General features: G+C 37.7%; 53 protein-coding genes, 1 tRNA gene and 1 other RNA gene (1 of these 55 cut by a window edge). 33 read left to right on the top strand and 22 right to left on the bottom strand.

Going from position 1 to position 57,671, the window contains the following annotated elements:
• The 5 genes from F909_RS18555 to F909_RS18535 form a co-directional block, all read left to right on the top strand.
• The coding region (locus F909_RS18555; RefSeq protein ID WP_005145207.1) for a YadA-like family protein at positions 1 to 1,281 on the top strand (1,281 nt) is incomplete at its 5' end.
• Between the two features lie 57 nt (positions 1,282 to 1,338).
• Positions 1,339 to 2,130: a trimeric autotransporter adhesin/peptidogylcan-associated protein TpgA gene (gene tpgA, locus F909_RS18550; RefSeq protein WP_005145213.1), complete on the top strand. Its 792-nt coding sequence runs from the start codon at positions 1,339 to 1,341 to the stop codon at positions 2,128 to 2,130.
• A gap of 362 nt (positions 2,131 to 2,492) precedes the next feature.
• Entirely contained in the window at positions 2,493 to 2,693 is a 201-nt protein-coding gene (locus tag F909_RS18545) for a hypothetical protein (RefSeq protein ID WP_005145215.1), read from the top strand.
• A 234-nt stretch (positions 2,694 to 2,927) separates the two neighbouring features.
• Positions 2,928 to 4,166, top strand: a complete 1,239-nt coding sequence (locus F909_RS18540) for a putative solute-binding protein (protein ID WP_005145216.1) — start codon at positions 2,928 to 2,930, stop codon at positions 4,164 to 4,166.
• Positions 4,167 to 4,246: 80 nt separating this feature from the next.
• The gene (locus tag F909_RS18535; protein ID WP_005145219.1) at positions 4,247 to 4,687 is read left to right on the top strand and encodes an SMI1/KNR4 family protein; all 441 of its coding nucleotides are present in this window, start codon (positions 4,247 to 4,249) and stop codon (positions 4,685 to 4,687) included.
• Between the two features lie 105 nt (positions 4,688 to 4,792).
• Here the strand turns inward: F909_RS18535 and ssrS are convergent.
• The 3 genes from ssrS to F909_RS18525 all read right to left on the bottom strand — a co-directional run bounded on the left by ssrS (position 4,793) and on the right by F909_RS18525 (position 5,908).
• Positions 4,793 to 4,973: non-coding RNA, 6S RNA (ssrS, locus tag F909_RS20655), on the bottom strand.
• Positions 4,974 to 5,063: 90 nt separating this feature from the next.
• The gene (locus F909_RS18530; RefSeq protein WP_005145221.1) at positions 5,064 to 5,351 is read right to left on the bottom strand and encodes a cell division protein ZapA; all 288 of its coding nucleotides are present in this window, start codon (positions 5,349 to 5,351) and stop codon (positions 5,064 to 5,066) included.
• A gap of 2 nt (positions 5,352 to 5,353) precedes the next feature.
• Entirely contained in the window at positions 5,354 to 5,908 is a 555-nt protein-coding gene (locus F909_RS18525) for a hypothetical protein (RefSeq protein WP_005145230.1), read from the bottom strand.
• Between the two features lie 66 nt (positions 5,909 to 5,974).
• Here F909_RS18525 and F909_RS18520 point away from each other — a divergent pair, with 66 nt between their 5' ends.
• The 5 genes from F909_RS18520 to F909_RS18500 all read left to right on the top strand — a co-directional run bounded on the left by F909_RS18520 (position 5,975) and on the right by F909_RS18500 (position 11,393).
• Positions 5,975 to 6,607 (top strand): UPF0149 family protein, encoded by a 633-nt coding sequence (locus F909_RS18520; protein ID WP_005145231.1) that lies wholly within the window; start codon positions 5,975 to 5,977, stop codon positions 6,605 to 6,607.
• Between the two features lie 69 nt (positions 6,608 to 6,676).
• Positions 6,677 to 7,996 (top strand): Xaa-Pro aminopeptidase, encoded by a 1,320-nt coding sequence (pepP, locus tag F909_RS18515; RefSeq protein ID WP_005145237.1) that lies wholly within the window; start codon positions 6,677 to 6,679, stop codon positions 7,994 to 7,996.
• Positions 7,997 to 8,529: 533 nt separating this feature from the next.
• Positions 8,530 to 9,741, top strand: a complete 1,212-nt coding sequence (ubiH, locus tag F909_RS18510; protein WP_005145244.1) for a 2-octaprenyl-6-methoxyphenyl hydroxylase — start codon at positions 8,530 to 8,532, stop codon at positions 9,739 to 9,741.
• Positions 9,738 to 10,970: an FAD-dependent monooxygenase gene (locus F909_RS18505; RefSeq protein WP_005145247.1), complete on the top strand. Its 1,233-nt coding sequence runs from the start codon at positions 9,738 to 9,740 to the stop codon at positions 10,968 to 10,970. Before ubiH ends, F909_RS18505 begins: the two co-directional genes overlap by 4 nt.
• 174 nt (positions 10,971 to 11,144) lie before the next feature.
• Positions 11,145 to 11,393: a hypothetical protein gene (locus F909_RS18500; protein WP_005145249.1), complete on the top strand. Its 249-nt coding sequence runs from the start codon at positions 11,145 to 11,147 to the stop codon at positions 11,391 to 11,393.
• A gap of 25 nt (positions 11,394 to 11,418) precedes the next feature.
• Here the strand turns inward: F909_RS18500 and F909_RS18495 are convergent, their stop codons facing one another.
• Positions 11,419 to 11,868 carry a MerR family transcriptional regulator gene (locus tag F909_RS18495; RefSeq protein ID WP_005145251.1) on the bottom strand — a complete coding sequence of 150 codons (450 nt, stop codon included), beginning with the start codon at positions 11,866 to 11,868 and terminating at the stop codon, positions 11,419 to 11,421.
• A 61-nt stretch (positions 11,869 to 11,929) separates the two neighbouring features.
• On the opposite strand from F909_RS18495, the gene F909_RS18490 reads away from it, so the two are divergent.
• Positions 11,930 to 12,571, top strand: a complete 642-nt coding sequence (locus F909_RS18490; protein WP_005145254.1) for a cation efflux transmembrane domain-containing protein — start codon at positions 11,930 to 11,932, stop codon at positions 12,569 to 12,571.
• A gap of 64 nt (positions 12,572 to 12,635) precedes the next feature.
• Here F909_RS18490 and rsmI read toward each other — a convergent pair whose 3' ends face one another.
• Positions 12,636 to 13,478, bottom strand: coding sequence for a 16S rRNA (cytidine(1402)-2'-O)-methyltransferase (rsmI, locus tag F909_RS18485; protein WP_005145256.1), 843 nt, complete (start codon positions 13,476 to 13,478; stop codon positions 12,636 to 12,638).
• 16 nt (positions 13,479 to 13,494) lie between these two features.
• Between rsmI and F909_RS18480 the strand changes: the two genes are divergently transcribed.
• The 4 genes from F909_RS18480 to F909_RS18465 all read left to right on the top strand — a co-directional run bounded on the left by F909_RS18480 (position 13,495) and on the right by F909_RS18465 (position 16,502).
• On the top strand, positions 13,495 to 14,427 hold the full coding sequence (locus tag F909_RS18480; protein WP_005145260.1) for a penicillin-binding protein activator: 933 nt from the start codon (positions 13,495 to 13,497) through the stop codon (positions 14,425 to 14,427).
• A 12-nt stretch (positions 14,428 to 14,439) separates the two neighbouring features.
• Positions 14,440 to 14,844 carry a YraN family protein gene (locus F909_RS18475; RefSeq protein WP_005145262.1) on the top strand — a complete coding sequence of 135 codons (405 nt, stop codon included), beginning with the start codon at positions 14,440 to 14,442 and terminating at the stop codon, positions 14,842 to 14,844.
• 71 nt (positions 14,845 to 14,915) lie between these two features.
• Complete coding sequence (locus F909_RS18470) at positions 14,916 to 15,626, top strand: BON domain-containing protein (protein WP_005145271.1); 711 nt, start codon at positions 14,916 to 14,918, stop codon at positions 15,624 to 15,626.
• A 3-nt stretch (positions 15,627 to 15,629) separates the two neighbouring features.
• Positions 15,630 to 16,502 (top strand): alpha/beta hydrolase, encoded by an 873-nt coding sequence (locus F909_RS18465; RefSeq protein ID WP_005145274.1) that lies wholly within the window; start codon positions 15,630 to 15,632, stop codon positions 16,500 to 16,502.
• A 221-nt stretch (positions 16,503 to 16,723) separates the two neighbouring features.
• On the opposite strand, the gene F909_RS18460 is transcribed toward F909_RS18465, so the two are convergent.
• The 4 genes from F909_RS18460 to dnaQ form a co-directional block, all read right to left on the bottom strand.
• Positions 16,724 to 17,821: a hypothetical protein gene (locus F909_RS18460; RefSeq protein ID WP_005145276.1), complete on the bottom strand. Its 1,098-nt coding sequence runs from the start codon at positions 17,819 to 17,821 to the stop codon at positions 16,724 to 16,726.
• Between the two features lie 69 nt (positions 17,822 to 17,890).
• Positions 17,891 to 18,643, bottom strand: coding sequence for an NAD(+) diphosphatase (nudC, locus tag F909_RS18455; protein WP_005145277.1), 753 nt, complete (start codon positions 18,641 to 18,643; stop codon positions 17,891 to 17,893).
• A complete protein-coding gene (locus F909_RS18450) occupies positions 18,643 to 20,289 on the bottom strand; it encodes a hypothetical protein (protein WP_005145279.1) in 1,647 nt (548 codons plus the stop codon). Before F909_RS18450 ends, nudC begins: the two co-directional genes overlap by 1 nt.
• Positions 20,290 to 20,416: 127 nt before the next feature.
• Positions 20,417 to 21,775, bottom strand: coding sequence for a DNA polymerase III subunit epsilon (dnaQ, locus tag F909_RS18445; RefSeq protein WP_005145281.1), 1,359 nt, complete (start codon positions 21,773 to 21,775; stop codon positions 20,417 to 20,419).
• 529 nt (positions 21,776 to 22,304) lie between these two features.
• On the opposite strand from dnaQ, the gene F909_RS18440 reads away from it, so the two are divergent.
• The 9 genes from F909_RS18440 (at position 22,305) to F909_RS0120085 (ending at position 35,193) form a co-directional block, all read left to right on the top strand.
• Positions 22,305 to 25,550: a lytic transglycosylase gene (locus F909_RS18440; RefSeq protein ID WP_005145283.1), complete on the top strand. Its 3,246-nt coding sequence runs from the start codon at positions 22,305 to 22,307 to the stop codon at positions 25,548 to 25,550.
• Between the two features lie 6 nt (positions 25,551 to 25,556).
• The gene (locus tag F909_RS18435) at positions 25,557 to 27,398 is read left to right on the top strand and encodes an extracellular solute-binding protein (RefSeq protein WP_005145288.1); all 1,842 of its coding nucleotides are present in this window, start codon (positions 25,557 to 25,559) and stop codon (positions 27,396 to 27,398) included.
• Between the two features lie 25 nt (positions 27,399 to 27,423).
• Positions 27,424 to 28,494, top strand: a complete 1,071-nt coding sequence (yejB, locus tag F909_RS18430; protein WP_005145290.1) for a microcin C ABC transporter permease YejB — start codon at positions 27,424 to 27,426, stop codon at positions 28,492 to 28,494.
• Positions 28,494 to 29,501, top strand: a complete 1,008-nt coding sequence (locus F909_RS18425; RefSeq protein WP_005145294.1) for an ABC transporter permease — start codon at positions 28,494 to 28,496, stop codon at positions 29,499 to 29,501. The genes yejB and F909_RS18425 overlap by 1 nt, the downstream gene beginning before the upstream one ends.
• The gene (locus F909_RS18420; protein ID WP_005145296.1) at positions 29,482 to 31,077 is read left to right on the top strand and encodes an ABC transporter ATP-binding protein; all 1,596 of its coding nucleotides are present in this window, start codon (positions 29,482 to 29,484) and stop codon (positions 31,075 to 31,077) included. Before F909_RS18425 ends, F909_RS18420 begins: the two co-directional genes overlap by 20 nt.
• Before the next feature lie 111 nt (positions 31,078 to 31,188).
• The gene (locus F909_RS18415; RefSeq protein WP_005145298.1) at positions 31,189 to 32,433 is read left to right on the top strand and encodes an NADH:flavin oxidoreductase/NADH oxidase family protein; all 1,245 of its coding nucleotides are present in this window, start codon (positions 31,189 to 31,191) and stop codon (positions 32,431 to 32,433) included.
• 312 nt (positions 32,434 to 32,745) lie between these two features.
• Positions 32,746 to 33,660 (top strand): hypothetical protein, encoded by a 915-nt coding sequence (locus tag F909_RS18410; RefSeq protein ID WP_005145300.1) that lies wholly within the window; start codon positions 32,746 to 32,748, stop codon positions 33,658 to 33,660.
• A 131-nt stretch (positions 33,661 to 33,791) separates the two neighbouring features.
• Complete coding sequence (locus tag F909_RS18405) at positions 33,792 to 34,064, top strand: helix-turn-helix transcriptional regulator (RefSeq protein ID WP_005145301.1); 273 nt, start codon at positions 33,792 to 33,794, stop codon at positions 34,062 to 34,064.
• Complete coding sequence (locus F909_RS0120085) at positions 34,057 to 35,193, top strand: DUF3631 domain-containing protein (protein WP_005145303.1); 1,137 nt, start codon at positions 34,057 to 34,059, stop codon at positions 35,191 to 35,193. Before F909_RS18405 ends, F909_RS0120085 begins: the two co-directional genes overlap by 8 nt.
• Before the next feature lie 112 nt (positions 35,194 to 35,305).
• Here F909_RS0120085 and F909_RS18400 read toward each other — a convergent pair whose 3' ends face one another.
• Positions 35,306 to 35,635 carry a helix-turn-helix domain-containing protein gene (locus tag F909_RS18400; protein ID WP_005145305.1) on the bottom strand — a complete coding sequence of 110 codons (330 nt, stop codon included), beginning with the start codon at positions 35,633 to 35,635 and terminating at the stop codon, positions 35,306 to 35,308.
• Positions 35,636 to 35,748: 113 nt separating this feature from the next.
• On the opposite strand from F909_RS18400, the gene F909_RS18395 reads away from it, so the two are divergent.
• From F909_RS18395 to F909_RS18385, 3 genes are read left to right on the top strand one after another with little or no spacing between them, the layout of a single operon-like run.
• Complete coding sequence (locus F909_RS18395; protein ID WP_005145306.1) at positions 35,749 to 35,976, top strand: hypothetical protein; 228 nt, start codon at positions 35,749 to 35,751, stop codon at positions 35,974 to 35,976.
• A gap of 32 nt (positions 35,977 to 36,008) precedes the next feature.
• Positions 36,009 to 36,317 (top strand): hypothetical protein, encoded by a 309-nt coding sequence (locus F909_RS21195; RefSeq protein WP_005145308.1) that lies wholly within the window; start codon positions 36,009 to 36,011, stop codon positions 36,315 to 36,317.
• 29 nt (positions 36,318 to 36,346) lie between these two features.
• The gene (locus F909_RS18385) at positions 36,347 to 36,946 is read left to right on the top strand and encodes a tetratricopeptide repeat protein (protein ID WP_005145312.1); all 600 of its coding nucleotides are present in this window, start codon (positions 36,347 to 36,349) and stop codon (positions 36,944 to 36,946) included.
• Positions 36,947 to 36,985: 39 nt separating this feature from the next.
• Here the strand turns inward: F909_RS18385 and F909_RS18380 are convergent.
• Positions 36,986 to 38,151, bottom strand: a protein-coding gene (locus F909_RS18380) for an IS3-like element ISAba22 family transposase (RefSeq protein WP_085940844.1) whose coding sequence is annotated in 2 segments (ribosomal slippage) — positions 36,986 to 37,893 and positions 37,893 to 38,151 — 1,167 coding nt in all. Because the reading frame shifts where the segments join, the coding sequence is not laid out codon by codon here.
• A gap of 1,738 nt (positions 38,152 to 39,889) precedes the next feature.
• On the opposite strand from F909_RS18380, the gene F909_RS18370 reads away from it, so the two are divergent.
• Positions 39,890 to 40,366, top strand: a complete 477-nt coding sequence (locus F909_RS18370) for a hypothetical protein (RefSeq protein ID WP_005145314.1) — start codon at positions 39,890 to 39,892, stop codon at positions 40,364 to 40,366.
• On the opposite strand, the gene F909_RS18365 is transcribed toward F909_RS18370, so the two are convergent.
• The 7 genes from F909_RS18365 to pyrC form a co-directional block, all read right to left on the bottom strand.
• The gene (locus F909_RS18365; protein WP_005145315.1) at positions 40,359 to 41,615 is read right to left on the bottom strand and encodes a phosphorylase family protein; all 1,257 of its coding nucleotides are present in this window, start codon (positions 41,613 to 41,615) and stop codon (positions 40,359 to 40,361) included. The two genes, F909_RS18370 and F909_RS18365, sit on opposite strands and share 8 nt — an antisense overlap.
• Before the next feature lie 2 nt (positions 41,616 to 41,617).
• On the bottom strand, positions 41,618 to 42,076 hold the full coding sequence (locus F909_RS18360; protein WP_005145318.1) for a response regulator: 459 nt from the start codon (positions 42,074 to 42,076) through the stop codon (positions 41,618 to 41,620).
• Position 42,077: 1 nt separating this feature from the next.
• Entirely contained in the window at positions 42,078 to 45,320 is a 3,243-nt protein-coding gene (locus F909_RS18355; RefSeq protein WP_005145320.1) for a hypothetical protein, read from the bottom strand.
• A 96-nt stretch (positions 45,321 to 45,416) separates the two neighbouring features.
• Positions 45,417 to 46,625 carry a tyrosine-type recombinase/integrase gene (locus tag F909_RS18350; RefSeq protein ID WP_005145331.1) on the bottom strand — a complete coding sequence of 403 codons (1,209 nt, stop codon included), beginning with the start codon at positions 46,623 to 46,625 and terminating at the stop codon, positions 45,417 to 45,419.
• Between the two features lie 160 nt (positions 46,626 to 46,785).
• Positions 46,786 to 46,861: transfer RNA gene (locus F909_RS18345), tRNA-Glu, on the bottom strand.
• 19 nt (positions 46,862 to 46,880) lie between these two features.
• Complete coding sequence (rnt, locus tag F909_RS18340) at positions 46,881 to 47,546, bottom strand: ribonuclease T (RefSeq protein WP_032877481.1); 666 nt, start codon at positions 47,544 to 47,546, stop codon at positions 46,881 to 46,883.
• Positions 47,531 to 48,565, bottom strand: coding sequence for a dihydroorotase (pyrC, locus tag F909_RS18335; protein ID WP_005145333.1), 1,035 nt, complete (start codon positions 48,563 to 48,565; stop codon positions 47,531 to 47,533). The genes rnt and pyrC overlap by 16 nt, the downstream gene beginning before the upstream one ends.
• A gap of 163 nt (positions 48,566 to 48,728) precedes the next feature.
• Between pyrC and F909_RS18330 the strand changes: the two genes are divergently transcribed.
• Positions 48,729 to 50,000 carry a GGDEF domain-containing protein gene (locus F909_RS18330; protein ID WP_005145334.1) on the top strand — a complete coding sequence of 424 codons (1,272 nt, stop codon included), beginning with the start codon at positions 48,729 to 48,731 and terminating at the stop codon, positions 49,998 to 50,000.
• Between the two features lie 59 nt (positions 50,001 to 50,059).
• Here F909_RS18330 and F909_RS18325 read toward each other — a convergent pair whose 3' ends face one another.
• Positions 50,060 to 51,262 (bottom strand): L,D-transpeptidase family protein, encoded by a 1,203-nt coding sequence (locus tag F909_RS18325; RefSeq protein WP_005145339.1) that lies wholly within the window; start codon positions 51,260 to 51,262, stop codon positions 50,060 to 50,062.
• 200 nt (positions 51,263 to 51,462) lie between these two features.
• Here F909_RS18325 and hemE point away from each other — a divergent pair, with 200 nt between their 5' ends.
• From hemE to F909_RS18305, 4 genes are all read left to right on the top strand, one after another.
• On the top strand, positions 51,463 to 52,536 hold the full coding sequence (hemE, locus tag F909_RS18320) for a uroporphyrinogen decarboxylase (protein ID WP_005145342.1): 1,074 nt from the start codon (positions 51,463 to 51,465) through the stop codon (positions 52,534 to 52,536).
• A 42-nt stretch (positions 52,537 to 52,578) separates the two neighbouring features.
• Entirely contained in the window at positions 52,579 to 53,373 is a 795-nt protein-coding gene (locus F909_RS18315; protein ID WP_005145345.1) for a DUF817 family protein, read from the top strand.
• 186 nt (positions 53,374 to 53,559) lie between these two features.
• Positions 53,560 to 54,030: a DUF3015 family protein gene (locus tag F909_RS18310; RefSeq protein ID WP_005145349.1), complete on the top strand. Its 471-nt coding sequence runs from the start codon at positions 53,560 to 53,562 to the stop codon at positions 54,028 to 54,030.
• Positions 54,031 to 54,109: 79 nt separating this feature from the next.
• Positions 54,110 to 55,990, top strand: coding sequence for an Lnb N-terminal periplasmic domain-containing protein (locus tag F909_RS18305; protein ID WP_005145354.1), 1,881 nt, complete (start codon positions 54,110 to 54,112; stop codon positions 55,988 to 55,990).
• Between the two features lie 36 nt (positions 55,991 to 56,026).
• On the opposite strand, the gene F909_RS18300 is transcribed toward F909_RS18305, so the two are convergent.
• From F909_RS18300 to F909_RS18290, 3 genes are all read right to left on the bottom strand, one after another.
• Positions 56,027 to 56,389, bottom strand: coding sequence for a cupin domain-containing protein (locus F909_RS18300; RefSeq protein ID WP_005145357.1), 363 nt, complete (start codon positions 56,387 to 56,389; stop codon positions 56,027 to 56,029).
• 14 nt (positions 56,390 to 56,403) lie between these two features.
• Positions 56,404 to 56,952 carry a GTP cyclohydrolase I FolE gene (folE, locus tag F909_RS18295; RefSeq protein WP_005202404.1) on the bottom strand — a complete coding sequence of 183 codons (549 nt, stop codon included), beginning with the start codon at positions 56,950 to 56,952 and terminating at the stop codon, positions 56,404 to 56,406.
• 91 nt (positions 56,953 to 57,043) lie between these two features.
• Positions 57,044 to 57,671 carry the 3' portion of a Smr/MutS family protein gene (locus tag F909_RS18290; RefSeq protein WP_005145360.1) on the bottom strand. 62 nt of this gene lie beyond the right edge of the window, so 628 of the gene's 690 nt are visible here — the last part of the coding sequence; its start codon lies off the right edge, out of view; its stop codon occupies positions 57,044 to 57,046.

A 57,671-nucleotide genomic window follows, 5' to 3' on the forward strand; every position in this document is an offset into this window, starting at 1 on the left:
AAAGTCACTACTGGTGTGAATGATTTGACCAATAAAGGTCTGAACTTCGCAGGTAATGCAGGTAAAGATGTTCATCGTAAGTTGGGTGATAAGTTAAACATCGTGGGTGGTGCTGATGCTGCGACAGCGGAAGACAAAACCAGCGGTGAGAACGTGATTACCCGTACCACCGAAGATGGCATCAAGATTGAATTGTTGAAAGATGCGAAGTTCGACAGTATTACTACTGGCAATACCCTACTGAACAATAATGGTTTAACCATCAAAGGTGGTCCAAGTATCACAATGAATGGTATTGATGCCGGCGGTAAGAACATCACTAATGTTGCGGATGGTGTTAATGGTAAAGATGCAGTCAATGTTGATCAGTTGAATAAGTTAAAAGACCAGATTGGTAAAGACATCGGTAATCTTTCAGATAACGCAGTTCAATACGACAAAGACAAAGATGGCAATGTTGATAAGAACTCTGTGACTTTAGGTGGTGGCGATAAGGGTACCAACTTGAAGAATGTTGCGGATGGTAAGGTTGAGCAAGGTTCTAAAGATGCGGTGAATGGTGGTCAGTTGTGGGATGTCAAACAGAATGTTGACAAGAACACAAATGATATTCAGAACATCCAGAACAATATCAGCAACATCAACAATGGTAAGTCTGGTCTTGTTCAGCAACAGGAACCAAATGGCGAAATTACTGTCGGTAAAGATACTGGTGGTAAGAGCGTCAATATGGCTGGTAAAGATGGTGACCGTGTTGTTAAAGGTGTCGCAGATGGAACGATTGCAAAAGGTTCTAAAGATGCGGTGAATGGTGGTCAGATTCATAATATTTCTGACAGCATCAAGAATAGCATTGGCGGTAACACGACAGTTAATCCAGACGGTACGATCAAAACCAACAATATTGGTGGTACAGGCAAAGATAATATTCATGATGCGATTGGAACCTTAAATCAATCTAACCAAGAATTGGGTAACCGCATTACCAATCTCGGTGATCAATTGCAACAGGCGTTCTACGATACAAATCAACGTATTGATAATGTTGAGAAGAAAGCCAATGCTGGTATCGCTGCAGCGATGGCACTCGAAGCGGCTCCATTTGTTGCAGGTAAATATACCTATGCAGCAGGTGCTGCTTACCACGGTGGCGAAAATGCAGTTGGTGTCACTTTACGTAAAACTTCTGATAACGGTCGTTGGTCAATTACTGGTGGTGTAGCTGCTGCATCTCAAGGTGATCCAAGTGTGCGTATTGGTATCAGTGGTGTCATCAACTAAGAAACTGGCGGGGAGAGCGAGCGCTCTCCTTACTCAACATATAAAGAGAGTAATGAAATGAAAAAAACGATTCAATGCTTAGCAGTAGCTGCTCTTGCTGGTTTCTCAGTAGCGACTTATGCAAATGAAGACACAACTTCTGTTCAGCAAGAGGAAATTAAATTTCCAGCCGTTGAAAAGAGCTATCTCAAACAAGTACAACGTTATGAATACGATAATGTTGCACGTTTAGATACCGGTTTGACCAAAGACCAGATTCGCCATATTTTGGGCAATCCACAATTTAGCGAAGGCGTATTCTCTGTAAAGACTTGGAACTATGTATTAGATATCCGCCAACCGAATAGTCAGGATTATTTACGTTGCCAACTCCGTGTTGATTTTGATAAGAAATATCTTTCAGAAAGATTATCTTGGAAAGGTGAGGCATGTGAAGGTTTAATGGCATGGGGTGCAAATAATCAGGTACCTAGTGATGCAAATTTAAATTCTGCTCGTTCAGGCAGTGTATTTTTTGCCTTTGACCGTTTCAATGCAAGTGCAATTGAGCAAGGTTCAAGTTCAGTCACTTCGATTGCACAACGTATTAAGCAAAGTAATTCAACAGGGCCAATTGTGGTTGCAGGTTTTACAGATACATTAGGTAAGTTTGCATATAACCAACAGTTATCATCACAACGTGCCAATACTGTAGCCAAACTATTGGTGAATCAAGGAATTGATGCAAAGCGCATTCAAATTCAAGCTAACAGCCAAACTGATTTATATCAGCAATGTGCAGGCAATAAAGCAAATGCACAGTTGGTCGGTTGTTTGGCGCCGAATCGACGTGTAAATATAAGCTGGTAATTCACTTCAATTAAAATGGCTACTCAAGAGTAGCCATTTTTTTATACTCAAATAATACCGAATGGGAAAAAATACTCCTTGATTTGAGTGTCATTCAGCGCATTGTTGCAAGTAGTATTATTTATGTCTGTTTTTTGATCAATCTGGCCGATTTTAATTGATTGATTTTGTATGGTTTTTAATTCTTTTGATTTTATTGTGCATAAAATTTAATTTTTGTGAACTGTCTGACAATTTATTTTAACTTTGTTTAAAAAGTGATCTACTATGCGCGGCATAAACTAACATTTTCAGATGTCAGTTTTATGTATTTTAATAATTTCATTGAATATTTGAACAGCGGGTTTATTGAGGGAAAAACAATGTTGGATTCTAAAGAGCTCATCATACTTGATCAGATACTTGTCCTAACTAAAGAAGGCAAAAATGATTTGGTTTATGAAAATGACACATTACTAAAAGTAAAGATGATCTCGAATCAACATATTGTGGTCGAAGATGATCATCAGACCAATTTTCTATTAAAGCGACAAGATGAAAATGTCGTTTGGTCGTTTATTTAAGCTGAGAAGAATAAGCATTTGATGTGTAAATTCTTATTTTAAGTTTTTATTCTTCAATCATTTATTGTTTTTAGAATGACTTTTCGATTAAGATCGCTATTCTCATATCGTGAATATTGTTTGGTATTTTGACTCAATTGACACTATCCAAATAAAAGCAGTCAATTCTATTTCTATGCTTTATCCTTAATTTGAATAAAAACTATTGGGAAATAGCTAAGGATGGAACAGGCGATGCAAAATAATAAATTCACGACATTTTTAAGACCTTTGGCGATGTCATGTATCTTGGCATCATCATTTGGGGTGATGAGTCCAAGTTATGCTGCACCTGAAGGGAAATTGGACTTAACGCTCTCTCCGCATTCACAAAACAAAGTCAAGCAATTATTGAACGATCCTAAAACTTGGCAGCAGATTCCAAAACAAGTCACCTTATGCGTATTTTCTCCGAATGGCGAACATAGCGAAGCGTTTGAGCAAGCAACCAGTTATATTACCGAAATTCCAAGTATTGTTCGTGTAGCCAAGCAGTTTGGTGTGAACATGAATGTGACGCGTCCTTCGCATTTACAGTTCAAATTAGATTTTGACTATCCAAAATTGAAAAAACAGGCATCGACGTTGGTTAATCTCAAGGTTTATACCAATGAAGCTGTACTGACTGAGGATTTTCGTAGTAAACGCTGTGATGGGGCAGGCATCAGTAATTTACGTGCAAAGCAGTTTAATAAGTTTGTAGGAAGCATTGATGCGATTGGTGCATTGCAAACCTATAAACAACTGAGTTCTGTAATTCAGGTGTTAGCTAATCCAAAATTTGATGAAAAGATGATAAATAAAGACTATGAAGTAGTCGGTGTTGTACCGCTTGGTGCTGCTTATATCATGGTCACGGATCGTAATATTAATACCTTGGCAAAAGCCGCCGGTAAGAAAGTTGCTGTGTTCCAGTTTGATGAGACTCAAAAGAAATTGGTACAGAACGTTGGTGCTCAACCGGTCTCAGTTGATTTGGTGACGGTGGGTGGGAAATTTAATAATAAAGAAGTTGATATCATGGCAGGGCCAGCCATTTTATTTGAGCCACTTGAATTGCAAAAAGGCATGACTGATAAATCAGGCAAGGCCGTCGGTGGGATTATTAAATTTCCTGTGATTCAAGTGACAGGAACGTTGATCATGCAGCGCAATAAATTTCCAGCTGGCATGGGGTCGATTGCACGTGAAGTTATTTCTAAACAGTTAAGTCCTGCCTTTGAATTTGTCGATAAAATTGAAGCAAAAATTCCTGATAAATTTTGGTTAAAATTAAATGAAAGTGATAAACCAGGCTATGTTCGATTGATGCGTGAAGCTCGGGTTCAAATGACTCAAGAAGGTTTCTACGACAAAGATATGATGAAGTTGTTGAAACAGGTGCGTTGCTCACAAGATCCAAGCAATTATGAATGCGCTTTGAAAGATGAGTGATAAGTCATATCCAAAGAATTGATCATTGAGTCTGCAGAAATGATTTACTTTATTTAGATTGATATCTATTAGAGTAAATCATGGATGTGATTAATAAGATTAAAAGTAAATTAAAAAAACAGAATGTAAGCTTGAATACACCGGCAACATGGCAGGAAATTTTAGCTTTTGAATACAAGTATCAAGTCAAATTATCGCCAATTTTAAGAACTTACTTCTTAGAGTTTAATGGTATCGCTGACCGAGATATGGATGATAATTATTTTACATTTTTGTCGCTGGCTGACTTTCAATTGTTCGAAAGTATTTCAAACTACTATGACAAAGATAAGTATTTATATCCGAACTGTTTTGTATTTTCGGACTATTTAGTCTGGTGTTGGGGGTATGGGGTACAACTTGATCAGCTTGGTTTGGATGGTGTTGTATATCAAGTGGGAGGGGCAGAAAAAATAAAAATTACAGATTCTTTCACAGTATTTTTAAATCAATATTTAATCGATAGTGATGAATTATTATAAAAATATTTAATGGGGACTGTTAAAAGCATAAGGCTCATTCGAAATAAATGTTTTATTAAAGATATAATTAGAAGTTAAATTATTATTTTAATTATATTTAAAAAAGATACTCCAGAGGTGCCGCTGCATGGTCGTTACCCTGAACCCGATGAGTTCAAGGTGGAGGTGACGCATACTTAATGGGTTTCCTACTCGAGGCAGGCATACACTCAAAATATACAGAACACATCCATAAATTTAAGTATCGGCAGGGGAATAGACGTACTGGCGAACACCCTAGAGATAGCTTTAGTATAACTGATCTTTACACGATGACAATCCTTGCGACCCACATATCTGTAAAGATACTTACTAATTGATGGGGCTTTGTGCAATTTTACTCAACAGTTTGTTCGACATCTTCCAAAATAGTTTGGAGTAGATGTTCGCAGTGTGCATATTCTTGCAACGACTTGTTCAAGCTGAATACTTCCTGAGCCATTTGCAGTGCAACCATAATCACGAGTTTGTTATGTTCTACTCGTGGTGCATTGCGGCGCATATCGTGAAATTTTTGATTTAATAACTCAGCAGCACGCTCTAACTCTTCACGCTTATCCTCAGTTGTGTTGAGGCGGAAAGTTTGTTCGATTAAGCGAAGCTCGACAACAATTGGTTCACTCATGATCAGGTCTCCTCTTGAGTTTCAGCATTTGGATGTGCAAGCTGTTGAATTTCTTGTGCGTGTTGATCCTGAGCTGTACCTAAAATCGCAAGACGTTGGATAATTGCTTCAACTTTAGATTTCGCAAGTTCATTTTTTTGCAACAAGCGATCACGATCTTGTTGTAAATCTTGAATCTCTTGCTGACTATGACGTTGCTGTGCTTGTAACTTTTCTTTATTCACACGCAAGTCATTACGCTCCGCCAAGATTTCTTGGAAGCGATTTTTTAAATCAGTCGTGCTTTTCTCTAAACGGCTATAACGCTCGGCTAAAGTTGTTGCATCTTGATTCAGTTGTTTAAATTGATCTTGTAACTGAGTGAGTTGTTCAGTTAAGTTATCAACTTCTTCCTGCTTTTGCGTGATGATGCTATTTTTCTGCACAACTTGTGCATGATGATCAGTTTCAGCTAATTGTTTAGCTTCAGCGAGCGATGCGTTTTCTCGCTCTAAATGATGTAAGCGTGTTTTTAAAACACCAATATGCGCTTGTAGACGCTGTAATTGTTCTAACATAACGAAGGTCGCACAGAGTTGCAATCAAAGGTAATATATACAGCAGTATAGAGATTGGATAAACGAATGCAAGACGATATTTCAGGTTGGACGGAATGGAATGCCCATTTTGATGGAATTGAAGAAATTTCAAGTCCAAGTGAGTTACATGGGTTGCTCACAGGTATAGTTTGTGTGACACAAGCGCCAACCACCGATGAATGGTCACAAATTTTAAACACCCTTAATGTGCCTGCTTTACAACCAGAAGCACTAGAAAGTTTGACAGATGAAGCAGAAGATGTGGCACATGCTTTATCGGATGATGAATTAGATTATTTACCGATGCTCCCAGATGACAATCACTTGCTAGCTGATCGCGTTCAAGCCTTGGCAGATTGGTGTGCAGGTGTGGTCCTTGGTTTTGGTTTGGCTTCAGGTCATATTCGTGCAGAAGAGCAAGAACTGATTGAACATTTACAAGATGTTGCAGCAGTCGAGTTTGAAGATTCGGATAATGATGAAGAGGGCGAAGAAAGCTATCAGGAGCTGTATGAGTTTGTACGCTTGATTCCTGTGAGTTTGTCCATTGGCCGCACCAAGATTCCTGTAACTGAAAGTTCATTATTGCAAAATTTTCATGCCAAAATCAGAAATCAAGAAGGGGCAGCTGACCCTCAAACTGTAGTCGAAATGTTTACCCCACATCGTCCGAGTTAACTCGGGCGGTGCCTTAACAGCTTATAAATAAAGATACTTACAATCATTCATCTTCATCAGAAGGACTATATGAAATTAAGTCAAGCCGATTTTAAACACCGCCGTGATCTTCTTGCTGAAAAAATAGGTTGCAATAGCATTGCCATTATTGCGACACGAGCAGAAATGTATCGTAATCGCGATGCTGATTATAAATATCGTGCAGACAGTAGTTTTTATTATCTCACTGGATTTGCCGAACCAGAAGCAGTTGCTGTGATCGAAACCTTTGCAGAAGGTGAAGACTATAGCTACAGTTTATTCTGCCGTGAACGTGATCGTGAAATGGAAATCTGGCATGGCTATCGTGCAGGTGTTGATGGTGCGATTGAAATCTATGATGCGGATGAAGCTTATGCGATTGACTTATTAGATGAAGAAATCATCGAAAAACTATCAAATAAACAACGTCTTTATTATCGTATCGGTCAACAAGCAGAGTTTGATGCTCGTGTTAGTGAGTGGATTCAAAAAGCGGATGCAGAACAGCGTCGTGGTAGTGCTGCACCTTCTGAGTTGATTCAGCTTGATCGTATTGTTGATGAAATGCGTCTGAAAAAATCAGCACAAGAAATTGAGTTGATGCAGATCGCATCGAATATTAGTGCCGAAGCACATACCCGTGCCATGCAAACCGTTAAACCGAATATGATGGAGTATGCACTTGAAGCAGAACTCAATTATATCTTTGGGAAGAATGGCTGCGTACCGTCTTATAACAGTATTGTCGGTGGTGGTGAAAATGCCTGTATTTTGCATTATGTTGAAAATAACAAACCATTAAAAGATGGTGATTTAGTACTCATTGATGCAGCGTGTGAATATGAATTCTATGCGTCAGATATTACGCGTACATTCCCTGTCAACGGTAAGTTTAGCCCTGAACAAAAAGCTTTATATAATATTGTATTAGAAGCGCAGCTTGCTGCAATTGATGCGACGCGTATCGGCAATCATTATAAATATCCGCATCAAGTCGCAGTGAAAATATTAACTCAAGGTTTGGTTGATCTTGGTTTGATGAGTGGCGATGTCGATGAATTGATTGAAAGCGAAGCATTCCGTCAATTCTTTATGCATGGTACAGGACACTGGCTTGGTATGGATGTACATGATGTTGGTGCGTACAAGACTGGTGAAGATTGGCGTGCTTATGAAGCAGGTATGGTCGTAACCGTTGAACCTGGCTTATATGTTGCACCTGATGACGAAACCGTCGATGAAAAGTGGCGCGGTATCGGGATTCGTATCGAAGATGATATTGTCGTGACTGAAAATGGTCCATTGGTTTTGACCAAGAATGTGGTGAAAACTGTTGAAGAGATTGAAAGTTTGATGGCAGCGAATTAAGTTGAGGTAAATAAAAAGGCCTATCGATTGATCGGCCTTTTTATTTACCCTGGGTTTAACTTAAATTTTTTCTAACTTATTGAAAAAAATATCTTTGTGGAATCTTCTTGAGTAATCATCCAATTTTAGGATAAGCCACTACGTCTTGCACGTCACTAAAGCTTCAATCGCTTTAGTTTGTTCAGGCTGGACCTACTTTTGTTTCGGTATGAGGAACGAAGTTCCGCAAGGGCAACTATCTTGTGCAGCTACATCGCTGCTCACCGCAAAACTCGTTGATTGCTGTCAGCTAATTTAATGAGTCGCAGAAACAGTATCTTATTAATGGAGTCCTGTCTCAAACAGTTGCGGATGACATTTCCGAGTATCATATTATTGTGGAACTCAGATTATTTAGTTTGATACTCAAAACAACTTTTGAATATATTTTAAAAACATAGACCAAACAAAGTACAAATTCCCTTCCTGATTTGAGTTAGAGTAAGATAGGTCCCGAAACATCAAGTCATGAAAAACTGATAAGGAATAATATTATGCAGCAACAAGTCATCATTGTCGGTGGAGGTATGGTTGGACTCAGCCTTGCTTTAATGTTGGCAAAAGCTAATATCGCAGTAAAGTTATTAGAAGCTGTGAAATATCCGAATTACGATGACGAAAATGTTGCCCCTTATCATTCCAGTTTTGATGCACGTAATACCGCGTTGTCACGTCGTAGTGTACAGATTTACCAAAAACTAGGCTTATGGGAAGCCTTACAGCAACATGCTACGCCCATTCTGCAAGTGCATATTACTGAGCAGGGCAGTTTTGGTAAGGCACGCCTCGTGGCTGAACAAGAAAAAGTAGAAAGCTTTGGTCAGGTGATTGAAAACGCGTGGTTAGGTCGTGTATTGCTGACACAGGTTCGTCAGCAGCCGTTGATTGAGTTGATTGATGGTGTGCAAGTCACCTCACTCACACAAGATGCAGACCAAGTCCAAATCGAAGCGATGCGCAATGGTGAATATATTCATTCCTTAAAATCCAAGTTGGTGATTGCGGCAGATGGTCGTGATTCTTTCTGCCGACAAGCCATTGGCGTAGGTGTGGATGAGCATGATTATGACCAAGTGGCGATTGTGACGACCGTACAAACCTCTAAACCGCATCAGCACGTTGGTTTTGAGCGTTTTAGCGCATTAGGACCATTGGCTCTCTTACCTCTACCGGGTGAATATCGTCGCTCAGTCGTATGGCCAGTGAAGAAGGGCACGGAGGCAGAATGGTTGGGTGAAGAAAATGATCAGCACTTCCTCGATGCTTTACAGGAAACCTATGGTGACCGTGCTGGAAAATTTGAAAAAACAGGTAAGCGTTTTAGCTATCCATTGTCACAAGTGTTAGCAGATAAGCAAGCCGTTGGGCGTGTGGTCTTGATGGGTAATGCGGCACATACGATTCATCCAGTGGCAGGACAAGGCTTTAACCTATGTTTGCGTGATGCTGATGTGCTGGTTCGTTTCTTGATGGAACAATTGGCGAAGTCCGATGATATTGGTGCGCCTGAAAATTTATTGGCCTATGAACAATCACGTCTAAAGGATCAGCAACGGGTGATCAAATTCTGTGATTCGGTAGTGCGTGGTTTTAGTAATCAGAATCCAATCCTCAAATTATTACGTAATACAGGACTGATTGCATTTGATGTGATTCCGGGTGTTAAGCCTTTGGTTGCCAACTATGCGATGGGACTAAAAGCATGAGCGAAATCTTAGATGTTGTCATCGTCGGTGGTGGTTTGGTTGGTGGTTTAACCGCTTTATTGCTAGCTCAAGGTGGCGTGCAAGCTACAGTGCTGGATGCTGCGCCTGTACTTGATCAAGACAAAACACTGGCGGTGATGAATCCACGAGTACTGGCATTGAGTCAGGCAACGATTCATCTGCTTAAAACCGTCGATGTCTGGGATGCTTTAGCACGTCAAATGCCTTATTCAGGCATGCAGGTCTGGAATAAAAATGGCTATGGCGAAATCAATTTTGGACATGCTTCAGAACTGCCTCCACAGTCAGATCAAGCTTTGGGTTCGATGGTCGAGCCGAGTGTTTTGAATGTTGCGATTCAACAAAAAATGTTGCAGCAGCTTAAAGACTACCGCACTCAAGTCAAAGTGATTCGTATTGAGCAAATTCCTCAAGGCTGGGCGATTCAATTGGCGGATGGCACAACATTAAAAACGAAGTTGCTCATTGGTGCAGATGGGGCGAATTCTTTTGTACGTGAGCAGGCGTATATCGATTTAGATGTGTTGGATTACCAACAAGCTGCGATCAGTTGTGCGATTAAAACCACACAATCCAATCAATATGTCGCTCGCCAGATTTTCTTGCCGACAGGACCATTGGCTTATTTACCGATGGCCAGTCTGGATGCACAAGAGAATGGTTATTGGCAGTCGATTGTCTGGACATTGCCTGATGATTATGCGGATGAGTATTCAGCATTAAGTGATCAAGACTTTAAGCAACTATTGACGCAAGAAAGTTTGCATATGTTAGGAGAGGTGGTTGAGGTACGTTCTCGGGCTCAATTTCCACTTAAAGCACGCGCAGCGCAACGTTATATTAAATCTGGTCTGGCATTGATTGGCGATGCGGCGCATGTGATTCATCCTTTGGCTGGACAGGGTGTGAATATTGGTTGCTTAGATGCTGCTGTACTGTGTGATGTATTACTGCACGATTTAAAGCGCGGTGTGTGGGCCAATGATCAAACCTTATTACGTTATGAACATCAACGAAAAGGGCAGAATGATGCCATGATGCATAGTATGTCTGCGATTGGTTGGCTAGAAAGTTCGGAGCTATTTCCCTTTGTTTGGGCGCGAAATTTCGGTTTAAAGCAGGTTGAACAATTCGATTGGTTCAAAGATCGTTTTATGCAACAAGCCAATGGATTAGGGACATTGAAAGACACACAATATGCGTGTTAAAAAATAGTAGATATTTTTTAAACAATCATTTATAAATCAGAGTGAATTTGGTCGCAAAAAATACGATTTACTCAAGATTGTACTTTGCGAATTGACGAGAGCTTGCTAAATTTCACCAAGTTCTGATGACCAAATAGCGATGATGAGAAATTTAGTCATTGTGGGGAGATTAATATGACGGAAATGAATGATTACGAAGACAACACAGAAGATTCTGCTGTAGACGACGAAGAGGCGAAAGCGGCAGAAACTGGTGCAGATAGCGAAGAGTCGAGCGCCAATGATGCAGATCTTGCTGAAGCAGAAACTTTAACGGTCACTGCCAAGCTGAAACAGCGTCAAGCTTTAGAAGATGAAGTTGCTGCATTTCTAGCGAGAGGTGGGCGTATTACTGAAGTTCCTCCAGATGAGCATCAAGATTAAGTCAGTTATGACATAGAAAAAAGCATCACGTTTGTGGTGCTTTTTTGTGTTGATGTGATTCATGTTCACACTCAAGTGGTTGGTGTAACTCTTTTAAAATGCCACATTGCTCAATGGTACGATGTTGTGAACATTGTTGTTTTAAATGGCTCAGATCTTGTTTGAGGTGTTCTAGGTTTCGAATCTTCTGTGAAACCTCTGCGAGATATTGATCAATCAGATGATCGACTTCCATACAGGTTTGATTCGGATTTTCGGCTAAGTCTTTGAGCTTTTGAATATCTTGTAAGGTAATGCCTAATTCGCGACAATGTTTTAAAAATAATAATTCTGAAAGTATGTGTTCTGAATAATGACGGTAATTTCCCGTCGTCCGTTTGGCTTTTTCTAGTAATCCAATTTTTTCATAATAACGGATGGTGTCGACAGACACACCTGATCTTTTTGCTAGTTGTCCAATTCTAAAACTGATCATGCTTGACTCTGGAGTTACTCTAGGGTTTTAAATCACTATAAAAGATTATGTGAGAAAAGTCATGGCAGGATGTGGCTGCAACACAGCATGTGCTCCAGCAAAACAAATTAGCCCAAAATTTAGAAAAGCATTGTGGATCGCACTCGTTCTAAATGCATTGATGTTCTTTGTAGAGATGATTGGCGGCTCACATGCACGCTCTGTATCGTTATGGGCCGATGCACTGGATTTTGCGGGTGATGCCGCTAACTATGCCATTTCATTGGCAGTGCTATCCATGACTTTGTATTGGCGTGCGATGGCTGCTTTAGTCAAAGGCCTCACCATGGCAACATTTGGTATTTTTGTGATTGTTAAAGTATTTTGGTCATGGTGGTTAGGTGTAATACCTGAACCAATGCTCATGGGTGCGATTGGTGTACTTGCATTGGCTGTGAATGTGATCTCCGCACTCATGCTCTATGCATTTCGTGATGGTGACTCGAATATGCGTTCTGTATGGTTATGCAGTCGAAATGATGCAATTGCCAATATTGCAATCATTATTGCCGCAGTGGGTGTATTTGGAACTGGAACCATGTTCCCTGATTTATTTGTGGCTTTTATTATCGCGTATTTGGGTGTTTCTTCGGGGCTGAGTGTAATTAAACAGGCGAGAGCGGAAAGAAAAATAGATCAAGGCAATATCATGACCAAGGCTTAGGATATATTGTTCTTATTGTATATTTAAATGATAAGGGGAGATTTTTATAATCTCCCCTTATGTTTTACTCGTCTTGTTGGGTGAGTTCCAAAGCACGTTGGTAAGCGACTTTCTTTTTAATACCAGTCAAATCAGCGGCCAATTGTGATGCGGCTTTTACCGATAAATCCTGCAATAGGCGTTTTAACAACTCATCCAGTTTATCTTGCTCTAGGTCTTTTTCGGCAGATGCTCCACCCACCACAACCACAATTTCACCCTTTTCTTGGTTGTGATCATTTTCAATAAACGTAACTAATTCTTTTAATGTCATCTTTTTGATGGTTTCAAAGGTTTTGGTAATTTCACGTGCAAAACCGACGGGACGATCTTCACCAAAAACTTGCACCATATTTTTGATACTGTCCAAAATACGATGAGGAGCTTCGTAGAAAATCAAGGTTTGAGTTTCATCTTTGAGCTTTTCAAGCTGGCTGATTCGTTGCGATGATTTTGAAGGTAAAAATCCCTCAAAACTAAAACGATCACTTGGCAAGCCAACCGCACTTAATGCTGCAATTGCTGCACAAGCACCAGGTACAGGAATCACACGAATACCATGTTCTTGCGCGGCACGAACCAGTTTAAAACCAGGGTCGCTAATCAAGGGCGTACCAGCATCACTGATTAATGCAACATTTTCTCCTTTTAACATTCTTTGGAGAAGTTGATCAATTTTGTTACTTTCATTGTGATCATGACACGCTGTGAGTGGAGTTGAGATATTATAATGTTTGAATAATTGAGCAGATTGACGAGTGTCTTCTGCGGCAACTACCGATACAGATTTTAAAATATCAATTGCACGAAAGGTCATGTCATCTAAGTGCCCAATCGGGGTTGCTACAACAAATAATTGAGCACTCATAAAAGGTAACTCCCTAATGTATTACAAAAAATATTGGCTGCTACTATGTTTGGCGGCATGTATGAGTCCAGTTTATGCGGACGTACTGGTGATTCTACCTGAATCTGGTACGATGGCGCGAGCTGGTCAGAGCATCAAACGTGGTTTCTTGAGCGCTTATACAGCATCTGGCAGCAAAGAAAAAATCATTTTTGTAGATTCAGCGAAAAACAACATCGATACGATTTTTAAGAAACGGATTAATAATAAGACGAAACTGATTGTTGGACCATTGGCGCGACCTGATATTGAAAATGTGATGCAACGCAATCCAGCCATCCCTGTGCTGGCACTTAATGATGTAAATACCCAAACCACCAATGTGTGGCAATTTAGTTTAGCCAAGCAACATGATGCGATTGCACTTAATCAATTGCTCAAGAAAGACAAAATTAAAAACTTATTGGTATTGCGCCAACCAGGGACTGAGTCCGCTACAGAACTGTTTATGATGGCACTCATGTCTGAATTTGGTTCAGATGTCCATGTTGTGAGTGAGCGACCGAAGAAACTTGCACGTAGAGAAGGGTTACTCTTACTGGGTGATCAACAATGGCTGGAACAACTAGGACCATTACCTGAAAAAAATATTTATGCTACGGCGTTGAGTATTGAGCAGGAAAAATCGATTCCTATGGGATTGAGTTTCTGTGATACACCTGCTTTATATAATGGGCAATGGGCCGATGTAATCAGTGCATATAAAGAGCAACCTGAAAATATGGCATTCCAACGCTTATTAGCTTTTGGTGGCGATGCGTGGAGTATTAGCCAGCAATTTTTAAGCAGCTCAGATCGACACTTTTCTTTTGAAGGGCGAACTGGGACGATTGATGTGAAAAATGGCAAGGTGTACAGACAACCTTATTGTTATCAACAACAAAAAAAGGGAATTCAGGTATTAAAGTAAGATCGTATAAATATGTCACAGCAACAGCATGACTTAGGGCAATGGGCTGAACAAACAGCTCTTGCTCTTTTGCAGTCTCAGCACTATTTATGTGTAGATCGAAACTATCACTCACGTTATGGTGAAATTGACTTAATTGTTAAAAAGGACAATGAACTGGTGTTTGTAGAAGTCAAAGCCAGATCAGCAGGGAGTTATGCCGAAGCTTGTGAAGTTATTTCCCTGACACAGCAAAGAAAAATAATTAAGACCGCTCAATTATTTTTACAAAAATATCCACATTATTATGACTTTGATTGTCGTTTTGATGTGATTTGTTTTGATTTTCCACGGAAAATTGCAAAAACAGTACAACCAGATTTTTCAAAATTGCAGTATGATCAGCAATGGATTAAGCATGCATTTACTTTAGATTGATTGATGAGTCTAGGGGAAAGCTAAATATTGAAAATTGAACAAATTTGTTTGTGGATAGGGAGTCTTGCCAAGTGTTAAAACGGTTATCGATTACGTTGCTTTGCGCTGCAAGTTTATCAGGATGTGCAAGTTTTATTTCTGGTGGCACAGGAAGTTCACCTGTTGGTACGAATAGTGGTGAGCGTAGTCTCGGGCAGATTTTTATTGATTCTTCAATCAAGCGTACTGCAAATATCAATTTGTATAAGTTAGATCACCGTTTTAAACAGTCGCGTATCAACATTGAAAGCTTCCACAGCAATATTTTATTGACAGGACAAGTACCTGATCCTTATTTAAAACAACTGGCAGAAGATAACTTGCGTTCAATGTCGGATGTTAAAGCGGTACATAACTACATTACGGTTGGTGATAAGGTGGGTTATAACACCATTATGCAAGATGCAACGGTGACTGCGAATACTCGTGGTTTGCTGATGAAAGCGCCAGTTGTTTCAGATAGTAAAGTTCTGGTACATACTGAAAATGGTGTGTTGTATGTGATGGGGCGTTTAAATACCGCTGAATCAAGAGATTTAGATGATGTCTTACAAAAAGTTGGAAATGTGACTAAAATTGTGACACTCATTGACAATACGGATCAACCTTCAGGCACTGTCGCTAGTTCAACAGCTGCAACACCAATGGTGGGTACTGCGACGACACAGCCTTTAGTTGAGACACCTGTTGCAATTGATCCTGATCAGGCGGAACCTGCGACCATTACTCCAACTAATCCTTAATTTATGAAGCAACTTATTCAACAAGTACAAGAAAATGTAATAAAGGCGAAAACTCTTTATCAGGAGTTTCGCCTTTATGATTTTGCCAGTTATTCGATCAATTACCTTACGCCAAAAGATACCTTTGAAAAAGAAGAGCATCTTGCTTATGGATTGAAAGCAAGACAGCGTTTGGATCTCTATCGAACTAAAACCCCTAAAAAGCAAAGACCGCTTATCATATTTGTACATGGTGGTTCTTGGCAGCATGGCAACAAACGTGAGTATCTGTTTATCGGGGAAACCTTTGCCCGTGAAGGTTATGATGTTGCAGTCATTAACTATCATCTTGCGCCTGAGCATATTTTTCCGACTTTTATTGATGACATTGCTCAAGCCATTCATTATTTAAACCAGAATCAGGCCAAGCTTAATATTTCGACAGACAATATCATTTTAATGGGTCATTCTGCGGGTGCATTTAATGTGATGTCTGTGGTGTATTCTGCTTATTCACAAAATTTTAAATACAAAGAAAATATCAGAGCAATTGTGGGGATGGCTGGGCCTTATCACTTTGATTACAAAGGTGATCCATTAGCTGAGCATGCGTTTGATCAGAAAATGTCGTATCAACAAGTGATGCCTTACTATTTTATTGAGCCGAATCAGATTAAGCATTATTTACTAATGGCTGAACAAGATCAGTTAGTGAGTAAAGAAAATAGTTTTGATCTAGATAAGGCACTGAGAGAAAAAGGCAACCACAGTCATATCGCCGTAATTCCAAAGACTGGGCATATTACCATTGTGGCAACACTCGCGAGCTTGATGAGCCATTATTTTAAGACTAAGCGTACCATTCTGCATTTTCTCGAAGAAGCTTTGGAAGATTAACTATCTATATACTCGATCATATCCCATAATGATTAAATAATGGGATATGTATTAAAATTTAGAATTTATATAAACTGATTAAATAATTTCAGGATAATAGTGCGGTTCTGTATCCCAAATATAAAATAATGATGATATTTTCTATTCCTTTTTAAGCTTATTGAGCTAAAAAAATAAGGAGAAAGAAACATTCCTTCCCCTTATTTCTTTTAAAAATTACTTTAAGTTTCTAAGATATTTTTTATTTCCTGCTCTAATCTCTCATGGAATTGTTCTACCGTCATATTTTTAAAGAATTTATTTCTATTAACATAAGGTAAGGCTTCTGCCACCAATTGATCATATAAAGGATCATTGACATATTTTGCCAGTACTAAACGAGATATTGCACCCAAGCCCGTAATATACTCTTTTTCATCACCATGATTCAGCCATTGATTTAAGGTTTCTATATCTTTGTGTTTTTCTTCATCGTAAATAAGAAAATCATAAATTTGTTGAAAAACGTACTGTAGTTGTTTGGGATCGCTCAAATGACTGGGCTCACCTGTGATACCATGTACATCTGGTAAATATTGTAGAGTATAGCCATTTATAGAATGCTTTCTATATATTGGAATAGCTTTTTCTAATGAAACTTGGATATAGCTTGTTAATCCAATTTCATCATAAGCTAAAACATTGGTTTTGTTTAAAGGCACAATTAATATATCCTCATACATTTCACCAAGAAAGGTCCTATAGTAGCTAGTTAACTGATTAAACTGATTTTTTTTTCTCTGCCACATATAATTTAGATATTCTTGGTTTAACTTTAACCACTGTTTCGCAAAAATACTAAGCTTCTCTTTTGTAGGTGGAACATCCTGAAATTTCTCTAACTGTTCTTTAGTTACTGGCTTTACTGCTTGTAGCATTCTTTCTATGCTTTCTTGTTCAGGAAATATTTTTTCCTGACTAAAAAAGTGGTAGGACCTTGCATCAAAGGCAACTAACCCATGCTGGCGTAATGTCTCAACCAGAACTTTATAGAGATATTTACTTTTAAGTAGTAGACCCTGCTCAATCTTAAAGACATTGTCTACCGCATCAAAGTAGCGGTTTACATGGGTAAAAGACCCTATAATTTCCTCATCAAAGTTGGCTGCAAGCTCAGGGTTGGTCACAATCCTTTCCACATTAAGCAGCCAGTTTTTCAATTTATCTGTAAAACCAGTTGATTGTGAATTCGTGGCGTAATATTCAGCTTGTTCCAATGTCTCAATAGTGGCATCTGGATGGTGCTGTCCTGCATCCCAAATATAAAATAATGATGACATAATTCCCCCCATTATAATGAATTGGATATGATTCAGATAATCTTAATTTATATAATAATTTACTGTATTTTAAATACTTTTATTTTCTATGACCTGCATAATCATACTATGCGCAATGCTGCCCTTAAACGGAATTTCAGGCAGTTGATCAAACTTAAAGAACTGTGCATCGCTAATTTCTTCAAGCTGGAGCTGAATTTCACCTGAATCATATTCAGCATGGAAGGCAATCATTAAATTACTTGGAAATGGCCAAGGTTGGCTCGACATATAACGGATATTTTTAAGCTTGACACCGACTTCCTCAAACGCTTCCCGTTGTACCGCCTCCTCCAGTGTTTCACCAACCTCAACAAATCCCGCGATCAATCCATACATATTGCCATAATGCTTATGCGCTGATTTTGCCAGCAACACTTCATCATTGCCTTTGGTGATAATGGTAATGACACAGGGCTGTACACGTGGGTATTGATGGTAAGCACAACTTGGGCAAACCATTGCATATTCTTTCGGGTGAATTTCCGTCGCATGACCACAGTGGCTACAGAATTTGTGGTTACGTCGCCATTCGAGCAATTGTACTGCGCGACTGGCTTGTAAAAAGTCATGGCTTGACCACGTTTGAATGAGTTCCCGAATTGGAATAAGTTGATAACCTTCGGGAATCACTTCATCTTCAAGCAAATCACGTGCGATGACCTGATCATTATGATGAATGGGCAGGTCACTTGCTAATTTTTCAACCTGTGGTAGTTGTAAGTTTTGGTCGACTAACAGTTTTTGATGCTGAAAAATATAAGCAAGTGAGAGTTGAGTCATTATGCGGCTAGAGTTTGTAATTGCTGACTGTTTGATAATGCCACATCAAACATAGATTGCAATACTGGTTGCTTGTTCTTTAAGTTCTCAACCAGTAAATCTAAACCTGCAACTACATTCAAGATACAATTGACCTGCTCTGCATCAAACGCTTGGTTCTGTGCCAAACGAGATTCAGCAAAGCGAGTTGCGCCTAATAAAGCGGTTTGTTGCGCTGAACTACCCAAGAACAGGGCAGCACCAGCCAACTCTTTCAGATACACTGGTAATGCTTCTAAGCTATGTGCTGTAGGATCTTGCACATAGAGACTCAAAGTTTGCGTTAAAGTATCAATCAGGGTTTTCGTTTCAGTCAATAAGGCTTTATGTGCTTCATCTAAACGATCAAGCGAGATTTGCATATTATTGACACGTAGCTGTAAGCGACTAGACGTATAATTGCGTTCCAGAATCCCGATTGAATTCATTGAAGCCAAAATACTGTTCATTAACAACTGTACCGAAGTGGCATCTGTTAAAGTATTTGGTTGGCTTAATTTTTCTGCTTGTTGGGTGAGCTCTCGTGCTGCTTCATTTAAATTCAGTACTTTGAAGACATTAGAGAGCTGATGTAATTTTTGTTGCAGTTCCTGCGTCTTTTCCGCTGACATGTTTTGATGGTTGTACTCAATCTCATTACGGATTTGGGCCATTTCATCTGTCATTAACTGGCTAATGGTATGCACAGTTTCATAGTCAGGACCATATAAATGACGGCTCAAGACTTGTAGTTGAGTATCGCTGAGTAGCTCATCACCAATATTGAGTTGATCACGAATATGTTGTGATACATCATCTTCTTGACTAATACAGATACACAAGATGTCTGCAAGATCGGCAATGGTGTTTTTAAAACTGGTAGATTGAGCCAAGAATTTACCGATATTGGTTTCAATTTGAATTAACGTACGTAGACGGGCTTCAGTAATTGACAGTTCATCGATATGACTTAAACCTACATTGACCAACTGCCAATATTGCTGGCTTGGCTGACCATTTGCTAAGCCTGCAAGATAAACACCCACCAATTTGATCCCTTGTAGGTCAAGCGGGGTTTCTGATTGCTTAATGAGTTTGTTTAAACACAATTTATAAAGCTGGTGAATATATTGTGATTGTTCCAAGCTTGGGGCTTGAGGCAAATTGAAACTCGGTGTGATGAACTCAAGCAAAGGTTGGACCGTTTGACCTTCTTTTGTCAGTGGTTTGCCGAGTGCTTTCTCTAAACGGTTCAGTGTATCAAGCAGGAATTGAGGGACTTTCACTTCACGTAAACAGATGAATTCGATATAACGCTTCAGCATGGTGGTGCCTTCACTGAGCGCAATCACATCATTGGTTTGAATTTGCTGCGGTTGTGCCATGATTTTGCGCATTAGCTCAGCAGAGTATTGCGTAATTTGTGACAAATGCGGCATATCAATTAACGCGAGAACTTGCGTACATTGTTCAAACTGGTTGAGTGCATCATCAATCCCGAAAGGTAATGCTTGTTCTTCGGCAAGGGTATTGACTGCTGTTTCTACCAATTTAATCGAATTGTCGATTTCATTTTTTATTATTAATAATGCCGTTGGGTCGAAATGAATCGAGGTTTGGTAAGACATATGACCTACACCTTTCCTAAGTTGTTATATCCATGGACCTCCTTTTTTAGGAGGCCTAAATCTTTAAAGGTTAATATAACTTAACTTTAGAGGCTTGAAATACAAAAAATTACATTGACTGGAAAATTTATTTTGCGAAAAGGCAAGGCTCTCCATGTTTTTGTTCGAATTGTTTGACCCACGTCTCATGTTCATTTAGTTCATGTTCAGATGGTTGAATCACTGGTAAGTCAACTTGGACACGTGGGCGAGTCGATTTATTTTGATTTTGTTCTGTTTGAGACAGGGCATCCATATCAAATGAGACTTGTCCACCCGTCATTGCTAGATAAACATCGGCTAAGATTTCAGCATCGAGTAAGGCACCGTGGAAAGTACGATCTCGCGCTGGAATTTCATAACGGCGGACTAACGCATCCAAGGAGTTCTTTTGCCCTGGATGTTTATTTTTCGCCATTGCTAAGGTATCAGTGACTTCGCAGACTTCTGAAAGTGGAGGCAATCCAGTGCGTTTGAACTCCATATCCAAGAAGTTCATATCGAAGGTTGCGTTATGCGCGATAATTTCAGCGCCTTTTAAGTAGTCAAAAAGAACATCAGAAATTTCTGCGTATTTCGGTTTATCTTTTAAAAACTCATCGCTAATACCATGCACATTCTCAGAATCACCGACGGGTTTTTCTGGATTGATATAGATATGAATTGAACTGCCCGTGAGTTTGCGGTTGATCATTTCTATCGCACCGACTTCAATAATACGGTCGCCATCTTGGTAATAAAAACCTGTGGTTTCCGTATCGAGAATGAGCTGGCGCGGGCCTTGAAGATGTACTTTGGCTTCAGTAATCACAATGTTCGGGTGCTGATTTGTTAGTGAGGAAGCTGTTACTACTTCAGCCGATACTGCATTTTCGTCCATATTATCCATGACTTCTTCAAGTTCTGATTCTTCAATCATTTCGTCTGTATCAACCTCAAGATCTAATCCGAAAGGGTCATTTAAGAGCCAATCGGATTCAGGCTTTTTTGTATCAGCGTTAGCCTGTGTTGAAGACTTGAGTTGTTGAGCCGTTTGTTCTGCACCCAAATTTGCCAATTGGTCTGCCATTTCGTTACCTGCATGTCCAGCGTGGCCTTTAATCCAGTTCCATTCAATATCACGGTTGGCACAAACAGCATCCAGTTTTTGCCATAAATCAGGGTTTTTTACATCTTTCCAGTTTTTCTTTTTCCAACCGTGAATCCACTCAGTAATGCCTTGTTTTACATAATTGGAGTCTGTCCAAATAATTAAACGGGCATCGATAGGGCAAAAAGAGACACCTTCGATTGCAGCTTGGAGTTCCATGCGGTTATTGGTTGTTTCAGGTTCACCGCCAAACAGCTTGTGTTCACCTTGCTCGGTAATGACATACGCGCCCCAACCCCCAAGACCTGGGTTACCCTTGCATGCGCCATCAACGTAAAGTGTGATTGTTTGTGACATATTTGAACCTGAACAATAAGCAGAATAAGAAGTTGAATATTTTAAGCGCACAAAAGGCTGGTCAATATTCAAGTGTTACTTAAGCATATAACAAAAGAACAAGACTTTTACTTGAGCTAAAGTGAGTCGGGAATTTTAGCATCCCCATGACAATAACAGCTATTGTAAAGCTAAATTTGGCTTCTGAACGTTACAAAACTCATCTTTTTTAATTTCTTGTAACATTTCCATGCAAATCACGTTAAATTATTGCCTTGTCTAAGTGACATGCTTTACTACAATGGCTAAGGTCTGTTGACGTTGCACAAATGGAAGAAGAACTTTGTGCTGCGATCAAAACAGTGCTTTGCTGTTCGCTTTGATTATGGCTAAAATTTCCCTAAACTTGGTTGTGAAACTTGACAAGGGGAGGCCATTGTCTTTGCCCTATGCCTTGTTTAAGTCGTATTCGCCTGTAACGCAATGCATTTTCAAATATCAATAGACCCTAATTAAGAAATAAACTAGCGTGAGTTGACTGGAAGTTTTTATGTATAAATCGAGCACATTGGTGTCGCAAACATCTGCAACATCATTATTCAAAATTACTGTACTCACTTCTGCTCTCGTTGCGTTGGGAATCACCACAGGTTGTTCATCAACACCCCAATCCAGTAAAACTTCGTCTTCAAAGCACGTCGGTTCAGGTTATTTAGATGCAAGCAGTTTGGATTCACTTGAAGACTTACTTTCTGCTACGGACATGCGTGCTGTAGAGGGTGATCGTTTATTGGTTCTGAAACATGGTGATGTGTGGAAACGAATGACGGTTGGATTCAAGATGGACTTGAACCATTGGGATTCTCGGATTGAAGCACAACGTAGCTGGTTTATTTCTCGCCAACCTTATTTAGATCGGTTAAGTGCACGTGCCAGCCGTTATTTATACCATACTGTAAAAGAAGCTGAACGTCGTGGTATGCCGACAGAATTGGCATTACTACCGATTATTGAAAGCTCTTATGACCCAGCAGCAACGAGTAGTGCAGCAGCAGCAGGTTTATGGCAGTTCATTCCAAGTACAGGGCGTATTTATGGTTTGCAACAGACCAGCCTCTATGATGGTCGTCGTGATGTCGTCGAGTCGACGCGTGCAGCGTATGAGTTTTTTGGGAGCTTGTATAACCAGTTCGGTTCATGGGAACTTGCCTTAGCGGCGTATAATGCGGGACCGGGGCGTATTCAGCAGGCGATTAACCGTAACCGCGCAGCAGGTTTACCTACAGATTACTGGTCATTGAAACTTCCACAAGAAACTATGAACTATGTTCCACGTTTCTTGGCTGTTGCGCAAATTATTAAAAACCCAAGTGCTTATGGCGTGAGTTTACCGCCAATTGCCAACCGTCCTCACTTTCGTGAAGTCAGTTTATCTGGCCCTATGGAACTCAATCAGATTTCATCTATTACAGGGCTAAGTCGTGCGGAGTTGTATGCATTGAACCCGGCGTACCGTGGTGAAAGTGTTGATCCAATGAGTCCAATGCGGATTTTAATTCCAGCAGATTTAAGTCCTTCGATTGATGCAAAATTACGTTCTGGTAAAGCCAGTTCTGGCGGATTCTGGGCAAGTAATAAAACTCCACCTGCGATGAATAATAATCCGTTAAGTAGTTCAACGACAATTCGTACCACCACTAATGGGCAAAGTATTACAACATCGACCGCAACACCACCCAATTTAACGGCAAGTAATACACGTCCAACTTCATCAATCAGCACCAGTAAACTCAATACGCCTAGAGGTTCAGATGCATTGGCTTCATTTGCTGCGGGAGCAGATGTACCAAGTGCACCACGTATCCCTGTTGCGATTACGCCTGCTGCAAATGTTAAACCAGTAAAAATTGAACCACCGATTTCATCTAAAGAACGTGAGCAAATTACCGCTGCAATCAAAGAAGAAGGTAAAAAAGAAACGGTTGCACAAGTTTTAGAGCCACAAGCGACTCAAGCTGAGAAAGATCAGGTTGTTGCAGAAATTAAGGCGATTGCGCCAAAAGGCACAGAAATTGTTGATCCATTCGATGGCAAAATTAAATTGACGGCAATTCAAACCAGCCAATCGGTTGCTGATGAAAAGGGTCAAGAAGTAAGCAGGGGCTTCTCTTATCCAAAAAACTTGGTTGAAGATACTGCTACTGCAAACAGTGAAGATGCCAAACGTAATCAAGGTAAGCCATACATTAAAACCGATACCGATGTTGTGGTTGTTGCACCGAAAGGAAAGCGCAGTACTTATGTGGTACAGCCTGGCGATACTTTAGCGGTGATTGCGCAAAAAAATGGCGTGAACTGGCGTGATGTTGCCAAGTGGAACCAGATTGATCCAAATGGCACATTGTTCGTAGGGGCCAGCTTATATCTATATGATGCTAAACCAGAAGCACCGAAAGCTGCTGAAAAACCAGAGAGTTATGTGGTGCAGTCTGGCGATAGTTTGACTAACTTGGCTTCACGCTTTGATTTAAGTCTAAAACAGCTAGCGGATTATAATAATTTGTCTGTTACTGACGGTTTATTTGTAGGGCAAAAACTGACATTGATTGAGCCGAAGAATAATAGTCGTATCACTCAGCAGACAGCACGTGTGACTGATAGTAAGGCAACCTCAACTCCAAAAGTTGCTACCAAATCCTATACGGTAAAGCGTGGTGAATATTTAAAGCTGATTGCTGATCGTTATGCATTGTCCAATCAAGAATTGGCGGATTTAACTTCTGGCTTAACCGCCAGCAGTAGCTTATTCGTAGGACAAAAAATCAATGTGCCATTACATGAAGTCTCTCAGACTCAAGAAACACCTGAGCCAACTAAAAACAGTGTTAAATACGAGAATGTAAGCGCATCGACCAGCTATAAAACTGAAAGTTATACCGTACAGCGTGGTGATACCTTATCGAGTATTGCAACCAAGGCAAAGATTAGCTTGAGTGAATTGGCTGAACTGAATAACTTGAAGTCAAACAGCGGCGTGCGTTTAGGTCAGAGCCTAAAGATTCCAGCAGGTTCGACTGTACCTGATAGTTATGTGGTGCAGTCGGGAGATAGCTTGAATGCGATTGCAGCCAAGTACAATCTTCAACTTAGCTATATTGCCGATCTCAATGGTTTGGAACGTACATCGGGAGTCCGTGTTGGGCAACGTTTGAAACTGACGGGCGATGCACCAGCAAAAACCACTGCTAGCACTACGAGTAAATCGAGAGAAGAAACTACGCCAGATATTTATACCGTTAAGTCTGGAGATACTTTAGGCAATATCGCTAGCCGTCATAATCTGCAGCTCGACTATGTTGCAGGTTTAAATGGTTTAACACGTGGTAGTAGCGTTCGTATTGGTCAAAAGCTCAAATTGACAGGTGATTTACCTAAGGCTGAAACAGCAAAAGTAGAGAACAGTAAATCAACTCCAAAAGCATCAGCTCCAAGTCGCAATACCGAGAAGTACGCGGTGAAAGCGGGTGAGTCTTTGAACAGTATTGCCAATCGTTTTGGGATGTCTGGACGCGAACTAGCTGAATTAAATGATTTAAAAGCCAATGCAAGTCTGCAACGTGGTCAAAGTATTTCTGTTCCTAAAACCGTGAGTGAATACAAAGTAAAACGTGGTGATACGCTGATTGGTTTAGCAAGTCGCTATGGCTTGGATACAGGTGCACTCGCGGAAATGAATGATTTAACACCAAGCACTCAGTTACGTATCGGTGATGTGATTAAAGTGCCTAATCTGTAATTGTAAATGATTCATTTACGTTCAATCAAAAGGCTTAGTCTATATGCTGGACTAAGCCTTTTTGCTCAGCTTTCATTTGCAGCGGTGCAAACGACGCCATATTTGGCCATGCATGTGCAGCCGAAATATACTCAGCTCAACACAATGCCTTATGCCAATGCCAATGCACCGAAGGGCGGTACACTGAGCCAATCTAGTTTGGGTACATTTGATAATTTAAACAGCATGAATGGCAAGGGCAGTTCAACCGAAGGCGTGAATTATCTGTTTGATAGTTTAATGGATCGTTCACTGGATGAACCGCGTGTGATGTATCCGCTGCTTGCCGAAAAAGTCAGTTATGATCCAGATCATCTACAATTCGTTATTTTTCATTTAAACCCACAGGCGAAATTTAATAACGGTCAGCCTTTGACAGCAGAAGATGTCAAATTTACTTTCGATACATATCAGACTAAAGCCAATTTGGGCTTTCAAATGTATTTGTCAGATTTGGCTAAAACCGAAGTGTTATCGAAGCATCAAATTAAATTTATTTTTAAATCCAACAACAATGTGGAAATGCCACTGATTGTAGCGAGCTTGCCGATCTATTCAAAATTGGATTGGAAACATAAAGATTTCAGCCGTGTTACCCTTCAACCGATTGTGGGTTCGGGCCCTTATGTGGTCGATCGCATTGATGCAGGGCGTAGTATTACTTATAAACGTAGTCCGAACTATTGGGCCAAAGATTTGCCGGTGAATAAAGGCCGCTATAATTTTGATCGACTGAAATATGTGTATTACCGAAATTTGAATGTGAGTTTTGAGGGATTTAAATCGCGGCAATTCAATTTATATGAAGAAAAAAATATTCGTAATTGGGTCACTGCTTATAACTTTCCAGCAGCACAAGCCGGTTTAGTCAAACAGTATAAAGCGCGGTTGGGAACCCCGCTTGATATTCAAAGTCTGGTGTTTAATATTCGCCGTTCACCACTCAATGATATTTATCTGCGTCAGGCATTGACCTATGCTTATGATTTTGAATGGCAGAATAAGGCCTTGTTTTTTAATCAAAATCGCCGTTTACAAAGTTATTTTGATAATACTGATTTAGCTGCAATGGGTCGACCCAGTGCCGCAGAGCTTAAGGTGTTAAAGCCATATTTGCGGCAACTGCATCCGATTATGCAACAAGGCGTTTTAGCCGATTGGCATTACCCCGTTTCTGATGCCAGTGGTTTTAATCGGCAGAATTTATTGACGGCACAAAAAATCTTGAAAGATGCTGGTTATGTGGTTCGTAACGGTAAATTGTATAATCGTGCAGGTAAAGTTATTCAAATTGAACTGTTAATGCAACAAGAGAATCCACAACGTGAACTGATGCCATTTGTTCGCAATTTGAATCGTTTGGGCATTCAAGTTCAGCTCAGACAGGTCGATGTACCCCAGTATATGGAGCGGATTCGCCATCAAGATTTTGATATGATGGTACTGAAATTACCGCAGACCTTAACACCTGGAAAGGAACAAGCTCAGTTTTGGGGGGGTGCAGCAGCAGATGAGGCGGGGAACTATAACTATTCGGGCATCAAGAGTCCTGCAATTGATCAGATGATCGAGAAAATTGTGGCGGCCAAAAGCCGTGAAGAGGTGGTGTTATATACCCGTGCTCTCGATCGTTTATTGCGTGCGGGTTATTATCAAATCTTGACCTATGGCAAGCCAGAGCGCTGGTTTGCCTATTGGGATATTTATCAACAACCTCAAATCAAGCCAAAGCTTTCCGTAGGCTTGGAATATTGGTGGGTGGATGCCAATAAAGCCAATAGATTGAATAAAACTGTACGCAAACCTTAATTAAAATAATCAAGGATCTTATTAAATGGTTCACTATATTCTGAAAAGAATGTTATTGATGATCCCGACATTATTTTTCATTTTATTGATTAATTTTTGCATTGTGCAAATTGCACCAGGTGGGCCTGTGGAACAGGCCATCCAACAGATCCAAAATGCCCAAGGTTTGGGGACAGGAAATAGTGCACAGTTTGGTCTGAGTACACTGGCGCAGTATGAAGGCGCACGCGGTTTAAGTCCTGAAATGATTGAAAAGATCAACGTACAGTATGGTTTTGATCGTCCTGCACACCAACGTTTTTGGCTGATGCTGAAAGGCTATTTTAGCCTTGATTTTGGTACTAGTTTTTTCAAAGATAAACCTGTTACTCAACTCTTGTACGAAAAGCTTCCTGTGACCTTGTCTTTAGGGTTATGGAGTACTTTTCTTATTTATCTGATTGCGATACCGCTTGGAATTAAAAAAGCCAAAAATAAAGGCTTGCTGTTTGATCAGTCCACATCTTTATTGCTGGCGGTGAGCTATGCCATTCCATCTTTTGTTTTTGCAATTGTATTGATTGTATTCTTTGCTGGTGGCAGTTATTTACAATGGTTTCCTTTGCAGGGTTTGGTGTCTGAGAACTTTACACAGCTCAGCTTGCTTGGCAAAGTCAAAGATTATCTATGGCACATGTGTTTGCCAATCGTGAGCATGGTGCTCGGCAGCTTTGCAGCGTTGACTTATCTGACGAAGTATTCATTTGTTGAAGAATTACAGAAGCCTTATGTGCTGACTGCTCGCAGTAAAGGATTAAATAACAATCAGATACTCTATGGACATGTGTTTCGTAATGCGATTTTAGTGGTTGTTGCTGCTTTACCAGAAGCACTGGTTGGCATTTTCTTTGTTGGTAATTTATTTATCGAGATCATTTTTAATTTAGATGGCATTGGCCTATTGGGTTTTGAAGCGATTAGCCAGCGTGATTATCCTGTTATTTTTGGCACCTTATTTTTATTTACCTTATTTGGCATGATGCTACGCTTAATCGGTGATCTGCTGTATCAAGTAATTGACCCTCGTATTGATTTTGAATCAAGAGGTGACAAATAATGTCCCCTTTGATGCGCGCACGCTTTGAACGTTTTAAACAAAATAAACTGGGTTTCAGTTGCCTGCTTGTTTTTTCGGCTATTTTTGTTTTGTCGTTATTTGCAGAATTGATTGCCAATGATAAGCCTTTGTTGGTTCGTTATCAGCATGCATTGTATTTCCCAGTTTTAAAAGATTATCCAGAAACGACTTTTGGTGGCCAGTTTGAAACAACGACAGATTATCAAGATCCAGCAGTAAAACAATTGATTCAGCAGCAAGGGTGGATGATTTCACCCCCCGTGGCTTTTTCTTATCAAACTCCAAATCTCTCATTGGCAGTACCTGTTCCTTCAGCACCAAGCTTAGACAACTGGTTAGGTACTGATGATCAAGGTCGTGATGTCTTTGCCCGAATCCTCTATGGTCTGCGGATCTCCCTGTTATTTGGTTTCGCCTTAACACTGTGTTCTGCTGTGCTAGGCATCATTGTTGGGGCAATACAGGGCTATTATGGTGGCTGGGTTGATTTGATCGGGCAACGTATTTTAGAGGTATGGGGCGGCTTACCGATGTTGTTCATCGTGATGATTTTAGTCAGCATGTTCAGTCCGAGCGTGTATTGGCTATTTTTAATCATGTTGCTGTTTGGTTGGACTGAGCTCGTAGGATTGGTACGTGCCGAATTTTTACGTGCCCGAAACTTTGATTATGTTAGAGCTGCCCAAGCTTTGGGCGTGAGTGATCATAAAATTATTTTCAAGCATATTTTGCCAAATGCGACCAGCTCAAGCCTGTCGCAAATTCCGTTTATGTTGACCGCAAATATTATTGCACTTACCGCACTGGACTTTTTAGGCTATGGCTTACCACCTGATGCTGCGTCATTGGGAGAATTATTATTGCAGGGTAAAAATAATCTAGATGCGCCGTGGCTAGTGCTTTCTGGCTTTTTCACTTTGGCGATCGTTCTTTCTTTATTGATTTATATTGGGGAGGCTGCGCGTGATGCATTTGACCCAAGATGATAACAAGGTTCAACAAACACCTTTATTAAAAGTTCAGCAGCTGAGTATCGCTAATGAAACAGGACAAAGCCTCGTTAAAGATTTGAGCTTTGACTTGTATCCTGAGCAGACTGTTGCGCTTGTAGGCGAAAGTGGTTCGGGGAAGACGATGAGTGCTTTGGCTTTGCTAGGCTTATTACCTGAGAATCTAAAGGTGCGGGGTCAGGCCGAATTAGAGGGGGTAAATCTTTTGGCTCTGGATGGGCCGAAATTGCAGTGCATTCGTGGTAAACGCATCGCCATGATTTTTCAGGAGCCTATGACTGCATTAAACCCGCTACATTCAGTTGAAAAAATAATTGGGGAGAGTTTTTATCTGCGAGGTTATGCTAAAGCTGAGATTCAGCAAAAAGTATTGGCCTTGTTGCAAGATCTAGGGATGATAGAGGCTGAGCACGTTTTAAAATGCTATCCTCATGAACTGTCTGGCGGGCAGAGACAACGTGTTCTGATTGCAATGGTATTGGCATTAGAACCCGATATTCTAATCGCGGATGAGCCAACTACTGCTTTAGATGTGCTGTTGCAAACACAGATTTTAGAGCGATTAAAAGGCATACAGCAGCAACGTAAGATGGCGATGATTTTCATCAGTCATGATCTCAATCTTGTGAAACGTTATGCTGACCATATAATGGTGCTTAATCAAGGTGAGCTTGAGGAACAAGGGCCTACAATAGAAATTTTTGCACATCCCCAGTCAACCTATACGCAAAGTTTGCTTAATCATGATTTTGGACAAGCTTTGGTTTTACCACTGGCTGAAACATTACTTGAGTTGAACAAAGTCACCGTTAAATATGCGATCAGGCATGGCGTGTTAAATCGGGTCACAGCGTATCAGGTTGCGACTGAATCGGTGAGTTTGAGTTTGATGCAAGGTGAAGCCTTGGGGATTGTGGGAGAAAGTGGTTCAGGTAAATCTTCATTGGCTTTGGCTATTGCACGTCTAATCGCCAGCGAAGGTGAAATCTATTTTCAAGCGCAAGATTTAAATCAACTGAATCAAAAGCAGCTGCGCCCATTACGTCGTGAGATTCAAATTGTATTCCAAGACCCATTTGGCAGTTTAAATCCACGCTTGTCAGTCGAACAGATTATTGCAGAAGGGCTGAGCCTTCATTCCATTTCAAAACAGCAATGTGAAGTAGAAATTGCCCAAGTTCTCGCAAAAGTCGAATTACCTGTGGATATTAGACACACATATCCACATCAACTTTCTGGTGGGCAGCGACAAAGGGTTGCATTGGCAAGAGCATTGATTTTGAAACCGAAGTTGATCATTTTGGACGAACCGACGTCTGCCTTAGATCGTACAACACAATTGGCGATGATTCAGTTATTGCGTCGATTGCAGCAACAAGAACAGATGAGTTATGTGTTTATCAGTCATGACTTACAAGTCATAAAAGCACTGTGTCAAAAAGTGCTAGTGATGCATCAGGGCAAAGCCTTGGAATATCAAGCAACAGCGCTTTTATTTAGCCAGCCTCAGACAGAATATACCCGTCAGCTGATTTCTGCGAGTGAATATTAGCATTGTAATTAAATTGACATATGCTATTGTCAGTTCATCGGAAGAACACTTGACAGTAACAATAATCAGATTAAATTAGAGTAAATACTCTAATTGTAGCAGAGGATGACCATGAGTCAGATTGCAGACAGTATCCAGATTCGGAATACCACATTTAAAAATCGTATTATCAAAGGGGCGATGAGTGAAGCACTTGCGAATGATGCGGGGCAACCGAATGATTTACTGATTGGTTTATATGAAGCTTGGGCTAAAGGTGGTTTAGGTTGTGCTATTACTGGAAATGTGATGGTCAACATTGGGGCCAAGAATGAGCCGGGTGTAGTTGCGATTGAAACTGAACGTGATTTGGAAAAATTAAAGCAATGGGCCGATGTGGGTAAAAAACACGGTATGGTGCAATTGATTCAATTATCACATCCTGGTCGCCAATGTCCCAAAGGTCTAAATAAAGAAACAGTTGCACCTTCGGCTGTGCCTTTTAGTCCGATGCTGGCTGCAATGTTCGGAACGCCACGTGCACTTCAGCATGAAGAAATCTTGGATATTATTCAACGTTTTGCTACAGCTGCGGCAGTCTGTGAAAAAGCAGGTTTTGAAGGTGTACAATTTCATGGCGCACATGGTTATTTGATCAGCCAATTTTTATCACCATTGACCAATAAGCGCACAGACCAATGGGGCGGTTCAATCGAGAATCGTATGCGCTTCTTGCTTGAAATCTATAAAGCTGTGCGTGCAGTAACATCTGAAAATTTCATTATTTCGGTAAAACTGAATTCTGCAGACTTTCAACGTGGCGGGATTACTGAAGAAGATGTGATTACCGTATTTAAAGCGATTGATGCTGCTGGTGTTGATATAATTGAAATTTCTGGCGGAACTTATGAAGCACCAGCAATGGCAGGGGCGAAGGCAGAAAAACGTAAGGCCAGTACTATTGCGCGTGAGGCTTATTTCCTGGAATTTGCAGAGAAAATTCGCCAGCATGTTTCATGTAAGTTGATGGTTACGGGCGGTTTCCGGACAGTAGAAGGCATGAATGCAGCCTTGGCCAGTGGCGCATGTGATTTTATTGGGATTGCACGTCCTTTAGCGGTTGAAGTTGATTTACCTGAACGTTTAATTGCAGGTCATGATGTTCGTTATGCTGTAAATCAAATCAAAACTGGCATTCCATTTGTAGATAAAATGGCGATTATGGAAATCATTTGGTATGCAGCACAGTTTAAAGCCATTGGGCAGGGTAAAAAACCGAATCCAAAATTATCACCATTGTTGGTATTCTTGAACTATGCAAAGGGGAATATCAAAGCGGTTGTAAAAGGTCGAGTCAATTCGCGGAAGTCTGCATAAGATATATTAGGGCTCTTCGGAGTCCTTTTTATTGTTTTAAGTAAATAAAAAAGCCACTGTCTTAAAATGCAGTGGCTTTTTCAAATTTGGCGTCCCTACGGGGATTCTTATTGTTTATATAAGTATTTGTTTTTATAAATTAAAAATAATTTATAAATCTGTTTATACCGTTAGATGTACTGTTAAATATAACCCCATAGGATAAAAGAAATAGAATGATTGGCTAGTCTTCATAAGCTCTGTATCATAGACCTAAATGTAACCAAAATGTTTACTTTTGTAAAAAATCTTTGAATTTAAAGAGGGGGGCTTATGACTGACCTATTCAATGAAATTTCTGCATATCATGTTAGATGCTTAGAAAATAATATCTTAAGCTATCGTGAAGGTGTAAAGGAGGAGTATTGTGATATAGAGGAAGTGATAAGTATATTAGCTATAAATAAGATAGAGCTTTGGAAGCTAGTGGCGCAATCTCAATTGACTCCTTGTTTTTTATGGGACGGTCTATTAAGCATTAGTATTGATATGAATTTTGCTGATTATAATGAAAAATTTAGAAAAGGAACATTTAACGAATCCAGTTATTTAGCTGATAGACGACTTGGAGATATTCATTGCCCTTGTTACGTTAATTTTCGTGGATATATTACTCCTGATCTTACAGAATCATTTGTAAGTAATTTAATTGATGATGTACCTATAAAATTTCCATTGAGTAAAATACGTCTGACAGCAAACCTTACACAAAAAGAGAAAATAATTTTACTGGGTGAGGAGGGACAAGAACGAGAGATAGAGAAAAATTTAAATTTTTATAAAAATCAAACCTACACTATTTATAGGAAATCTAATGTAAAAGAATTTGATTCAAAAAAGTGTATGTTTTTAAAAAGCCAAGTCTTTAAATTTAAGGAAGATATTGAAAATATTGTTGAGGGTAGTATAGGAAAAAAGAAAAAGATTAGCGATAAAGAGTTATTCAAACTAATTATTCCTACAGTAATAAGATATATGCGTTTAAAAAACCATAGAGAAAAGCCTAACCAGATGAGCGGTGATAAAGAGGGCATAAAAAAAGATGTATTTGAATATGTAACGCAGGATATTTCTCTGAACTTTTTAGTAAGTAATTTTAATAATAATTGGCAAAAAGTAATAAATAGCATAGATGAAGGTCAGTCAATAATTGATAAAATTTTTGAAGAAGATATAGATGTATTGTGACTTTAAACCTTGATCCTTTCTTTTGTGTATTTTGTGATCGAGATGAAGCTAGAAAACATTTGAATAAATCTTGCAAAATAATCCTAGTCATTAATTAAATGATGAATTAAATCAATCGTATAGGATTATTTATGAGTATTGATAATGTTGTTAGTAAAAGTAACTCTTTTTCTTTAGATGTGGTGCAGTGTGAATTGCCGCAAAAGGGGTTGATTAGCGCAAAGGAAATGTTACCTCTCTTGCCCATTAAACGGTCTACCTTATGGAAATGGGTAAAAATGGGCACTTTTCCAGCACCTGTTAAAGTTAATACATTGACTAGATGGCATTGCCATGAAGTCCATGAATGGCTTGCGCAGTTCGACAAACCAACTATTTCAGAACAGGGGAATAGTTATGTTTGATAACAACGATGGCAGTAATACAACTGCTCTGCCAACAGAAGAATTAAAGATAAAAAGAGAAAGTGAAAAGTGTTTAGATCCTGATAAGAAAGACATTGGGATACATATTTATGAAGTTTTGTGTTCTACAATTGATCGCTTTATTTATTGTGAACCTTATCAAAATACGACTATAGCTTTATGGGTTATTAAATCATGGTGTATGCCTGCTTTTAAAGTAGCTCCAATTCTTGCTATTACAGCATTCACTAAAGGAGCAGGGAAATCCCAGCTACTCAATTTAATAGGTTGCTTATGCCACGATCCTGTCTCAACAAGCAATATAACGCCAGCAGCATTATTTCGCTATATAGAGCAGTACAAGCCTACAGTACTTATTGATGAAGCAGATACTTTCTTAAGTCGAAGTGAAGATTTGCGAGGTATTGTAAATGCTGGATTTGAAAGCACGGGGTGTGTAATCCGTTGTGTGGGACAGGATAGTGAACCGACTCAATTTAATGTGTTTTGTCCAAAAGTAATCGCTGGTATTGGTAATTTACCCTCTACGATTGAGTCTAGATCAATTGTGATTAACATGTATCGTAAGCCCGTACATATAGAAAAGGAAAAGTTACGTAAAGCTAATGAAAGTGATTTTGATAGAATTAAACAGCTTGTATCAGAATGGGCAAATAATCATATTGAACAATTGATGAAGTATGAGCCTCAAATGCCTGATAAATTGAGTGACCGTCAAAAAGATTGTTGGGAGCCTCTATTATCAATTTCTGAATTACTCGGTGATCACATAGCAGAAGAGGCACGAAACGCAGCTATAGAGATTTGTAAGATTAATTCTGATGAACCTCATGTTAATGAATTAATGTTATTTGATATCAGAAGAGTATTTGCTGAGCTGAAATTAGATCGTTTACCCACTATGGATTTAATAAATGCGCTATGTGAGGATGAAGAAGCTGCATGGCGATATTTGAACAAAGGTGGGAAAATTACGCCTCGTCAGTTAGCTCAGATTCTAAAACAGTTCAATATCTCATCAAAACAAATCCGTTTTGGAGAGCAGACAAAGAAGGGGTATGACATAGCAGACTTCCAAGAATGTTTTTCAAAGTATCTGTATCAGTAATAGTCTATCAACAGAAGCTCATTTCAAAGGACAAGTATGAGCTTTTGTTTCTTTTGGATTGTAAAAAATAAAAAATAAAAACATAAGCTTAAATGAAAAGTTTCGTTGTTTCTTAATCTTCTGCTTTAGAAGTAAGTTCACGAGCCAATATCAATAGTTGTTGTTTTTTAGCTGCGTCAAGATGATAGAAAATTCTATTAAGTTCAGCTAGTTCTTCTGTTTCGGCATAAAAAAAAGATAAAGGTTCATCTAGTGCTTTGGCAATACGTTCCGCAGTATTTGGATCAACCGTATGTATACCTTTTTCATAGCGATTGATTCGAGTACTCGCAACAAATTCATCCAACCCAATCAACAAACCTAATTTTTCTTGAGAAATTTTTTGGGTTTTACGTATTGCTTTAAGCCTATTACAAAATTTTGATTTTGCATCGTCATTCATAAGAAAAAAATTCGCAATCAGTATTACGAATTTCGTATATTTAAGAATAATTTTTACTACGAAATACGTAGTATTTACTGTAAACTAAAGAAAAGTTATCAATGGGAGCATTTATGAGTAGAAAAACTGAAGCTCAATATCAACAAGAGCTTAAAGAGTATGAGGAATACTGTAAGCAGTATGAGCGTGAATGGGGCTATCTCCCTCGAACGCAGAAACCATTAACGCCTACAGAGCATGAAGCCAAATTAAACATACGATCTACGCCAACAAATCGAATAGAAAGTATTTTTAGAGATTTACAGGATATTGCGACTGTAATAAAAAATGGAAAATTCTGAATAACATAAGCTCTTAAAAATTAGGGGGAATAATGGATAAGAGTACAAAAAAATTCACAATGCAAATAGGTGTTATATTTATCTTTAATATATTTTTATATATTAAGTTCGATACTATATCAGCTTTATGGTGGATCATTATAGCAACATGTGTCTTCACTTTTAATCATCTGTATTTCAAAAAGGAAGAATTTAAAAAGCTTAATATTTTAAATTGGATCGTATATTTTTTGTTTATGATTTTAGTGCTGTATGTAGCTTCAAAGTATGGGAATAGTTTAGATGCTTTTCCATATCCAGTATTTATTTTATCTGCTTTTGCTTTAATAAAAAATCATTAAGAATTGTTAGTAATTAAAAGGATATAGTAATGAAAATTAAATATACTTTGCTTTTATGTTTTTTGTTTTCTTCGATTTCAATACATGCAGAAGTTCCAAATTTTGAATTATTGAACGAAAGAGTAAACAAAAATGAAGAAAGTACTGATGATTTATATAATCTAGCCATGATCTACCGATACGATCAAAAAAGTAAAGATCTTGGGTTAGCAAAATACTATATGACAATAGCTGCTGATAAAGATCATCCAGATGCTCTATACGAGTTAGGCATGATGTTTGTTCTAGGAGGAAAGGTATACAAAACAGATGAGAATGGTGTGTCGAATACGACCGTATATTGGGAAAAAGATATTGAACGAGGAGAATATTTACTTTTAGATGCTGCTTCTAAGAACAATGTGAAAGCGCTTGTCTATTTAGGATATGAATACATTTTAGGTTATACATTGAATCAAGATATAGACTTAGGAATCAGTTGCTTAAAAAAGGCGGCTGAATTAGGAGATCAAACTTCACAACTATATCTCGGAAATGCTTATAGATATGGCAATAAAGTACCGAAAGATATAAGTAAAGGAATTTATTATATGGAAATGGCTGCTAAACAAGGGAGTGAAGAGGCATGATATACGCTGAATTATCAGGAGACTTTCCCTTGGGAGATTCTAGGCAGCCAACTTATAAAAGTCTTCGGCCATTTGATTTGGTGTCTTAAAACCCAAACCCTTTTGAATTCTTCGATGATTATAAAATAACTCAATGTATTTTATAATATCTGCTTTGGCTTCTTCTCTAGTTTGATAGTTGTAATGATGAACTAACTCATTTTTCAATATTCCCCAAAAGCTTTCAATCGGTGCATTATCGTAACAGTCTCCGCGCTTGCTCATTGAACCTTGAAAACCATATTGCTCAAGTATATTTCGATATTCATGGCTGCAATATTGACTTCCTCTGTCTGAATGCACAATCAGTTCTTTGGTTGGTTTTTGATTGTGAATAGCCATATTTAGCGCATTACAAACAAGCTGTGTTGTCATGCGCTCATTTAAGCTATAGCCAACCACTTGCTTCGTGTAAAGGTCTTTTACCGCTGCTAAATACAGCCATCCTTCAACAGTCCATATGTACGTAATATCACTTGACCATGCTTGATTTGGTCTAGTCATTGAGAATTGTTGCTCCAGCAGGTTTTCATAGATCGCTCGATTATGGTCACTATTCGTAGTCCTTTTAAAACGCTTGTGTCGCTTACAATACAGGTGGTTCAGCGCTTTTATCTGACGTACAGCGTACATACTCATTTTTATACCCTGAGCTTGTAAGTATTTGGTTAATCGAATATAACCATAGCTCTGCCTTGTCTCCTCATGGGCTATTTTCACCAATATCGTCTGTTGATTTCGTTGAATCGTTCTTTTGCTCACGCCTCTCTTGAGCCAATCATAAAAACATGAAACTGAAACATGAAGTAATCGAGCCATTAAGGTAATTGGAAAAGAATATCTTTTTTGTTTCATATAGGCGTACCTTACTGACTTTCTTTGGCAAAGTACGCTGCTGCCTTTTTTAAAAATTCACGTTCCATTTCAGCTATTTTGAGCTGTTGTTTGAGTTTTTTATTTTCTTCGAGTAGAGCGTTTAGATCAGGTGAATACTGTTTTGTACCTGCTAAAGTTCCAGCCTTTGCTTTGGTATTCCAATTTGAAAGAGTTTGCATTGAAATGCTAAGTTGTCTAGCTGTTTCCGAGACATTGCCTTGATTGGCTTCAATTAATTTGATGGCTTCAGCTTTAAATTCTGTGGTGTAAGTCTTGTGTTTCTTGCTCATGGTAAACTCCTGATGAGTGTGTTTAGTTTACCAAGTTAAAACCTCCTGTTTTTTCAGCACACATCAGCAATTTTAAGTTTAAAAAATATGAAAAGATCTTAAAATCAGTAAGAAAAATTAGAGAAATGGCTTTTAAAGGAATTTGGTAAGAGTCTTTAATGTGCATATAGATAAAACTATTTTCTTATCTATATGCGCAATGTGAATTTATAAGAAGTTTGCTGAAATTAAGATTTATTTAAATTTCTAATCCTTTTAGACTGACCTTGCTTAGTTTTATGTGGAGCAGGGAATTTTGAAGCAACAATTTTGGTACCTTTGAATTTCTCTTTTGTTTCATTTTTAGCTAAATAGGAATAACGTAATACAGCATCATATAGTTGTGATTCTATAGTTAGTCTATGAAAGTATTTTGTTTCATCGTTTTCACTCCAATTCCATTTAGGTTGGGCAATTGAGCCTTTGACTAATGGGAGTAAACATATAGCTTTGTTTACTTCTGTCAGGATAGTAAAACTCTTATATTCACCTGTACTGAAAGTGAGAAGCAGATGCAGATGGTAGCCTTTTTGATCTGTAAATTCTTTTACTAAGTAGTACCCATAACCGAGTATTCATGCCTTTCTGCAATAATTTAATTAATAATTGATTTATTGATTTATTGATGAAAGATCAAAATCACTATTCTCCAATGAGATTACGATATGAGCAGCATCAGCTTTACTTAAGTTATCTCTACTATCTTCTAATAGTCTTATAATTGACTCAAATCTTCTAGGATCTAGATTGTAATTTGTGTTGTATGTGTATCCTTTAGATACTGATTTTAATGTTTTAGGCATAGTTATATTAATAAAAAATAAGTCTTAACTGGTAATGTAGTAATGAGATGGTTGGAAGTAATTAAATTTTATATAAATTTAAATAAATATAAAATGATTGTGTAATAGGGTATATCTAATAATATATATCCTATTAATTTTCAATGCAGCAGGTGGCAGTATTTAGATGTGAAATACGATTATTTATGCTTTGAGATCTTAAATAAATCTAAATGCTTTTGTACCAAATAATTATATTTTTAATCGATATATCTTTTTTAAAGTTGGTTTTAACAGTAATATTTTTATTTGTCAAATTGGTCTTTTGTACTTGGTGATAGGTTTTATAATCAGAGATAAAATAATAAAACTTTAAGTAAATTAAATATAGGGTGCTATATACTCCTAAAATACTCTATTTGAAATAAAAGGATGTTGGACTATGGGGTGGTAGTGGAAATAATTAAAGTGTCTCTAAATGCAAATGAGAGTGTTTTTTGAGGGGTGGGGATCAGAACTTTCCTCTAATCTTTTGAAAGAACGAGGTATTGCAAAGGCTATGTAGTACATATACACATAGGGGGAGTTTTATTTTTAGCCCCCATACCTTTTAGCAACTCCGCTTTCCCGCCCATCCCACCCCTTAGCAGCTAATTTAAGGTGGGGAAAGAAATTGAAACCAATAAGTAAGAATAACTTTCGCCCTCAGTTACTACTTACATTTGATTAGATGCGTTCTGTCGGTTGAATACTTTCTGATTGCTTTGCTCTGTTATACTTGCAATTAATCTTAATATTGATATATTGCAAATCAATCAAAAAGTTTAAAAAAACATGACTTAATATTTTTAGTTGAAAACTGGTAGTAGATGTTAATTTATTGTAAACTTTTCTGAATATAAAATATGGATGATGTGATGACTTATACTAATGCCTATGAACTATTATGGAACTATTTTCAAATTCATTCTCAACAAAGAATGAGTATTTTTAATTTCTATATTGTAATAACCATAGCAATGTTTTCATCATTTGGTTTTTTTCTTAGTGAACATGTATATATATTTGGTTGTTTGATAAGTATATTAATTATTGCTGTAAATTTTAGTTTTTTTAAACTTGATGAAAGAACTTCATTTATGTTGAAAGAGGTGGAAGAAAAATTAAGAGAATGGGAATTAAATAATATAGATGAAGCATATAGGATTTTTAATGATGAGGAAATAAATTTTAAAGCATGTAGAAGTAGAAGTACTTATTATATTGATTTTGAAAAAAATTATACATACGGTGAAATATTTAGATTTACATTTAGGGTTTTTACTTATTTATCAATAGGTTGTTTTGTTTTTAGTTTGTTGGCATCAATGAGCTTAATAGATATTCTTAAATAATTTCATGAATATGTTTAGTTAGAAAGTCAAAAAGAATTTCGGTCGAAGTTAATATTGCATATTCCTGTGCAATATCAGCTTTATTAGGATCAGCAAAATCACAAACTGATTTTAGAGCAAAAAATTTAGGCCGTTTTTCTTCATTTGCCCAAAATGCAGCAGCGAATAATCCATAAATTTCCATTTCAACAGCAATCGTATTTCCATCTTGATTCAAAATTTGATCAATAGTTACGCCATCTGCTAATACAGTAGAACCAGAAGCAATATTTCCGAATCTTATTTGAGGTGAAACGGAAGATAAGGCTTGGAATTTTCTTCTTCTTAATGCTTTGATAAAACTAGGATTATTTTTTCTGTATACTTTTAATTTAGATTTAATATTTGTATCACTTGGAATGTAATGAGCACGACTTTTTAAAATTGAAAAATTATCTTCAGGATTAAGCACTAATTTACCACTTTGATAATTCCAAACTGATTCTGCAAAAATAATATCACCAAAATTTGTTTTATTAGGATCACCTGCACAAATTCCTATCATACATAATAAGTCAATTTTAAATTTAGAAATTAATTTAGTTGTATAAACGGCGGTTGCAACCATTCCCATTTCATCAAGAGTGCATAAAAAAATATTTCTATGAACTTTATTTTCATCTTGGAAAGAACCTTTATTGTAAACAATTCCATCAATTGTCGCTGCTGGTTCCCAATTCCATGCCTTTTTAGTTAAAAGGTGATTTGTTTCTTTATCTAAAGCACATACTATTAATATCGAAGGAATATCGTATAGATGGTCATGTGAGGGAACTGAAGGTGTTTTCTTTATAGTTGTTGAAAGGTTATAATTACAATATTTTAATATTGTATTCATCCATTGGTCTGTATGTGCTTCATAAAGTAAAATATTCCATGATATTTCAGTAAAAAGATATTTATTATCATTGATAAGATTTATATCAGCACTTATTCCAATAACATAAGATGGTCTTTTAAAGGTATCGTCAATTTTAATTCTTTCTATTAACTCCATTGAACTATTACAATCTGTCGCAGTTTCTTGTGAAAAAATTGGTAAGACTAAATCTATGATTAAAAGATCATATTCACATGTTTCTAAAAGATTCGTTGCATCAGTAGTTGATCCAGCTATATTGATATCATTTTTAGAAATTCCTAAGTTATATAGTTTATCACAAAGAGTTGAATATCTTTTAGGATTGTCATCAGCGATTAATATTTTCATGATTAATATATATATTCTAAGATCTTGGATTTCCAGTTCGCATTTATTGAGTTATAAAAAAGTACATCATGAATGATATTAGGGAAATCTTCAATTAGTTCATTTTTAAAATTAATAAAATCTATCGGTTTATTTTCAATTAGAAAAGCTTCATAACCAGTGAGAATTATTGTTTTACAACAAATACTCATTAAATCCATAAAATCAAGAATTTCAACACCTCCTATATGGCGTGCTCTACCACCACTTTCATTATTACTAATATTGAAAGTAGGAAGTGAAATATCTAAAATCAAGATGTCAGGTTGCTTTTCTTCAATTTTATTAATTGCATCAGTTACGCTATTTGCTTGCATGAAAAATAAAGAAAATGCATGTTCTTTATTTTTTAATATATGATTTTTTATATGAAGAAATTTTTGTGAATCATCTTCAACAATTAAAATATTTAAATCTTTCATGCTATGCTTCCATGCTATTTACTTTTAAAGAGTAAGCTACTTCTAGTATAAAGTGTTTATCAATTATATTGAAGTCTAAATAACCATTTTCTTTTTGATAAACTTTTGAAGCAATCTTTAAAAGGCCACTTCCATTTTCAGTTTTATTTTTAACAGTAATATCCCCAGATTTCATAATTTTTTTTATTTTATTTATGTTGGACGTGTGATGGGGGATTGATTCAGTTTTAACAGGACTGGTAACTTTGGTGTGAATAATAAGCTTATCTAAGTCAACGTCAATATCAATAATAATTTCTGGTCTTTTCTTTCCAGAATATTTTGATATATTGTCGAGAATTATGAAAATTAAATCATGAATATTAATTAAAGAAAATGAGCTTAATTTTGTAGTTTCATCTTTAATGTTAAGTACAAAAGAGGGTTCAAAGGATTTTATACATTTTAATGAGAGTGAGATAGCAATATTAAAAGCTTCTTTAATAAAGTATGTTTTATTTCCATTGTTTAAAATGTCAATGTCATGTAAGAACCAGTTGGAAGATGTGGTTAATGCTTTGTTTACATCATTAATTGCATTGCTTAGTTCCAATAAAATATTATATTTGGAATCCTCATTAAGATATTTTTTTAAATTGTTTTTTAATTCATTAAAGTAATTTTCAATGTTGGGTTTTAAATAATTGGATATAAAAAACCTAACATTTTGTAGAGATTGTTCAGTTACACCCCATAGTAGTGGTAAGATATAATCACTAAAATCATCAATGCATTTAGCTTCATTTATAAGTATTTTAGATATTTCAAAAAGAGCAGCATCAATATCAATTTTGAATAAACCTTTCGGTTTTTCTGGTGATAGTATTTGGAAATAGTCATCTTTAGCAGATAATAAAATGTTGTCAAATTTTTCAGAAAAATTCATTAATGCAAGATTAAGTTTTTTACTTTCATTTGATTTATTCTCTGTTTTTGAAAGTAAGTATTCATTTTTTTCATATTTGTTGCTTACTGAATCTTTAATAGTTATTAAATTAGAATGTTCTAGTGGTCCTCTGATTAAGCCTATAAAGGATTGGTGGCGTATTCTTTGGCTTAAATAGAAATCAAGTCCAAATGATGGATTCGTTAAGAATTCATTTTTAATAACTTTTATCATATTGTAAAGTAGTACTTCATCTTCCGTTGTTAAAATTAATAATTTATCTGATTTTTCTTTTATACTTTCTGCTATTGAATCGATATCAATTGGTAATTCAATATTAACTTTTTTAATATCTTTATACCTATTGAATGATTCTGATAACTCAATATTCATCCATTTTTTAAAGTGGTCTTCATCTACATATATTCTTGTTTTGTCTACTAATTGTTGCCCTTCTTCAGAAGCAAGTTTGAAAGCAATATGTTTTATTTCTTCATTGTAGATATTTTCATTTTGATGATCTACTTCTTTAATATTTTGATATATTTTAATTCTTTCCTCAAGTACTTGCTTGGTGCTAGTGATTGACTTTAATTGATCTATAAAATTTTCAGAACAAATATATTTCATAAAATAAATATATTTTTCTTTATTTGTGTTCCCAATCTCTAATTTTGAGGGGGTTGTTTTTAGATCATTAAAATATTCTCTTAATAATGTTTTTAATAGAGTGGAAACTCTTCTTTGCTCTTTTTCAGATTTAATTGAAGAATGATATTCATATAGTGTAATAAATAAATTTATTTTATTATTAACTTCTCTGTAGCTGTTGATGGAGTAATCTTTTAATGAATATGTTACAGGGAGTATATATGTATAGGAATATCCTTTGATTGTCTCATTAGAAATTATTTCGACTGTTCTTTCTATTCCAATTTCTTTACTTAGTAATAAGTTTTTTATTAAAGTAATTGTTTTTAAGGTTGAATGCTTTTCTTCAAGATTAATTTTGTAAAAATAATCTTTTAATAATTTTATCTGCGCACTATTTTCTTCTAGATATATTGATTCTTCAAATCCATAAAGTGGACTATTTAAAGATAAATTAATTAAGTTTTTCTTGTTTAGGTAATCATGAGTGTAAATTATTTTTATTAATGTGATTAAGTCTTTGAAAATACTCAACCCATTTAGATTTGTACAAATTTTAAGCATGCTACCTAAGTCTTTATCATTATCCTTTTTTCGTACAATTATTGAATTTAATTTATTTGATAATTCTTCAATTATGCTTTTGTTTGAATTTTTATTGTCTGTATTAATGCTTAAGTGAATTAAGGTATATATATCAACCATATGGTTTGCATTTTCATATAGTGGTTTAGTTCTATTTTTAGTTAGTTCACCTTGGTTTTTTATATATTTTTTTAACTTTTCAACCCTGATATCATCAGTATTTAATTTTTCAATATTTAATTCTTCTAAATAGTTGGAGTTACTTCCTTTGAAAATAATTTGGAATAAGTCAATTAAGGTTTCATATTGGTCTATTATTGAGTGATTTTGTTCAATAAATAAAATTTCTTTTATTTGATCTAAATTGAACTCTACATTACTTGTTAATCTAAATGTTAAATAATTTTTAATTGCTGAGTCTTCAATATTTTCAATTTTTTTGTTTAATTGATCATCAAATTTTTTTATTGATGTTGCATCTTCATTTCTTATGCTAATATTATATATGAAATATTTTATTAACCCATACGTAAGTTTTTTTCTCAACTCATTAGAATATTTTTTTTGCGCTTCTAGTCCTTCGTAGTTGTGTATAATATAGATTCTATTTTGTATTGACCAAAATGATGAACCAAACTTTAGTTCTATGGTATCTAGAGTTTCTAAACATTTTTTATACTCTTTATTTAATATTTGTTTTTCAAATTCATTTTTCAGAATTAAAAAATGATTAATTTTATCTTTTTCTAAGTTAACTCTATTCACTAAAAATCTGATTTGCCTTGAAAGGTCTGGAATAGAATTTTCTGTATTGGCTCTAAAAAAATAGTCAAACTTAATATCTTTATTTTTTAACTGGGGCAATAAATTTTCTATTTGCAGGTATACCCAATTTAGAAATTTATTTAGTTCAATTTCATTGAGTTGAAACTGTGATAGCAAAAATAACTCATTGATTTCTGAGTATAAAACAGACTCCATTGTAATTTTTGGATCCAATCTTACATGGTTGGATCTATATTTAGCTATAATTCCTCGGAATTTATTCCGTAATTTTAAGTTTTTTGAGTCTTGAGTTTCCACTGTATTTCCAGTTTCATACTAATTTTTTTGAATTTTACATTTGTTTCATCGAAATTAAAATATAAAATCAAAAAAATTAGTTATTTAGACTTATTTTTAAATTTTAAGTATGAAGTCTGTCCATGCTTGTAACATTACTCTTCTATTGTTTACATGCTTGGTTCGGTTGTAAGATTCTCCATTCGCATCTCTTACTTTATGAGCTAGTTGCCTTTCTATCCAAGTTGGTTCGAAATTTAATTGCTCTTCAAGGATGGTTCTTGCTGTCGCTCGGAAGCCATGAGCAGTTTGTTCTCCCTTAAAACCTAAACGCTTGAGTGCTTCATTTACTGTACTCTCACTGATATATGGTTCTTTGCCACGGATACTATAAAAAATATATTCGGTATGTCCTGTGAATTTGTGAAGCTCATCTAGCAACTCAATTGCTTGCGTGGCTAAAGGGATGATTAAAAAGTTTTTAGGTTGATCACTTCTTTGCTTTGAAGGTTGGATTGTTAAAGTTTTTCTTTCCTGATTATAATCTGACCATTTTAAAGTTCTGATTTCACCCGGTCGTAAAAAGATAAAAATTGAGATTTTAATTGCACAACGAGTGACAAAAGTAACTCTAGTATTTGATTCATCCCATACACTTTTTAGTAAGGGTTTTAAGTCATGTGATTCAGTAATAGCAGCAAAATTGCCCTGTATAGGTCTTGGTTGTGTTATATCATTCGCAGGATTAATCAGGATGAGTTTTTTCTTTCTAGCGTACTCTAATATCATTTTTACAGAGATGGAAACTTTACGTGCCAGCTCTAAAGCACCACGTTCTACAATACGATGTATGACCTCATTTTCTAAAAGGGCAGTAGTAAGCTGATTGACTGGAATATCACCAATAAAAGGGTAGACATCTTTATTTAATCTACGAATATTTTCAGAATCTTTTTTCCCCTCATGTTTTCTCAATTCTAGCCATTGTTCTGCAATATGCTGAAAGCTGTTCTTAGCATTTGCTTTTGTCTCTTGCTTTACTTGTTCTCGCATCTCAGCAGGATCAATATTATTAGCAATCTGCTGTCTAATATCATCACGTCGCTTTCTTGCAGCTTCTAATGTAATTGTTGGGTAAACGCCTAAAGCCAGTGTATTTCTTTTACCTGTTATAGGGCTTGTGTAATCCATTCGCCAATACTTGCTTCCATTTTTATGTGCGTATAGGTACAGTCCTGCACCGTCCGTATGCTTATTACTTGAGGAATCTTCAAACTTTAAATTTTTAACTTTGAGTGCTGTTAATTTATTTAGCTGTCTACCCATGACAAAATTTTCCAGTACATTTTTCAGATACCGTTAAATATACCGTTAAAGTGCATAGATTTCAGGGGAAGATTGTGAATTCCTATAGACAACAAAAAACCCTTGAACTTAATGAATTCAAGGGTTTGTGTACTACTATGGATCACAGTAGATTTGAATTTGGCGTCCCTACGGGGATTCGAACCCCGGTTACCGCCGTGAAAGGGCGATGTCCTAGGCCTCTAGACGATAGGGACTTCTTGAGGTGGGTGTATATTAGGGTTCTGTCACCAAACTGTCAAGAAGGTGAGGAGACAGTTTGTTCAAAATATAGCAAAACAGTTCAGCAGTCTTCTGTGTATCGTACAATGCAGAGTGGGCTTCTTTACCATCAAACTCGATTCCAGCCTGAATACATGCACGAGCCAAGACTGTTTGACCAAACATGACCGCACTGAGTGTCACGGTATCAAATACCGAAAAGCTGTGAAATGGATTTTGATTTTTTGTTCCTGTACGTGCAATCGCTGCTTGCAAGAATCCCAAATCAAAGTGTGCATTGTGACCTACCAACACGGCATGGGTACAGTGCTGAGCTTTACGGACTTCAGTCAATGATTTGAAAATACGACGTAAAGCACTGCGTTCATCTTCAGCCATGGCTACACGCATTGGATTAAATGGATCGATACCAATGAAATCCAGTGAACGGCGATCCAAATTCGCACCTTCAAAAGGATTGATATGTGCCTGAAATGATGGACCTGGTACAAATTGTCCATGCTCATCATAAATGATTGGAATACATGCAATTTCGAGTAGGGCATCGGTTTGCGAATTAAAACCAGCTGTTTCTACATCGACAACAACAGGCAAGAATCCACGAAAACGTTGTCCGATGACAGGGGCTTTGTTTTCTTCTTGGGTCACACTTTTCTCCAATGCAAGGTTTTACCTGCATGAAGTGGAATAATTTTTTGGCCATCAAGATAGTCTAAAGATTCTGCGATAGTAATATCTTCTTTGACCAAAGTAATGGTTGAGGTATTGCGTGGCAAACCATAGAAGTCAGCACCGAATAAGCTTGCAAAGCCTTCTAAGCGTTCTAGCTTGCCAACTTGATCAAAGGCCTGTGCGTATAGCTCAATGGCATTTGGCGCGCTATAACAACCCGCACATCCACACGCATTTTCTTTGGCATCTTGCGAGTGAGGTGCGCTGTCAGTACCCAAGAAAAATTTCGGATTACCACTAGTTGCGACTTCCAACAATGTTGTTTGATGCGTTTGACGCTTTAAAATAGGCAAGCAATAGAAATGCGGTTTGACACCACCCACCAACATATCATTACGGTTGAATAATAAATGTTGTGGGGTAATAGTTGCAGCAACATTACGATCTTGTTCGAGCACAAAATTAGCCGCATCACTTGTTGTAATGTGTTCTAACACGACTTTTAATTGTGGGAACTGTTTCAGTAGTGGCGACAGCACTTCATCCAAGAAGCGTTTTTCACGATCAAAAATATCCACGTGATTGTGCGTCACTTCACCATGTAGCAATAAGGGAACTTGATGTTCTTCAAGCTGTTCAATGACTGCATATACCTTGCGAATGTCGCTTACACCATTATCCGAGTTGGTGGTTGCACCAGCTGGATAAAGTTTAATTGCATTAACGAACTCAGATGCCTTAATTTTACGCACTTCATCTGGAGAAGTATGATCCGTAAAATACAGCACCATGCGTGGGTCAAAATTCACCCCTTCAGGAACATGAGCAAGAATACGCTCGCGATAGGCTAAAGCTTCTTCTACAGTTTTGACGGGTGGAACAAGATTGGGCATACAAATTGCGCGGGCAAATTGTTTAGCTAAATCAGGGACAGTACGTTTTAAAGCTAAACCGTCACGCAGGTGTGCGTGCCAATCATCGGGTTGTAAAAGTGTAAGAGTATTCAAGGTCTACTTCAAACTTAAAAATAATACAAATAATAATGCATAAAGTGTGAAAATGGTAACTACAATTACGGATAAGTGGTTAAGCAAAGCGCATGACAAAACGAGAAATTATGTTATTTTTTATGCGGCACAAAAATAGTGCAGCATAAAAAGAGTATATGGGATGGACAACGGCTATGATCTTGATCAATTGCGGAGGTCAAAAGAAGACCTAGAGCAGCTTGTTGCCCAACATTCTAAGTCTAAAAGTGCGCACCAGACTTTACCGCAAAAACTAGAAAATGAATTTTGGAAGTTCAATGTTGACCGAACGCGTCTCAATGCGATTCAGTTCTTTGGTCAAGGTGTCATTACCTATACCATTTTTGTTTTGCTGATTTTGCCTTCTAATTTTGTCGTGATTCGCGGGAGTGAACATTTTGTTCCCGATTTTATCTACAGTATTCTTAGTTTGATTATTGTAGGGATTGCATTGTTCTTATTTTGGGCATTTTCTCGGTTTAAAAAACTCAATCCTCTATTTTATCCCGCTGCCTGCATCATTGTTTTCTTTACCATCATTTTAACCTCAACCTTAATGATGAGTGTTTCCAATCTGGTTTTGCAAAATCAGGCGATGGTCTTGATTGCTTTCCTTTATATGTTGGGCTTTATCCTCAGTGGAATTCGTCCATTGCATATGTTGTGGATTGGTTCTTTGGCAGCCATTGTGATTCTTTTGCTGTTATATGTATGCAATAACCCCAGTGATTTTCTGATGATTGGGCGTACTTTAATAGGGAGCTTATTACTTGGTTTTTCAATCAGTGTCATGTTGACCTCCAAAGAACGAAAAATCTTTATAAAGTCTAAAATTTCTGAAATTGATGAACAAATTTTACGTATTCAGGCTTCTGAGTTGCTGCATTTGAGCCAGCATGATGAACTGACCAATGTGTCGAATCGACGTACCTTTGAAGAGATGTGTACCTATTATTATGAGGTCGCTTGTAAAGATAGAAAATCGCTCTCGGTCTTGTTTATCGATATTGATTACTTCAAAAACTATAATGATTTTTATGGACATCAAATGGGCGATCAAGTGATCACAGCCATTGCAAAAACCATTAAAAGTTCGATTCGACATATGGATTTTATTGCACGTTATGGCGGGGAGGAGTTTGTGGTGCTATTACCAGAAACTTCAGCTCAAGGTGCATATGCAGTTGCGACCAATATTTACCGAGCAATTGAGCGTTTAATGATTCCACACGATAAATCATTGGTGTCTAATCATGTCACGATTAGTTTGGGGATTACCGTTTTTAATGGTAATCCGAAAATCAGCCAAGATCTTTTGATTCATACCGCAGATAAGGCTTTATATCGGGCAAAGCAGCTTGGGCGCAATCAGATTTACTATCAGCCTTTACCGAATATAGAAGAAAATATCTAACATTAAAAAACCGAATATCTGTGAAGATATTCGGTTTTTTCTGACTTGAATAATCTAGATTATTCTAAGAATTTTACAGTTACACCTGAGCGTACTTTAGCACCTAAGTCGTTTGCATCCCAGTTGGTCAAACGGATACAACCATGTGATGCAGTTTTAGAAATTAAAGATGGGTTTGGTGTACCGTGGATACCGAAAGACTTTTTGCTTAAACCAATCCAAATGTTACCAACGGGTGCATTTGGACCTGGTGGCAGAGAAAGTGGTTTAAGATTTTTACCTTGCACAAAATTAGATGGTGAATAACTATACCAAGGATTTTTTGCAACACCGACTACTTTATAAGTACCTTCTGGAGAAGGTGTGTCAGTACTGCCAATTGTTGCAGGAAATGACGCAATCATTTGATTACGACTGTTGAATAAATAAAGCTGTCTTGCGCCTTTATGTGCAACGATTAAATGAATATCTTCTGGTAAGTCATTGCGAACATTGGCAACAATAATCTTTTCGCCTGCTTTTTTGAAACTTGCATTTGGATTGAGTTGCTTCAGGAAGCGCTCATCCATATGGAATTTTTCACCCAACATCTCTGTGACGCGAGTGTAGTACAAACCTTTCATTTTTGCTTGTAGTGCATAGTCTGAAGGAATCGAATCTGCATATGGACCTTTTAGGTCAGCATCAGTAATCGTATATTCAACATATGCTGGCTTAGTTTGCTTTGCAACCAAAGCATCCCATGTTTCTTTAGTTAACTGACCTGTTGGGGTTAAACCATTCATTTGCTGGAATGATGCAATCGCTTTTAGCGTATTTTTACCATTTGAACCATCAATTGCACCAGGAGAAGCGTGTGAATTGTTTAACATCACATGCGCACGTGCGTATGCAGGGTTTTGTCCTTTAGGTAAGCCTTCTGGCCATTCGGCAGCGTTGATGGCATCCATTGTCCAAGAAGCAGGAACGGCCGGAGCAGTTGTTGTCGTTTTCGCATCAGGTGTATTTTCTAATTGTTGCGATACAACAGATGCAGCACCCGTATTTACTTGTGGTTCAGATGCTGCTGTTGCAGCAACACTCGAAGCTGGCTGTGCAGTTACGTTTGATGCAGCACGGTCAACAGCTAAAGGATCAATTGGGTCTTGTACTGCCGCAGATATTTTTTTGGGGTTTAATGGTTGCTCAGTTGTTGGAGCAGCAAAAGCAACATTAGCAAGAATACAACTTAAACTCATAGCGAGTAATGAGCGAACAAACATGTAATTCAACCTTAAGAATTATTCATATTGGGATATAAGATATTGCAAGTATTACAGAAAATGATGCAGCTTGCAGTAGCAGTTTTGTGTCAAAGCGAAAATTTATTTTGAAGACTGACTTACTGTGTGCAATTGCAATTATAAATTTGGGGTCAACTTTGCTATTATGCGGCCTACACGAGAAAATTTAGAGATTGGTCATGACAACGTTGAAAAATGATCGTTTTTTACGAGCTTTATTACGTGAGCCTGTAGACACCACACCTGTATGGATGATGCGTCAAGCAGGGCGTTATTTACCAGAATATCGTGAAACTCGTGCACAGGCAGGGGATTTCTTGTCTCTATGTAAAAATAATGACTTTGCCTGTGAAGTGACTTTACAGCCTTTACGCCGTTACGAGCTTGATGCAGCGATTCTATTTTCTGACATTTTAACGGTACCTGATGCATTAGGTTTAGGTCTGTATTTTGAAACGGGTGAAGGCCCAAAGTTTCATAAAACAGTTCGTACTGAACAAGATGTGGCAAATTTACCTAAATTAAATGCCAAGTCTGATCTTGCTTATGTGATGAATGCGGTTTCGACCATTCGTTCTGCTTTAAATGGTCAAGTTCCTTTGATTGGTTTCTCTGGAAGTCCGTGGACTTTAGCGACTTATATGGTTGAGGGTGGATCAAGTAAAGAGTTTCGCTTCATTAAAAATATGATGTACGCGCAGCCAGAAGTGTTACATGCTTTGTTAGATCATTTGGCTGATTCAGTGATTGATTATTTGAATGCGCAAATTGATGCAGGTGCTCAAGCGATTCAGATTTTTGATAGTTGGGGCGGTGCATTGGCACATCGAGAATATGTTGAGTTCTCATTGAACTATATGACCAAAATTATTGCGGGTCTCCAACGTGAAAAAGATGGTCAACGTATTCCGATTATTGTGTTCACAAAAGGTGGTGGCCAGTGGTTGGAAACGATGCTAACTACAGGTGCTGATGCATTTGGTTTAGATTGGACCACACCGCTTTATACTGCGCGTGATGTGGTTGCCGGACGAGCAGCTTTACAAGGTAATTTAGATCCAGCAGTGCTTTATGGTTCAGCTGCTTCAATTGAAAAATCAGTGAAAGCAATGATTGATGATGCTTATGCCAATGGTGATAAAACAGGCTATATCGCAAATTTAGGTCATGGTATTACCCAATGGGTAGATCCATCACAACCGAAGATTTTTGTAGATACTGTTCATGAATACAGTGCTAAATATTTAGGTTGATGTTTTTAAGCATTTCCAATTAAACACGCTAGGATCAGTTTTGTGCAGTTGATTGTATTACCGCTCAACTTTATCTTTAAGGCAGCTTCGGCTGCCTTATTTGGGTTGTTGCTTCTGATTGCATTTGCAGTCACCGCACCGATGGGAAGTCATGAATATTGGGGCTTCTTTCGTTATGATTATTTGTTGTTTTATGCCTTGATCATTCAAGTCTGTTTGATCTATTTAAAGCTTGAGTCATGGGCAGAAGCAAAAGTGATTGCTCTGTTTCATATCATGGCGATGGGAATGGAAATATTTTTGACCCATCCATCGATTGCCTCATGGCAGTACCCACAACCAGCGGTATTAAAGTTACTTACTGTGCCATTGTTTGCGGGGTTTATGTATTCAGCAGTGGGGAGTTTTTTTGCTCGTTCTTTGCGACTCTATAACGTTTCATTCGAGAGTTTGCCGAATTTTGGGAATATGCTTTGTTTGGCGGTGTTGTCTTATCTCAACTTTATGACCAAGTTTTTTATTCCTGATATTCGTATTGCACTGTTTATTTGGAGTATCGTAATTTTCTGGAAAACTCGGCTTTATTTTCAGTTGCAGCAACAGCGTTTTAAAGTGCCTATGCTACCCATTTTATTGTTGCTTGCCTTCTTAATCTGGATTGCGGAGAATATCAGTACCTTCTATAAAATTTGGCTATACCCAAGCCAAGTCGATGCATGGCACATGGTAGGTTGGGGTAAGTTAGGTTCTTGGTACCTCTTATTACTACTTAGTTTGGTCTTGGTATTAAAAATTTTGGGCACGCGTGATAAAAACGGATCTTGGAAATTGAATTAAGCAGTTTATTGTTCTTTTAGCAGACCTTATATTTCATTCAATTATGTTATGAATATTTCAGATATATTTCAAAAATTATTTGCTAAAGCCTGCTAACCTCGTTATTTTAACTTTTGTGTAAGAAGAATTACACAACACAATAGTGATAAAAAATAGTTAATATAATTTATGCTGGAGATCGTTCCTATGTTAAAGAAAATTGCCTTAGCCGCTTTATTAGCCGCTGGTTCAACTGTTGCAATGGCTGACAACGATGTTGGTTGTGGTGCTGGTACACAAATTTGGGCAGGTAAAAAAGGTGTTGCACCTAAAATTCTTGCTGCGACAACCAATGGTATTTTTACTAACCAATTACTTGGTATTACATTTGGTACTTTAGGTTGTCGTCAAGGTGGTACAGTAACAGCGCAAGTGGTGACATTCACCAATGAAAATGCTGAATCTTTAGCACGTGATATGTCAGTTGGCCAAGGCGAAAGCTTAAATGTACTCGCTGAATTAATGCAAATTAAAGCCAATGATAAAGCACGTTTCTTTGCTGTATCTAAAGCAAACTTTGCTGAAATTTATTCAAGCAAAAATACAAACTCACTTCAAGTTTTAGATGCTTTACAAAGTGTGATGGCAAAAGACGCAGTGCTTAAAGCATACGTTTAATTTGTCGCCTGATAAAACCCTGTCCTGATGGCAGGGTTTTCTTATACCTATTCTGATTATTTTAAAAAATTGCGATTGAATGAAATTAGCTACTTTTGTATTTACGTCTTTGATGTGTCATTTTGCACATGCCTCGGTTGAATCTGATTTGCAGAAGTATTTAGACCTTGCCCAACAAAAACAATTAGATCAGCAAACCACATGGCAACGCTTGATGTATGCCGATCAAAAACAAAAGAGTGAAGTTACTTATGCAGGCTATTTTTATGCCAAAGATGGCAAAACAAATTTAAAGAGTGAATTACAAGCAGATATTAAAGCTTTATTTCTTCAATCTGCCGATAACCAATCCATCCGTTGTAAATTTCCCGCACGTAGTCGCTGGTTGATGCAGCAGTTGAATATTGAGTCGACACAACTTCCCCAAGCCAATTGTACTGAATTTGAGGAATGGATTAACCAGATCAAGCCGTATAAGGCCACTTTGATTTATGCCACTGACTTTATGGGCAATCCAAGTTCGATGTTTGGGCATACTTTGCTACGTTTAGACCCTAAAGATCAGAAGCAACTTAACCTAGTGTCTTATGCAGTAAACTATGCTGCCACAGTGAAAGGTGATGATAACTGGTCCTATGCATGGAAGGGCTTAACAGGGCAGTATCCTGGTGAATATTCACTAATGCCGTATTATCGTAAAGTCAAAGAATATGGTGATTTTGAAAGCCGTGATCTATGGGAATATGAGCTTAATTTAACACCCGAAGAAACCCGTTTTTTGGTTGAACATATTTGGGAAATGCAGCATGTGAGTTTCCCTTATTATTTTGTTAGTGATAACTGTGCTTACCGTTTACTTGGCCTAATTGATTTAGTGCGTCCAACTTTAAACTTAAAACAGCAATTTAACTATGCTGCGATTCCGATTGAAACCTTGAAGGCAGTAGATCAACAAAATTTAGTAAAAGAAGTGGTATATCGACCAGCTTTGGAAACACAGCTGCTTTCGCAGGCGAAACAGCATGGGACACAACTGGCTAAAGTTGCTCATCAGGTTGCTTTTACCCAGACTGATCAAGTTCAACCCATTTTAAAAATCTATACTCAGCAAGATCAGGCCAAGATTTTAGAAATGGCTTATGATGATTTATATCTACAATATATTAGTCATAAAGTAGATGCAGAGTTTGCCCAACCACAATTACGACAATTACTTGCTGAACGAAGCCAAATCGAAATTGATAAGCAACGTCAAGAACCAGAGCGCCCGAAAAAGCAGCCTGTAGAAGGGCATCATGCGCGTAATCTTTCTGTGAATATTGGTGAAGCGCAGGGACAGAAGTTTGTTGAGCTGGGTCAGCGTCAGGCTTATCATGATCTGATCGATCCTCAAGGAGGCTATCGGACAGGGACGCAACTCTTATTTTTAGATGGCAGTTTGCAATACCGTGAGGACAAGCTCAAGCTCGAACATTTAGATCTATTATCAGTGAACTCCTATAACCCGATTCAGCCATTTAAAGCGCCAATCACTTGGGGTTTTAATTTTGGTTGGAAACAAGAAGCGATTGAGAAGGGACAATTTAGTGAAGATGCGCAACATGGCGTGATGAATCTGAATATGCAAGTCGGTTATAGCGTGGCAGATTATGATCGTCGACATCTGTGTTATGCCCAAGTACAAAGCCATATTCAGGGCGGGAAAAATTTAGATCAAGGCTGGCGCGTTGGAGCTGGGCCAACTGTAGGTTGTATGAATGTATGGTCTGATAATATAAACAGCGTGGTACAGGTGGAATTACCGTATTGGCAAGATATAAGTCAATGGAACTTAAGAGTCGGTACACAGCTTCAATATAGTCTAAATACAAACCATGCTTTACGTTTAAATTGGGATTTTGAAGAGCAGGATCATAAAGACTGGAATAAAGTAGGTTTAGGTTATGTTTTGTTTTTTTAGATAAGATGCCGTTCGGATCAGGTCAATTTAGAATATCTAGACTTCAACAATGACGTAGTATTTTTTAACGGCTTCAATGACTTCAAATGTACCGACAAATGCGGGTGGGATAATTCCTGCATTTCCAGCAGTCACTTCAATAAAAGTATTGGTCTTTGCATCATGGATACGTACAATCCCTTCAATGACTTGAAAGAACTCTTGTTTGTTTTCAGCAAATTGAATATTCCAAGCACCGACTTCACATTGCCAAATGCCGCAGTTCATATGTGGATGTTCATATAAACTATAGGTTAAACGTTCAGGATTACCTCGAACCAAACGATCGGGACGAGGATAATCAATACTGGCTTCACCTTGAACTAACTCACCTAAACCTGCTATCTGAACAGAGGACATCTACGCTGCTCAGCTTAATAATTTTCAGGAACAGCGCTTAAGAATTCACGACGTACATCTTTGTCAGTTTTAAAATCTCCAACAAAAGAAACCGTACGAGTGGTTGATTCTTGTTTGCCAACACCACGCATCATCATACACATATGCGCAGAGTCAATCACAACTGCAACACCACGTGCTTGAGTCACTTCAGCAACTGCTTCTGCAATTTGCTGCGTCAGGTTCTCTTGTACTTGGAGACGACGTGCAAACATTTCTGTAATGCGCGCAAATTTTGATAAACCTAAAACTTGACCTTCAGGTAAATAAGCAATGTGGACACGACCATAGAATGGCAGTAGGTGATGTTCACACAGCGAATAAAATTCAATATTTTTGACCAATACCATTTCATGGTTATCGGAAGGGAAGAGCGCACTATTTGTAACTTCTTCAAGCGTTTTGCTATAGCCAGAAGTTAAAAAAGAGAAAGCTTTAGCCGCACGCATTGGCGTATCTTTTAAGCCAGGGCGATTTAAGTCTTCACCAACGGCAGTTAAGATATTTGCGTACGATTGCTGCATAGACATAACAATGTTCACTTAGGTGGGTTGAACAAAAACGGCAATTGTATCAGAAAACGATTGGAAATCTTAGTTTTGATAAAAATGCCGATTACTGTTTGTACTTAGGGTTCTTTTCGGCACGTTTGAGCAGGACTAAAACTGCTCCTGTACCCCCTTGATTTTCGGGTGCGCTGACGAAAGCAAGAACATCACGATGCTGTCTGAGCCAACCGTTCACATAGGTTTTTAAAATCGCTTCAGGGCCTTTGCCATGCACAATTTTAACGACATTTTGATTTTCATCTTTTGCCATTTGGAGCACTTGTAAAACAGCAGCTCGTGCTTGTTCAACGGTACAACCATGCAGGTCGACGGCTTCAAACCAGCGGATTTTACCTGCTTTCAAGTCTTCAAATACTTTGTGCTGTAAGGTCGCAATGCGGTAGCTTAAAGTCGCTTGGCTTGCAACAGGATTTAAGATCGCTTGAGTATCTGAAATCTCTGTGAGCTCTTGTTCTGCTCCACCTTCCGCTGCGGCACGTTTTGCCAAGGTTTGGGCATCGATTTTTTTACGACGCGCAACTCGAGTATCGGCAATATTTTGATTGTCGATTGGCTTTACCCCTAAAAGGGCTTTTTTAAAAAGCTCTGTATCTTCCAACTCTTCAGCAACAGCTTGGGTCTTTTTTGACTCAGCTTGTTTCGCAACAGCGCTAGACTGTGGGTTGGAGATTTGC

This window comes from Acinetobacter sp. ANC 3929 (genome assembly GCF_000369405.1).
Lineage (GTDB): Bacteria > Pseudomonadota > Gammaproteobacteria > Pseudomonadales > Moraxellaceae > Acinetobacter.

Coding starts and splice junctions, on each gene's coding strand:
- F909_RS18310 (WP_005145349.1), top strand. CDS start 53,560: ATGTTAAAGAAAATTGCCTTAGCCGCTTTATTAGCCGCTGGTTCAACT.
- F909_RS18475 (WP_005145262.1), top strand. CDS start 14,440: ATGTCACAGCAACAGCATGACTTAGGGCAATGGGCTGAACAAACAGCT.
- F909_RS18300 (WP_005145357.1), bottom strand. CDS start 56,389: ATGTCCTCTGTTCAGATAGCAGGTTTAGGTGAGTTAGTTCAAGGTGAA.
- pepP (WP_005145237.1), top strand. CDS start 6,677: ATGAAATTAAGTCAAGCCGATTTTAAACACCGCCGTGATCTTCTTGCT.
- F909_RS18500 (WP_005145249.1), top strand. CDS start 11,145: ATGACGGAAATGAATGATTACGAAGACAACACAGAAGATTCTGCTGTA.
- F909_RS18465 (WP_005145274.1), top strand. CDS start 15,630: ATGAAGCAACTTATTCAACAAGTACAAGAAAATGTAATAAAGGCGAAA.
- ubiH (WP_005145244.1), top strand. CDS start 8,530: ATGCAGCAACAAGTCATCATTGTCGGTGGAGGTATGGTTGGACTCAGC.
- yejB (WP_005145290.1), top strand. CDS start 27,424: ATGGTTCACTATATTCTGAAAAGAATGTTATTGATGATCCCGACATTA.
- F909_RS18330 (WP_005145334.1), top strand. CDS start 48,729: ATGGACAACGGCTATGATCTTGATCAATTGCGGAGGTCAAAAGAAGAC.
- F909_RS18495 (WP_005145251.1), bottom strand. CDS start 11,868: ATGATCAGTTTTAGAATTGGACAACTAGCAAAAAGATCAGGTGTGTCT.
- F909_RS18420 (WP_005145296.1), top strand. CDS start 29,482: ATGCATTTGACCCAAGATGATAACAAGGTTCAACAAACACCTTTATTA.
- F909_RS18480 (WP_005145260.1), top strand. CDS start 13,495: ATGTATTACAAAAAATATTGGCTGCTACTATGTTTGGCGGCATGTATG.
- F909_RS0120085 (WP_005145303.1), top strand. CDS start 34,057: ATGTTTGATAACAACGATGGCAGTAATACAACTGCTCTGCCAACAGAA.
- F909_RS18305 (WP_005145354.1), top strand. CDS start 54,110: ATGAAATTAGCTACTTTTGTATTTACGTCTTTGATGTGTCATTTTGCA.
- F909_RS18460 (WP_005145276.1), bottom strand. CDS start 17,821: ATGTCATCATTATTTTATATTTGGGATGCAGGACAGCACCATCCAGAT.
- F909_RS18530 (WP_005145221.1), bottom strand. CDS start 5,351: ATGAGTGAACCAATTGTTGTCGAGCTTCGCTTAATCGAACAAACTTTC.
- F909_RS18410 (WP_005145300.1), top strand. CDS start 32,746: ATGACTGACCTATTCAATGAAATTTCTGCATATCATGTTAGATGCTTA.
- dnaQ (WP_005145281.1), bottom strand. CDS start 21,775: ATGTCACAAACAATCACACTTTACGTTGATGGCGCATGCAAGGGTAAC.
- rsmI (WP_005145256.1), bottom strand. CDS start 13,478: ATGAGTGCTCAATTATTTGTTGTAGCAACCCCGATTGGGCACTTAGAT.
- F909_RS18425 (WP_005145294.1), top strand. CDS start 28,494: ATGTCCCCTTTGATGCGCGCACGCTTTGAACGTTTTAAACAAAATAAA.
- F909_RS18535 (WP_005145219.1), top strand. CDS start 4,247: ATGGATGTGATTAATAAGATTAAAAGTAAATTAAAAAAACAGAATGTA.
- F909_RS18350 (WP_005145331.1), bottom strand. CDS start 46,625: ATGGGTAGACAGCTAAATAAATTAACAGCACTCAAAGTTAAAAATTTA.
- F909_RS18360 (WP_005145318.1), bottom strand. CDS start 42,076: ATGAAAGATTTAAATATTTTAATTGTTGAAGATGATTCACAAAAATTT.
- F909_RS18520 (WP_005145231.1), top strand. CDS start 5,975: ATGCAAGACGATATTTCAGGTTGGACGGAATGGAATGCCCATTTTGAT.
- hemE (WP_005145342.1), top strand. CDS start 51,463: ATGACAACGTTGAAAAATGATCGTTTTTTACGAGCTTTATTACGTGAG.
- nudC (WP_005145277.1), bottom strand. CDS start 18,643: ATGACTCAACTCTCACTTGCTTATATTTTTCAGCATCAAAAACTGTTA.
- F909_RS18440 (WP_005145283.1), top strand. CDS start 22,305: ATGTATAAATCGAGCACATTGGTGTCGCAAACATCTGCAACATCATTA.
- F909_RS18405 (WP_005145301.1), top strand. CDS start 33,792: ATGAGTATTGATAATGTTGTTAGTAAAAGTAACTCTTTTTCTTTAGAT.
- F909_RS18370 (WP_005145314.1), top strand. CDS start 39,890: ATGACTTATACTAATGCCTATGAACTATTATGGAACTATTTTCAAATT.
- F909_RS18385 (WP_005145312.1), top strand. CDS start 36,347: ATGAAAATTAAATATACTTTGCTTTTATGTTTTTTGTTTTCTTCGATT.
- F909_RS18450 (WP_005145279.1), bottom strand. CDS start 20,289: ATGTCTTACCAAACCTCGATTCATTTCGACCCAACGGCATTATTAATA.
- F909_RS18505 (WP_005145247.1), top strand. CDS start 9,738: ATGAGCGAAATCTTAGATGTTGTCATCGTCGGTGGTGGTTTGGTTGGT.
- F909_RS18365 (WP_005145315.1), bottom strand. CDS start 41,615: ATGAAAATATTAATCGCTGATGACAATCCTAAAAGATATTCAACTCTT.
- F909_RS18325 (WP_005145339.1), bottom strand. CDS start 51,262: ATGTTTGTTCGCTCATTACTCGCTATGAGTTTAAGTTGTATTCTTGCT.
- F909_RS18525 (WP_005145230.1), bottom strand. CDS start 5,908: ATGTTAGAACAATTACAGCGTCTACAAGCGCATATTGGTGTTTTAAAA.
- F909_RS18490 (WP_005145254.1), top strand. CDS start 11,930: ATGGCAGGATGTGGCTGCAACACAGCATGTGCTCCAGCAAAACAAATT.
- F909_RS18435 (WP_005145288.1), top strand. CDS start 25,557: ATGATTCATTTACGTTCAATCAAAAGGCTTAGTCTATATGCTGGACTA.
- F909_RS18395 (WP_005145306.1), top strand. CDS start 35,749: ATGAGTAGAAAAACTGAAGCTCAATATCAACAAGAGCTTAAAGAGTAT.
- F909_RS18540 (WP_005145216.1), top strand. CDS start 2,928: ATGCAAAATAATAAATTCACGACATTTTTAAGACCTTTGGCGATGTCA.
- F909_RS18415 (WP_005145298.1), top strand. CDS start 31,189: ATGAGTCAGATTGCAGACAGTATCCAGATTCGGAATACCACATTTAAA.
- tpgA (WP_005145213.1), top strand. CDS start 1,339: ATGAAAAAAACGATTCAATGCTTAGCAGTAGCTGCTCTTGCTGGTTTC.
- F909_RS18545 (WP_005145215.1), top strand. CDS start 2,493: ATGTTGGATTCTAAAGAGCTCATCATACTTGATCAGATACTTGTCCTA.
- F909_RS18400 (WP_005145305.1), bottom strand. CDS start 35,635: ATGAATGACGATGCAAAATCAAAATTTTGTAATAGGCTTAAAGCAATA.
- F909_RS21195 (WP_005145308.1), top strand. CDS start 36,009: ATGGATAAGAGTACAAAAAAATTCACAATGCAAATAGGTGTTATATTT.
- folE (WP_005202404.1), bottom strand. CDS start 56,952: ATGCAGCAATCGTACGCAAATATCTTAACTGCCGTTGGTGAAGACTTA.